This is a genomic window from Streptomyces sp. NPDC037271, assembly GCF_055603605.1.
The window spans coordinates 180,467-222,943 of record NZ_JBVJVN010000013.1 but is presented as its reverse complement, the minus strand read 5'-3'; the positions used below and the strand labels follow the sequence as shown (position 1 = coordinate 222,943).

General features: G+C 72.7%; 35 protein-coding genes (1 of these 35 running past the window's edge). 21 read left to right on the top strand and 14 right to left on the bottom strand.

Annotated features, from left to right (window positions below; translation table 11 throughout):
* Nucleotides 1–139 precede the first annotated feature (139 nt).
* The 3 genes from ACZ7G3_RS22855 to ACZ7G3_RS22845 form a co-directional block, all read right to left on the bottom strand.
* Nucleotides 140–682: a type 1 glutamine amidotransferase domain-containing protein gene (locus ACZ7G3_RS22855; RefSeq protein WP_470927942.1), complete on the bottom strand. Its 543-nt coding sequence runs from the start codon at nt 680–682 to the stop codon at nt 140–142.
* A 95-nt stretch (nt 683–777) separates the two neighbouring features.
* Nucleotides 778–1,263 carry a CBS domain-containing protein gene (locus tag ACZ7G3_RS22850; RefSeq protein WP_470927940.1) on the bottom strand — a complete coding sequence of 162 codons (486 nt, stop codon included), beginning with the start codon at nt 1,261–1,263 and terminating at the stop codon, nt 778–780.
* A gap of 21 nt (nt 1,264–1,284) precedes the next feature.
* Nucleotides 1,285–1,692 carry a DUF2795 domain-containing protein gene (locus ACZ7G3_RS22845; RefSeq protein WP_426597467.1) on the bottom strand — a complete coding sequence of 136 codons (408 nt, stop codon included), beginning with the start codon at nt 1,690–1,692 and terminating at the stop codon, nt 1,285–1,287.
* A gap of 202 nt (nt 1,693–1,894) precedes the next feature.
* Between ACZ7G3_RS22845 and ACZ7G3_RS22840 the strand changes: the two genes are divergently transcribed.
* The 8 genes from ACZ7G3_RS22840 to ACZ7G3_RS22805 all read left to right on the top strand — a co-directional run bounded on the left by ACZ7G3_RS22840 (nt 1,895) and on the right by ACZ7G3_RS22805 (nt 10,610).
* On the top strand, nt 1,895–2,050 hold the full coding sequence (locus tag ACZ7G3_RS22840; protein ID WP_470927938.1) for a hypothetical protein: 156 nt from the start codon (nt 1,895–1,897) through the stop codon (nt 2,048–2,050).
* Between the two features lie 69 nt (nt 2,051–2,119).
* A complete protein-coding gene (locus tag ACZ7G3_RS22835; protein ID WP_470927936.1) occupies nt 2,120–4,516 on the top strand; it encodes an ATP-binding cassette domain-containing protein in 2,397 nt (798 codons plus the stop codon).
* A 60-nt stretch (nt 4,517–4,576) separates the two neighbouring features.
* Nucleotides 4,577–5,005 carry a helix-turn-helix domain-containing protein gene (locus ACZ7G3_RS22830; RefSeq protein ID WP_470927934.1) on the top strand — a complete coding sequence of 143 codons (429 nt, stop codon included), beginning with the start codon at nt 4,577–4,579 and terminating at the stop codon, nt 5,003–5,005.
* A gap of 5 nt (nt 5,006–5,010) precedes the next feature.
* The gene (locus ACZ7G3_RS22825) at nt 5,011–5,427 is read left to right on the top strand and encodes a VOC family protein (protein ID WP_426597463.1); all 417 of its coding nucleotides are present in this window, start codon (nt 5,011–5,013) and stop codon (nt 5,425–5,427) included.
* A gap of 508 nt (nt 5,428–5,935) precedes the next feature.
* Entirely contained in the window at nt 5,936–6,730 is a 795-nt protein-coding gene (locus tag ACZ7G3_RS22820) for an RNA polymerase sigma factor SigF (RefSeq protein ID WP_426517681.1), read from the top strand.
* 351 nt (nt 6,731–7,081) lie between these two features.
* The gene (locus tag ACZ7G3_RS22815) at nt 7,082–7,990 is read left to right on the top strand and encodes a hypothetical protein (protein WP_470927932.1); all 909 of its coding nucleotides are present in this window, start codon (nt 7,082–7,084) and stop codon (nt 7,988–7,990) included.
* Nucleotides 7,991–8,130: 140 nt separating this feature from the next.
* The gene (locus ACZ7G3_RS22810) at nt 8,131–9,525 is read left to right on the top strand and encodes an aminotransferase class I/II-fold pyridoxal phosphate-dependent enzyme (RefSeq protein WP_470927930.1); all 1,395 of its coding nucleotides are present in this window, start codon (nt 8,131–8,133) and stop codon (nt 9,523–9,525) included.
* Entirely contained in the window at nt 9,522–10,610 is a 1,089-nt protein-coding gene (locus ACZ7G3_RS22805; RefSeq protein ID WP_470927928.1) for an MBL fold metallo-hydrolase, read from the top strand. Before ACZ7G3_RS22810 ends, ACZ7G3_RS22805 begins: the two co-directional genes overlap by 4 nt.
* Before the next feature lie 166 nt (nt 10,611–10,776).
* Here the strand turns inward: ACZ7G3_RS22805 and ACZ7G3_RS22800 are convergent, their stop codons facing one another.
* A complete protein-coding gene (locus ACZ7G3_RS22800) occupies nt 10,777–11,403 on the bottom strand; it encodes a DedA family protein (protein WP_426597459.1) in 627 nt (208 codons plus the stop codon).
* A complete protein-coding gene (locus ACZ7G3_RS22795; RefSeq protein WP_426597458.1) occupies nt 11,400–12,173 on the bottom strand; it encodes an MBL fold metallo-hydrolase in 774 nt (257 codons plus the stop codon). Before ACZ7G3_RS22795 ends, ACZ7G3_RS22800 begins: the two co-directional genes overlap by 4 nt.
* Nucleotides 12,174–12,255: 82 nt before the next feature.
* Between ACZ7G3_RS22795 and ACZ7G3_RS22790 the strand changes: the two genes are divergently transcribed.
* From ACZ7G3_RS22790 to ACZ7G3_RS22765, 6 genes are all read left to right on the top strand, one after another.
* Nucleotides 12,256–12,657: a hypothetical protein gene (locus tag ACZ7G3_RS22790; protein ID WP_470927926.1), complete on the top strand. Its 402-nt coding sequence runs from the start codon at nt 12,256–12,258 to the stop codon at nt 12,655–12,657.
* Nucleotides 12,658–12,759: 102 nt separating this feature from the next.
* Nucleotides 12,760–14,904: a phage holin family protein gene (locus tag ACZ7G3_RS22785; RefSeq protein WP_470927924.1), complete on the top strand. Its 2,145-nt coding sequence runs from the start codon at nt 12,760–12,762 to the stop codon at nt 14,902–14,904.
* A gap of 84 nt (nt 14,905–14,988) precedes the next feature.
* On the top strand, nt 14,989–16,401 hold the full coding sequence (locus tag ACZ7G3_RS22780) for an amino acid permease (RefSeq protein ID WP_470927922.1): 1,413 nt from the start codon (nt 14,989–14,991) through the stop codon (nt 16,399–16,401).
* A gap of 78 nt (nt 16,402–16,479) precedes the next feature.
* Nucleotides 16,480–17,541: an ATP-binding protein gene (locus tag ACZ7G3_RS22775; RefSeq protein ID WP_470927920.1), complete on the top strand. Its 1,062-nt coding sequence runs from the start codon at nt 16,480–16,482 to the stop codon at nt 17,539–17,541.
* A complete protein-coding gene (locus ACZ7G3_RS22770) occupies nt 17,538–19,346 on the top strand; it encodes a vWA domain-containing protein (protein WP_470927918.1) in 1,809 nt (602 codons plus the stop codon). The genes ACZ7G3_RS22775 and ACZ7G3_RS22770 overlap by 4 nt, the downstream gene beginning before the upstream one ends.
* A gap of 85 nt (nt 19,347–19,431) precedes the next feature.
* Nucleotides 19,432–19,857 (top strand): OsmC family protein, encoded by a 426-nt coding sequence (locus tag ACZ7G3_RS22765; RefSeq protein ID WP_043377849.1) that lies wholly within the window; start codon nt 19,432–19,434, stop codon nt 19,855–19,857.
* A gap of 4 nt (nt 19,858–19,861) precedes the next feature.
* Here the strand turns inward: ACZ7G3_RS22765 and narI are convergent, their stop codons facing one another.
* The 6 genes from narI to ACZ7G3_RS22735 form a co-directional block, all read right to left on the bottom strand.
* Nucleotides 19,862–20,584: a respiratory nitrate reductase subunit gamma gene (gene narI / locus ACZ7G3_RS22760; protein WP_470927916.1), complete on the bottom strand. Its 723-nt coding sequence runs from the start codon at nt 20,582–20,584 to the stop codon at nt 19,862–19,864.
* A complete protein-coding gene (gene narJ / locus ACZ7G3_RS22755; protein WP_426597451.1) occupies nt 20,581–21,075 on the bottom strand; it encodes a nitrate reductase molybdenum cofactor assembly chaperone in 495 nt (164 codons plus the stop codon). The genes narI and narJ overlap by 4 nt, the downstream gene beginning before the upstream one ends.
* A gap of 4 nt (nt 21,076–21,079) precedes the next feature.
* Complete coding sequence (gene narH, locus ACZ7G3_RS22750; RefSeq protein WP_426597450.1) at nt 21,080–22,675, bottom strand: nitrate reductase subunit beta; 1,596 nt, start codon at nt 22,673–22,675, stop codon at nt 21,080–21,082.
* Complete coding sequence (locus ACZ7G3_RS22745; protein ID WP_470927914.1) at nt 22,675–26,370, bottom strand: nitrate reductase subunit alpha; 3,696 nt, start codon at nt 26,368–26,370, stop codon at nt 22,675–22,677. The genes narH and ACZ7G3_RS22745 overlap by 1 nt, the downstream gene beginning before the upstream one ends.
* A gap of 108 nt (nt 26,371–26,478) precedes the next feature.
* Nucleotides 26,479–27,294 carry an SAM-dependent methyltransferase gene (locus ACZ7G3_RS22740; RefSeq protein ID WP_426597448.1) on the bottom strand — a complete coding sequence of 272 codons (816 nt, stop codon included), beginning with the start codon at nt 27,292–27,294 and terminating at the stop codon, nt 26,479–26,481.
* A gap of 118 nt (nt 27,295–27,412) precedes the next feature.
* Nucleotides 27,413–28,276, bottom strand: a complete 864-nt coding sequence (locus tag ACZ7G3_RS22735; protein ID WP_426597447.1) for a helix-turn-helix domain-containing protein — start codon at nt 28,274–28,276, stop codon at nt 27,413–27,415.
* Between the two features lie 216 nt (nt 28,277–28,492).
* On the opposite strand from ACZ7G3_RS22735, the gene ACZ7G3_RS22730 reads away from it, so the two are divergent.
* Entirely contained in the window at nt 28,493–28,918 is a 426-nt protein-coding gene (locus ACZ7G3_RS22730) for a hypothetical protein (protein WP_470927912.1), read from the top strand.
* Here ACZ7G3_RS22730 and ACZ7G3_RS22725 read toward each other — a convergent pair.
* Complete coding sequence (locus ACZ7G3_RS22725) at nt 28,900–29,715, bottom strand: helix-turn-helix domain-containing protein (RefSeq protein ID WP_470927910.1); 816 nt, start codon at nt 29,713–29,715, stop codon at nt 28,900–28,902. The genes ACZ7G3_RS22730 and ACZ7G3_RS22725 overlap by 19 nt on opposite strands.
* Nucleotides 29,716–29,836: 121 nt before the next feature.
* Here ACZ7G3_RS22725 and ACZ7G3_RS22720 point away from each other — a divergent pair, with 121 nt between their 5' ends.
* The 4 genes from ACZ7G3_RS22720 (at nt 29,837) to ACZ7G3_RS22705 (ending at nt 33,358) form a co-directional block, all read left to right on the top strand.
* Complete coding sequence (locus tag ACZ7G3_RS22720; RefSeq protein WP_470927908.1) at nt 29,837–30,142, top strand: 4a-hydroxytetrahydrobiopterin dehydratase; 306 nt, start codon at nt 29,837–29,839, stop codon at nt 30,140–30,142.
* Nucleotides 30,143–30,147: 5 nt separating this feature from the next.
* Complete coding sequence (locus ACZ7G3_RS22715; RefSeq protein WP_470927906.1) at nt 30,148–30,888, top strand: class I SAM-dependent methyltransferase; 741 nt, start codon at nt 30,148–30,150, stop codon at nt 30,886–30,888.
* A 76-nt stretch (nt 30,889–30,964) separates the two neighbouring features.
* Nucleotides 30,965–32,839, top strand: a complete 1,875-nt coding sequence (locus ACZ7G3_RS22710) for a rhamnogalacturonan lyase (protein ID WP_470927904.1) — start codon at nt 30,965–30,967, stop codon at nt 32,837–32,839.
* Nucleotides 32,840–32,956: 117 nt separating this feature from the next.
* Nucleotides 32,957–33,358: a hypothetical protein gene (locus tag ACZ7G3_RS22705; RefSeq protein WP_426517640.1), complete on the top strand. Its 402-nt coding sequence runs from the start codon at nt 32,957–32,959 to the stop codon at nt 33,356–33,358.
* Between the two features lie 101 nt (nt 33,359–33,459).
* On the opposite strand, the gene ACZ7G3_RS22700 is transcribed toward ACZ7G3_RS22705, so the two are convergent.
* Complete coding sequence (locus ACZ7G3_RS22700) at nt 33,460–36,117, bottom strand: cellulose binding domain-containing protein (protein ID WP_470927902.1); 2,658 nt, start codon at nt 36,115–36,117, stop codon at nt 33,460–33,462.
* Between the two features lie 260 nt (nt 36,118–36,377).
* Nucleotides 36,378–39,299 carry a glycoside hydrolase family 48 protein gene (locus tag ACZ7G3_RS22695; RefSeq protein ID WP_470927900.1) on the bottom strand — a complete coding sequence of 974 codons (2,922 nt, stop codon included), beginning with the start codon at nt 39,297–39,299 and terminating at the stop codon, nt 36,378–36,380.
* 509 nt (nt 39,300–39,808) lie between these two features.
* On the opposite strand from ACZ7G3_RS22695, the gene ACZ7G3_RS22690 reads away from it, so the two are divergent.
* Nucleotides 39,809–41,536 carry a glycoside hydrolase family 6 protein gene (locus ACZ7G3_RS22690; RefSeq protein WP_470927898.1) on the top strand — a complete coding sequence of 576 codons (1,728 nt, stop codon included), beginning with the start codon at nt 39,809–39,811 and terminating at the stop codon, nt 41,534–41,536.
* Nucleotides 41,537–41,686: 150 nt separating this feature from the next.
* Nucleotides 41,687–42,477: the 5' portion of a class I SAM-dependent methyltransferase gene (locus ACZ7G3_RS22685; protein WP_470927896.1), read on the top strand. 133 nt of this gene lie beyond the right edge of the window; only the first 791 of its 924 coding nucleotides appear in the window; its start codon is at nt 41,687–41,689; its stop codon lies off the right edge, out of view.

Below are 42,477 nucleotides of genomic sequence, written 5' to 3'. Positions count from 1 at the left end.
CCCCCCCCCCCCCCCCCCCCCCCCCCCCCCCCCCCCCCCCCCCCCCCCCCCCCCCCCCCCCCCCCCCCCCCCCCCCCCCCCCCCCCCCGGGCCCGGCGTGAGGCTCTCGCCCCGGCCTGCGGCCGTCCGCCTTGCCTCCTCAGCCGTCCGCCTTGCCGAACTCGGCGAGGAAGGTCTCGCAGAACGCCTCGAGATCGTCCGGCTTGCGGCTGGTGACCAGGACGTTGTCGCCGTGGTCGCAGACCTTCACCTGCTCGTCGACCCAGGTGGCGCCCGCGTTGCGGAGATCGGTCTCCAGGCTGGGCCACGAGGTCATGACCCGGCCGCGTACGACGTCCGCCTCGACGAGCGTCCACGGGGCGTGGCAGATGGCGGCCACCGGCCGGCCCTGCTCGAAGAACTCCTTGACGAAAGCCACGGCCTTCCCGTCCATTCGCAGGAAGTCCGGGTTGGCCACGCCGCCGGGCAGGACCAGCCCGCCGAACGAGTCGGCCGACGTGTCGCCCACCACCTCGTCCACGGGGAACGTGTCCGCCTTGTCGAGGTGGTCGAAGCCCTGGACCTCGCCGGGCTGCGTGGAGACGAGCACGGGTTCGTGGCCCGCCTCCTCTGCCGCCCGCCACGGCTCGGTCAGCTCGACCTGCTCCACGCCCTCGGGCGCGGTCAGAAATGCGATGCGCATGTGGTCGGATTCCTTTCCTGGCGCGCCGGCCGGCGTCGCCGCCCCGCGCGCGTGTGTGTGGGTCGTCCGGTCGTGGGTGTCGTGGCGAGCCCGTCCTACTCGCTGTCCATGGCGTCGGGTCCGGCGTCGGGTCCGTCCGTGGCGTCGGGGCCGGCGTCCGCTTCCGCGCGGCTGATGTCGGCGAGAGCCGAGGCGGGATCCCGGGCCTCGGCCAGGTCGCCGAGGCTCACCAGGCCGACCGGCAGCCCGTCCTCCACGACCGGCAGCCGTCGCACGGCGTGCTCGCGCATCAGCGTCTCCGCGTCCGCGACCGGGTCGTGCGGGGAGACCGTCAGCGGGTCACGGGTGCAGACCGCCCGGACGCCGACCGCCATCGGGTCGAGGCCTTTCGCCACCGCCCGCACCGTGATGTCCCGGTCGGTGAGCAGGCCCGTCACGCCCCGCCCGTCCGCGACCACCACATCACCGATGTGGTGGGTGCGCATCAGCCGCGCCGCCTCGACGAGGGAGGCGTCCGGGCGGACGGCGGTCACACCCGGGGTCATGACGTCCCGCACGTACTCGGCCAACCGCTCGGCCATGAGGACCGCCCTTTCCGGCGCCTACGTGCTCCGCGCCCCGGCCGGTCCGGATCCGCCGTGCTCGGTCAGCGCCACCGCCAGTTCCTGGACGTTGTCGTAGCGCGCCTTGTGCGGCAGCCGTTCCAGACCCTCGACGAGGGCGTCGGGCGCGTTGCCGCGGCGCAGCGCGCGGGTCAGTTCCCGCGGGTTCGCGGGGAAGGTGCCCCGGGTCAGGTTCCGGGCCAGTTCGAGCCGGAGCGCCTCCAGATACGTCGGCCCGCGGCCCGGCGTCACGGGTCCGTAGGTGACCTCCGGGTCGTCCTCCGCGGCCGGTTCCGGGTCGTTCCACTCCTCGCTGCGGGTGGGGTGCCCGGACCTGAGCAGACCCTGCAGTTCGTGCTTCATCTCGTCGTCACGGTGGACGCTCATCCGGTCACTGCCTCGCTGCATGTCTCCCTCCACATCCTTCGGGGTGCCGACCGCGTACCCGGGCACCGCGGGCCGACACGGAAACATCCGGACGGGCCCGATCCGATTTCCCCCGGCACGCTGCGTGTGCCCGCGTGCACCGCGGGTTTGCCCGGCGGGTACGGGGAACCCGGCCCGCGCGCCACCACCCCCCACGCCCACCCCTTGTCGGGAAGGACGGATCATGGCGGTGCTGCTCGCTGTGTTCATCCCGGTCCTCATGCTCGGCGTGGTGCTGGCCCTGGGCCGCTACGAGGAACTGGTGCTGCCGGGCACCGCGCCGCCGTCCGACGAAGGCCCCGACGCGGCCGAGGCCGTGGCCGGGCCGGCAGATCAGTAATCGAGAAGCGAGGCCCGTGGCGCTCCGTCTAGCGTGTCCCTGCTGACCCGCCCGACGGATGGAGACACGATGAGCAGCGCCAGGAGAACGGACCGTCAGTCGGCCGTGCCACACGTCGCCGACAGCCATGATCTGATCCGTGTGCACGGTGCCCGCGAGAACAATCTCAGGGACATCAGCATCGAGATCCCCAAGCGCCGGCTGACGGTGTTCACCGGCGTCTCCGGCTCGGGCAAGAGCTCGCTGGTGTTCAACACGATCGCCGCCGAGTCGCAGCGGCTGATCAACGAGACCTACAGCGCCTTCGTCCAGGGCTTCATGCCGACGCTCGCCCGCCCCGAGGTCGACGTCCTCGACGGCCTGACCACCGCGATCATCGTGGACCAGCAGCGGATGGGCGCCGACCCCCGCTCCACGGTCGGCACCGCCACCGACGCCAACGCGATGCTGCGCATCCTCTTCAGCCGGCTCGGGGACCCGCACATCGGCCCGCCCAGCGCGTACTCCTTCAACACCGCCTCCGTCCGGGCGAGCGGCGCGATCACCGTCGAGCGCGGCAACAAGAAGGCGGTGAAGGCGACCTACGAGCGCACCGGCGGCATGTGCAACCGCTGCGAGGGCCGGGGCAAGGTCTCCGACATCGACCTCTCCCAGCTCTACGACGACTCCAAGTCGCTGTCCGAGGGCGCGTTCACCATCCCCGGCTGGAAGTCGGACAGCCAGTGGACCGTGCAGGTCTACGCCCAGTCCGGCTTCGTGGACCCGGACAAGCCGATCCGCGAGTACACCGAGAAGGAACTGCGGGACTTCCTCTACGGCGAGCCGGTCAAGGTGAAGGTCGGCGGCGTCAACCTCACCTACGAAGGACTGATCCCGAAGATCCAGAAGTCGTTCCTGTCCAAGGACAAGGAGGCGATGCAGCCGCACATCCGAGCATTCGTGGAGCGGGCGGTCACCTTCACCACCTGCCCCGAGTGCGACGGCACCAGGCTCAGCGAGGGCGCCCGGTCGTCGAGGATCGGGAAGATCAGCATCGCCGACGCCTGCGCGATGGAGATCCGCGACCTGGCCGAATGGGTCCGCACTCTCGACGACCCGTCGGTGGCGCCGCTGCTCACCGCGCTGCGGGACACCCTCGACTCGTTCGTGGAGATCGGCCTCGGCTACCTCTCCCTCGACCGTCCGGCGGGCACCCTGTCGGGCGGCGAGGCCCAGCGCGTCAAGATGATCCGCCACCTCGGCTCCTCGCTCACCGACACCACGTACGTCTTCGACGAGCCCACCGTCGGCCTGCACCCCCACGACATCCAGCGCATGAACGACCTGCTGCTGCGGCTGCGGGACAAGGGCAACACGGTCCTCGTCGTCGAGCACAAGCCGGAGACGATCGCGATCGCCGACCACGTCGTCGACCTCGGTCCCGGTGCCGGCACGGCGGGCGGCACCGTCTGCTTCGAGGGCACCGTCGAGGGCCTGCGGGCAAGCGGCACCGTCACCGGCCGCCACCTCGACGACCGGGCCTCCCTCAAGGAGACGGTCCGCAAGCCCACCGGCGTCCTGGAGATCCGCGACGCCACGACGCACAACCTCCAGGGCGTCGACGTCGACGTCCCGCTCGGCGTGCTCTGCGTGGTCACCGGCGTGGCCGGCTCCGGCAAGAGCTCGCTGATCCACGGCTCGGTCCCGGCCGGCGCGGGCGCCGACGTCGTATCGGTCGACCAGAGCCCCATCAAGGGCTCCCGGCGGAGCAACCCGGCGACGTACACCGGCCTGCTCGACCCGATCCGCAAGGCCTTCGCCAAGGCCAACGGCGTCAAGCCCGCCCTCTTCAGCGCCAACTCCGAGGGCGCCTGCCCCACCTGCAACGGCGCCGGTGTCATCTACACCGACCTGGCGATGATGGCGGGCGTCGCGACGCCGTGCGAGGACTGCGAGGGGAAGCGGTTCCAGGCCTCGGTCCTCGAGTACCGCCTCGGCGGCCGGGACATCAGCGAGGTCCTCGCCATGTCGGTGGCGCAGGCGGAGGAGTTCTTCGGCGCCGGCGAGGCCCGTACCCCGGCCGCGCACAAGATCCTCGACCGGCTCGCCGACGTCGGGCTCGGCTACCTCACCCTCGGCCAGCCGCTCACCACGCTGTCCGGCGGCGAGCGCCAACGGCTCAAGCTGGCCACCCACATGGGCGACAAGGGCGGCGTCTACGTACTCGACGAGCCCACCACCGGCCTGCACCTCGCCGACGTCGAGCAACTGCTCGGCCTCCTCGACCGGCTCGTCGACGCCGGCAAGTCGGTCATCGTCATCGAGCACCACCAGGCGGTCATGGCGCACGCCGACTGGATCATCGACCTCGGCCCCGGCGCCGGCCACGACGGCGGCCGGATCGTCTTCGAGGGCACCCCCGCCGACCTAGTCGCCGACCGCTCCACCCTCACCGGCGAGCACCTCGCGGCGTACGTCGGCGCCTGACCGCGAACGAGCCCGCAGCGCCGGTACCGGGGGCGCCCGGCGCTGTGGGATCGTGGTGGGGTGACGACGTTGGAGGACCTGGCCCGGCTGCGCCGGGCCCGCGACCTGATGGACCGCAGATACGCCGAGCCGCTCGACGTCCCGGCGCTGGCGCGCGTCGCCCTCATGTCGGCGGGCCACTTCTCCCGCAGCTTCCGCGCCGCGTACGGGGAGACGCCGTACAGCTACCTGATGACGCGCCGGATCGAACGGGCGAAGGCCCTGCTGCGACGCGGCGACCTGTCCGTCACGGAGGTCTGCTTCGAGGTCGGCTGTACCTCGCTCGGCTCGTTCAGCACACGGTTCACCGAACTGGTCGGCGAGAGCCCGAGCGCCTACCGGGCCCGCGACCACGCCGACGGCGCCGACATCCCCGCCTGCGTCGCCAAGATCTACACGCGACCGGTCAGGAACGGAGAAGCGAGGCCCACGCCCCCGCCCGTAGCGTGAAGCGCATGGACATCAACCTCTCGCAGTGCTTCATCGCCGTCGACGACCACGACAAGGCGCTCGCCTTCTACCGGGACGTGCTCGGACTCGAGGTGCGCAACGACGTCGGGTTCGAGGGCATGCGCTGGGTGACCGTCGGCTCCCCGGCCCAGCCCGGCGTGGACATCGTCCTCGAACCCCCGCTCGCGGACCCGAACGCCTCGACCGCCGACAAGGAGGCCATGGCCGAACTGCTGGCCAAGGGCCTGCTGCGCGGCGTCATCTTCACCACCGACGACGTAGACGCCACCTTCGAACGCATCCGGGCCGCGGGCGCCGAGGTCCTCCAGGAGCCGGTCGACCAGCCCTACGGAGTCCGCGACTGCGCCTTCCGCGACCCGGCCGGCAACATGCTGCGCTTCAACCAGCCGCGCCGGCGGTGACTCCGAGGGCCGCCGCGGTGAGGCCCTGACCCGAGGACCGACGGAAGGCCCTGACCCGAGGACCGACGGAACCGTCGGCGCCGAGGCGCGCGCGTCACCAACCCGGAGGGACCGGGCGTGCGCGTACGCGCGAGGAGCGCGGCCGTCCCCGCTCCCGGCCCGGCGGGCAACTCCCGCACCTTCCCCTGGAACCCCGGGCCCGCGCGGAGAATCTCCGGGTGTTTGCCGTGTGGTCCAGGGGGCAGGCGCAAGTTCAGTGCTTCGGACAGGAGGCACGTCCGTGGGAGCGGCGCGACGCCGTCACGGATGCGTCCGTCCGGGCCGGACGCCCTCCCATGGTGACCGCCCGAACCCAAGGGCCGCGTCGTCGCACCGGTGACGCCCGTCCCGCGCGCCGGAGGCCGCACGAACTCCGGCACCGGCCGCACCGGCCGCACCGGTCGCGCCTGCCGGGCCGTCGCCCGGCGCGACGACAGGGCCCCGCGCTCCGAGGGAGTTGCGACGCACCATGCCGATCCACGCCAGCGTGAAGCACCCGCACGACGACGCCCCCGACACCGCCGACGCCTTCCGCCGACTCACCACCCTTCCCGACGGCCCGGAACGCGACGCGGTCCGCGACCGGATCGTCGAGGCCTGGCTCCCCATGGCCGAACGGCTCGCGGGACGGTTCCGCAGCCGCGGCGAGAGCTACGAGGACCTGCGCCAGGTCGCGGCCCTCGGCCTGGTCAAGGCCGTCGACCGGTACGACCCCGAGCGCGGCAACGCCTTCGAGAGCTACGCCGTGCCGACGATCACCGGCGAGATCAAGCGCCACTTCCGCGACCACATGTGGACCCTGCACGTGCCGCGCCGGGTCCAGGACCTGCGCAACCGCGTGCGCTTCGCCGGCCAGGACCTGTCCCAGACCATCTCCGGCCGCAACCCCACCGTCGCGGAGATCGCCGAGCACGCCGACCTGAGCGAGGAGGACGTCCGGGTGGGCCTGGAGGCACTGGAGAGTTTCACGGCACTGTCCCTGGACGCGGAGCTCCCCGGCAGCGAGGACGGCTACTCACTCGGCGACGCCCTCGGCGACCTGGACCCGGCCCTCGACACCGTCGTCGACCGCGAGGCGGTCAAGGACCGCCTCGCCGCCCTGCCCGAGCGGGAACGCGCCATCCTCTACATGCGCTTCTTCGACGACATGACCCAGAGCCGCATCGCCGAACAGCTCGGCATCTCCCAGATGCACGTCTCCCGTCTGATCAGCCGGTGCTGCAACCGGGTGCGGGAACAGGTGCTGCGGGACCAGGCGGCCTGAGCCGGCGGGGTCGCAGCGGTGGCGGCCCGGTCCGGCGGGTCGAGACCACCGGGCCGAGCCGACCGGCTCGCCCCAGCTGGGACGGGGCCGTCGCGGAGGCCTCGCTCGGCGGGGCCGCGGGCGGCCCGGCGGGACGGGTCCGGAGAAGGCCGATTCGGCGACGCCGGCCCGGCGGGCCGTTCCGGCCGGGCCCGACCCGTGGTGAGTGTGGCGAAACCAGGGGCTCACCCGCCCGGGCGACCCGTTCCCGCGAACGGCGCACGGTGGCGCGCGCCCGCGTACCGGGCGGGCTGTGATGGCCGAGGGGGCGCGATTGCCGTGCCCCCGCCGTCGCTCGAAGGAGCCCGCCCCATGCGCCGCACCGCCCGCGCCCTGTCCACCGCCGTCCTGGCCAGTGCCGCCCTCGGCGTCAGCGCAGGGTCCGTCTCGGCCGACCCCGGCGTCCCCCCGCCGTCGGCGGGCGCCGGTGGACCCACCGCCGAGGTCAGCCCGGCCGACGTGGCACCCGGCGGCCTCGTCACCGTCTCCGTCTCCTGCGCCCCGACCGGCGGGACCGCGCCCGCGACCCTCGACGCCACCTCGCCGGCGTTCGAGGAGGGCACCGTCGAGCTGCGCAAGGTGAAGGGCGACGACGGGACGACGCCCGGGCTCGCCTACCGGGGCACCGCCCGCATAGTCGCCGCCGAGGACATCGAAGCCGCCCCGGACGCCGCGGGTTCCGAGGAGGCGTGGACCGTCGACGGCGCCTGCCCGGAGGCGTCCGGCGGCGAGGGTGATCCGTGGAGCGCGACGATGACCGTGCCCGGGGCGCACGGGGCCGGCGCCGCCGCATCCCCGTGCCCCGAGCCCGCCGCACCGGGCGGGTCCTCCGCGCACGGCGAGCACGCCGCACCGGGCGGGCCCTCCCCGCACGGCACGTCCTGCGCCACCGAACCGGCGTGTCCCGAACCGGCGGCCGGGCATGGCGAGCCCTCCGCGCACGGCGAGCACGCCGCACCGGGCGGGCCCTCCCCGCACGGCACGTCCTGCGCCACCGACCCCGCGTGCCCCGAACCCGCGGCTCCGCACGGTGAGACCTCCGCGCGGCGAAAGCCCTGCGGCGGCGGGGCCGTGGAGCACGGGGTGCGGGCCGGCACCGGCGGCGCCTTCACCGACTCGGTGCCCGCACTGGTCGCCGGCGGCGCCCTGATCGCAGGCGCGTTCGGCGCGGCCGCGCACCGGCTGAGGCTCCGCCTGCGCGGAGACGCCGAGCACCGCTGATCCGCACGCCGGTGGACCGCGTGCCTCCGCTCACCGGGGCCACAGCCATGGCAGGCCGCCACGGTGGGTACTGGGAGCAACGAAGGAGCACCCGGCCGGGCGCGACAGGACACGGCACCACGGACTGCGCGGAGGCACGCATGCGGCGGACGGACCGTGAAGGCCACGAGGCGGGCCACGACCGGGTGGGCCACGAGGCGGGCCACGACCGGGTGGGCCACGAGGCGGGCCACGACCGGGTGGGCCACGAGGCGGGCCACGACCGGACGGGCCACGACCGTGGAGGCCGTGCCGACGGACATGACCCCGTGGGGCACGGCCCCGTCCGCTATGGTCCGCACCTCCCCGACGACGGACTGCCCGTGCTGCCCGAACTGTCCGCCGTACTCGCCGCCGCCGCGGGCCGCGGCCGGGACGAACCGGCCGGCGGCGCCCCCGCCCTCCTGGACGCCGCCTGCGCCTACTGGGACCGGCGCGGCCTGCCCACCGCGCCCGGCCACGTGGCCGCCGCGCCCGGCGCCAACGCCCTGCTGCTCGCGCTGACCGCCGCGCTCGGCGGCGACGTCCTGGTTCCCCGCCCCTGCGCCACCTGGTGGGCGCCCTACGCCCGGCTGCTGGGCAGACCCGTCTTCCACGTGCCGACCCCGGCCGAGTCCGGCGGCGTCCCCGACCCGTACGCCCTCCTGGAGACCGTCCGCCGGGTCCGTGCGGAGGGCGGCGACCCACGACTGCTCGTCCTGTCCGTCGCCGACGACCCCACGGGCACCGTCGCGCCGCCCGAACTGCTGCACGAGACCGTCGAGGCCGCCGCCGACGAGGGACTGCACCTGGTCAGCGACGAGACCTGGCGCGACACCGTGCACGATCGGCACGCCACCGTGCTGCTCAGCCCCGCCGAGATGCTGCCCGGACGGGTCACCGTCGTCACCGACCTGGCCGGAGCGCTGATGCCTCCGGGCTGGCCGGCCGCCGTCGCCCGCTTCCCTGCGTCCGCCGCCGGAGACGGCCTGCACGCGCGCGTACTCGACGTACTCACCGCGCTCGGCGCCAACGTCGCCGCGCCCGTCGCCGCCGCCGCCGGGTACGCGCTCGCCGAACCCGAGCCGGTCACCGCCCGCCGGTCGGCCGCCGTACGCCTGCACGCGCGCGTGGCCGCCGCCGTGCACTCCGCCGTCGTCGCCGCGGGGGCCACCGCCCGGCCACCACAGGCCGGCCGCCACCTGTACGCCGATCTCAGCCCGCTGCGCGACGCGCTCGGTGCCCAGGGCGTCGGCGACGCCCAGGAACTGGAGGACTTCCTCACCGCCCGGCTCGGCATGCCCGCCCCCGGCGGCCACCGCTTCGGCGACGACCTCCCGGCCCTGCGCGTCCGGCTCGCCACCGGCCCCCTGCTCGGCGGCACCGACGAGCGGCGCGCGGAATGCCTCACGTCCCCCGACCCGTTGGAACTGCCGCACGTCCACCGCGCGCTGGCCGGCCTGAAGTCGGTCTTCGACGATCTCCGCGACGCTCAGCGATGGGAGTCTCCTCGATGACGCAGCAGCCCCGGTCGACCACGCGTACATCCACGTCCACGTCCACGGCTACGCCCGCCGGGGACACCGAAGCGCCTCCGGTCCCGTCCTCCTCGTCCTCCTCGGCCTCCTCGTACCCGCCGCTCGCCGATCCCCGGCCGATGTCCGAACACCGGGTGTGGCCGCGGACCTTCCACGACCGGCTCACCGCGCCGCTGCCCGGTCTGAAGGCCTTCGCCAGATTCGCCCGCGAGGGCGCGGTGAGACCCGGCCCCGAGGGCCTCGCCGACATCCCCCGGCTGCCCTACGCCCCCGGCCCGCTGCCCCGCGTGGACGCCCGTACCGTCGCCGTCACCTGGGCGGGGCACGCCAGCTGGGTGGTGCGCATCGGCGGGCTCACCGTCCTCACCGACCCGGTCTGGTCCCGCCGCATCCTCGGCACCCCGGCCCGTGTCACCCCCGTGGGCGTTCCCTGGAGCGCCCTGCCGTGCGTCGACGCGGTCGTCGTCAGCCACAACCACTACGACCACCTGGACGCCCCCACCCTGCGCCGGCTGCCGCGCGACACCCCCGTCCTCGCGCCGGCCGGGCTCGGCCGCTGGTTCCACCGCCGCCGCTTCACCCGCGTCACCGAGCTGGACTGGTGGGAGGCGGTCGAGCTGGACGGCGTCCGTTTCGACTTCGTACCGGCCCACCACTGGTCCAAGCGCACCCTCACCGACACCTGCCGCACGCTGTGGGGCGGCTGGGTCCTCACCGACCCCGGCGGCCGGCGCGTGTACTTCGCCGGTGACACCGGGTACGGCCACTGGTTCACCCGCATCGGCCGCCGCTACCCCGGGATCGACCTCGCCCTGCTCCCCATCGGCGCCTACGATCCCCGCTGGTGGCTGAGCGACGTGCACTGCGACCCGGAGGAGGCGGTGCGGGCCGCCCAGGACGTCGGAGCCCGCCGGATGGCACCGATGCACTGGGGCACGTTCGTGCTCTCCGCGGAACCCGTACTGGAACCGCTCACCCGCGTACGTGCCGCCTGGCAGCGGGCGGGTCTGCCCCGGGAGCACCTGTGGGACCTCCCGGTCGGCGGTTCCCGGGTGCTGGAGTGACCGTCGCTCGCCCGGACCGGGCGCCGCCGCGGGCCGCGACACGCCGGTCGACGCGTCGGACCGCGCGGTCGCGCGCCGCACGCCGTGAGCCCGGCAGGCGATGTCCTCCGGGCCCGCTCGTTCTCCGGGCTCACGCCTCTCCGGGGCCGGCCGAACCGCCGGAGGCCTACGCCTTCGCGGGCCCTCGCCACCGCCGCCACACGCTCGGCGCCCCGCCGACCAGGACGGTCAGCGCGATCGCCGCGGCCACGCCCTCCCAGGGCTCGCGGAACAGCGCGCCGCTCAGGATGCCGATCAGTTGGTACGTCACCGCCCAGGCCAGGCAGGCGGGCAGGTTGCCCCGGGCGAACCGGCGCAGCGGCCACTTGGCCAGCAGACAGGCCAGCATCACGGGTATGCGCCCGGCCGGCACCAGCCGGGACAGTACGAGCACCGCCACATCGTGCTCGGCGAGCTTCCTCTGCGCCTGCTCCAGCCGGTCCTCGGGCGCCCGGGACCGGATCGCCTCCAGCCAGCGCGACCCGTTCTTCGAGCCGACGCCGCGCCGCCCCAGCCAGTACAGCGCCAAGTCCCCGCAGAACGCGGCCAGCGACGCCGTCGCGAACACCATCAGGAGGGAGAACGGCACCGTCTGGTGCATCGCCACCACGGCCGCCGAACTGACCAGCGCGCCCGTCGGCACCACCGGCACCAGCGCCCCGATCAGCACGAGCAGGAACAGCGACGGATAACCGAACGCCTGCTGCGCCGGATCGGCGGGAATGTTCGTCGTGACGGCGCCCAGCCAGCTCACCGCACGACCTCCACCCGGGTCCGCTCGCCGTGCCCCAGCCGGTGCACCGCCACCCCCGGCGCGCGCAGCGCAGCCAGGCGCACGAACTCGTCGCCCGGCGCATGGAACTCGTGGGGGCGCACGGCGTCCATCCCGATCGGCCAGTACGTGCCGTAGTGCACCGGCACCGCCGTGCGCGGCGCCAGCCGGGCCAGCGCCTGTGCCGCACGCCCCGCGTCCAGATGCTCCTCGCCCAGGTACGGCCCCCAGCCGCCCACCGGCAGCAGGGCCGCGTCGACCGGCCCGACCTCCTTCTCCATGCCGTCGAACAGGCCGGTGTCCCCGGCGAAATACGTCCGGGCGTCGCCCTCGACGACATAGCCGAGGGCGGGGGAGCGGTGGGGTCCGAACGGCAGCCGCCGCCCGTCGTGCCGCGCGGGCACCGCCCGTATCCGCAGGTCACCCACCCTGGTCTCGTCGCCGGGCGCCACCTCGGTCAGCTTCAGGTGCCCGAGCCGGCGCAGCCCCACCACCGCCCGGCGTGCGCCCCGGGGCACGAGCAGGCGCGTGCCCGGCGCGAGCCGCGCGAGCGACGGCACGTGCAGGTGGTCGGCGTGCAGATGGGAGACGAGCGCCACGTCCGCGCGCCAGGCGTCCGGCGGCGGCACCGCGCCCCGTCTGCGGCGCAGATGGGCGAGTCTGCGGACGAACAGCGGGTCGGTGAGCACACGTATGTCCGAGTCCTCGACCGTGCAGGTGGCATGACCCCACCACGTGAGCTCCACCGGCACCTCTCTGCCTCCTTCGTGCGACTCCCCGAAGCCTACGTCCAGGGGTAGGGTCGGCGGCGAAAACGGGAGGTGAGGGGGCAGCATGGGGCCGGTGCGGGTGACGGCGATCGCGAGTCTGACGCCGCTGGAGCAGCTGGACGACGATCCCTTCCTGGTCGACTCGCGCAGCCAGCACGCCATGTGCGCCCGCTGGGCCGCGGACCACGGATACGTCGTCGCCAGGGAGCTGCTGGTACGCGGTCTGCGGCCCGACCACGAAGCCCTGTGGGACGGTGTCCGCCCGGGGCACGACCTGTTCGTGGCGCCCAGTCTCCGGGTGCTGGAGAGCGCGCTGTCGTCCGTGGACGAGTTCACCGCGGAGTGCGCGCGACGCGGGGTCCGCGTCGAGACGGCCGGCCACGCGGAACCGTCCTACGACGCCCGGATGAAGGCGTGCGTGCACCGCAGACTGTCGATGCCGACGGCCGGGTACGACGGCCGCTGACCCGGCCGGGTGTGAACCGGACCCGGGGGGACAAACGGGTGCTCCGGACCGTTGTGACAGGGTGGGGAGGGCCCGCGCGGACGACGGGCCGGGACGTGAGGTGTGCGGAGCGTGGGTGGAGGGCGTTGGCGCCGGGTCGCCAGTCAGGTCGGGCGGAGTGTCGCGGTGTGGGCCGTCTCCACCCTCACCATGCTGGTGCTCGCCGGAATCCTGCCGGACTTCCGGCTCCAGTCGCCCGACGGCGACAGCGCGACCGACATCGCCATGACCGCCGCGGTCGGCGCCGGCGCCTTCGGCCTGCTGTCCGCCCTGGTGTGGCCGCTGCTGGTCCGGCTGCTGCTGCTGGTGCCGGCGCTCGTCCTCGGGCTCCTCGTCTTCTTCCTCAACGGCGGGCTGCTGCTCCTCGCGATCGACGTGAACCCGGCCGGGCGCGGCGGTGTCGCCCCCGAGACGGCGGTCGTGGTGGCCGCCGTCATGTCCGCGGTCGCCTCGGCCACCGGCGGTGCCCTGGCCGTGCGGGACGACGACGCCTACCGGCGCCGGCTCTACCGGCTCGCCGACCGCCGCCGCAGAGCCGGCCCGCCCTGCCCGGCCGACCCCGGCACCGTCTTCCTGCAACTGGACGGCGTCGGCCACGACGTCCTGCTGGACGCCGTCGACGACGGCACCATGCCCACCGTCGCCCGCTGGCTCGGCCGGGACGTAACGCCGGCGACCCACCGGCTCGCCCGGTGGCGCACCGACTGGTCCAGCCAGACCGGCGCCAGCCAGCTCGGCATCCTGCACGGCAGCAATCACGACGTCCCCGCGTTCCGCTGGTACGAGAAGGACAGCGGCGAGGTCGTCGTCTGCAACCGGCCGACCAGCGCGGCCGAGCTCCAGCACCGGGCCGTCGAGCGCACCGGCGACGGCGGACTGCTCACCTTCGACGGCGCCAGCCGCGGCAACCTGTTCGGCGGCGGCGCCGACGAACAGGCACTCGTGCTCTCCATCGCCACCCGCCGCCGCAGCCCTCAGACGCGGTCCCGGTCCGGTTACTTCGCCTACTTCTCCGACCCGGCCAACGCCGTCCGCACCGCCATGTCCTTCGTCGCCGAGGTGTGCCGGGAGACCGGCCAGTCCACCCGTGCCCGGGTGCGCAAGGTCCGCCCGCGAGTCTCCCGCGGCGGCCTCTACCCCTTCGTCCGCGCCTTCGCGACCGTCGTCGAACGGGACGTCGTCGTCGCCGCGGTGATGGGCGACATGCTCGCCGGACGCACCGCCGTCTACGCCGACCTGGTGGCGTACGACGAGGTGGCGCACCACTCCGGGCCGTCCAGCCGGGACGCCCGGAAGGTCCTCCAGCGGCTCGACCGCGCGCTCGCGCTGATCGAGAAGGTCGCCGAGCACGCCCCCCGCAAGTACCGGATCGTCGTCCTGTCCGACCACGGCCAGAGCCCCGGCGAGACGTTCCGCACCCGCTACGGCCTCACCCTCGGCGACCTGGTGCGGGCCGGCTGCGGACTGCCGGTGCCGCGCCGCGCCCAGCGCACCCGCAGCGGCGCCGAGGCGCGCAACACCGTACGGGCCGCCCTGCACCGGCCCGTCGAGGAGGGCGCCGAGCAGCAGCGCCCCGCCGACACCCCCACCGGCCGCCGCTCCGAACCGATCGTGCTGGCCTCCGGCAACCTGGGCCTCGTCTCCTTCCCCGACGTGCCGCACCGGATGACCCGGGAGGAGATCGACGCCCGCCACCCCGCCCTGCTGCCGACCCTCGCCAACCACCCCGGCATCGGCTTCCTGCTGGTCCGCAGCGAGAGGCACGGCGGCGTGGTGCTCGGCGCGCGCGGCGCGGAGATCCCCCTGGACCGGCTCGACGAGGACCCCGGCCCGCTCGCGCCCTTCGGACCCGGAGCCGCCGACGCCGTGCGCCGCACGCACTCCTTCCCGCACACCGCCGACATCATGGTCAACTCCTTCCACGACCCGGCCGACGGCGAGGTCCTCGCCTTCGAGGAGCAGATCGGCTCCCACGGCGGACTCGGCGGCGCCCAGTCCCGCGCTTTCCTGCTGTCACCGGTCGTCCTGTCCGCGCCGGTCGCCGAGGGCGCGGAGATCGTCGGCGCCGAGCACGTCCACCGGGTCCTGCGCCGCTGGCTGCGCGAGTCGAACGGCCCGCAGGTGCCCTTGGAGGAACCCCGGTCCCGGGCTGCCGAGAGCGGACCTTTTCCGGTCCCGGACGGGGTCGTACAGGATAAAAGCGCCTGATTTGGAGCCGCGCAGGACCGTGCCCGACCATGGGCGCCGTCCCGGCGATCCCGGGCACCAGTTCCAAGGAAGGCGCCCCACCCCATGCACGTCACCGGGTCCGTCCCCCCACCGGCTCCGGATCCGCAGGAACCCCCCGCGGCCCCCGATTCCGCTCCGGCCCCCGGCAACGGCAGGCACGCCCGCCGCTTCGGGCTCCCCGTCGCCACCGCCCTGGTCATGGGCAACATCATCGGCGGCGGCATCTTCCTGCTCCCGGCCTCCGTCGCCCCCTTCGGCACCATCAGCCTGCTCGCCTTCGGTGTCCTGACCGTCGGCGCCATCGCGCTCGCCCTGGTCTTCGGCCGTCTCGCCGCCCGCGACCCGCGCACCGGCGGCCCCTACGTGTACGCCCGCGAGGCGTTCGGCGACTTCGCCGGCTTCCTCGCCGCCTGGGCGTACTGGATCACCACCTGGGTGTCCAACGCGGCGCTCGCCGTCGCCGCCGTCGGCTACCTCGACGTCCTGATCCCGGTGAACGACCACCGCTGGACCGCCTGCCTGGCCGCGCTCGTCATCCAGTGGCTGCCGGCCCTCGCCAACTTCGCGGGCACCCGCTACGTCGGCGCCGTGCAGCTCGTCTCCACCGTGCTGAAGTTCGCACCGCTGCTGCTCGTCGCGGTCGGCGGGCTGTTCTTCTTCGACGCGGACAACCTCGGCCCGTTCAACGCGAGCGGCGGCAGCGGCATCGGCGCGGTCTCCGCCGCCGCCGCGATCCTGCTCTTCTCCTACCTCGGCGTGGAGTCCGCCGCCGTCAGCGCCGGCGAGGTCAAGGACCCCCGCCGCACGGTCGGCCGGGCCACGGTCATCGGCACCGCGGGCGCCGCCCTCGTCTACCTGCTGGGCACCCTGTCCGTCTTCGGCACGGTCGCCCACGACCGTCTGGTGGACTCCACCGCTCCCTTCTCCGACGCCGTGAACGCCATGTTCGGCGGCGCCTGGGGCGGCTGGGCGGTCGCGCTCGCCGCCCTGGTGTCGATGACCGGCTGCCTCAACGGCTGGACGCTGCTCAGCGCCCAGACCCCGTACGCCGCCGCGAAGGACGGCCTCTTCCCGGCCGCGTTCGCCCGCAGGCGGCGGGGCGTGCCGACGGTGGGCGTGGGCGTCACCGTCGTCCTGGCCTCCCTCCTCACCGTCTACAACTACACGTCCGGCTCGGCGAAGGTCTTCGAGATCCTCGTCCTCGTCACCACCTTCACCGCGACCGTGCCCTACCTGCTGGCCACCGCCGCGCAGATCTTCCACCTGGTCTCCGGGCAGGGCGAGAAGGTCGACCGGGCGCGGCTCGTCCGCGACGGCGTGGTCGCGGCGGTCGCGGCCGGCTTCTCCCTCTGGCTGGTCGCCGGCGCCGGCTACGCGGCGGTCTACCAGGGCGTGCTGTTCCTCTTCGCGGGCGTGCTGGTCTACGCGGTGATGGCGGCCCGCAGGCGGCGCGCGGAGGGGCCCGCCGCACCGTAATTCGGCTGCGCGCGGGCGGCAGGGGACCCACACTGGTGCGGTCCCCTCCCGACATCCCCCCTTCCGAGGAGCCCCTGCGTGCAGGCAGCCGTCACCGTCACTCCCGCCCGACTCCCGGAACTGCTGCTCGGTCTCGCCACCGTGCGGCCGGTCTTCCTGTGGGGCGCACCCGGCATCGGCAAGTCCTCCCTGGTGAGGAACTTCGCCGACTCGCTGGGCCTGGAGTGCGTGAGCCTGCTCGGCACCCAGCTCGCGCCCGAGGACCTGATCGGCGTACCGCAGATCCGGGACGGGCGGTCGGTGTTCTGCCCGCCCGAGACCATCGCACGCGACGAGCCGTACTGCCTGTTCCTGGACGAGCTGAACGCGGCCGGCCCGGACGTGCAGAAGGCCTTCTACTCGCTCATCCTGGACCGCCGCATCGGCAGCTACGAGCTGCCCAAGGGCTCCATCGTCATCGGCGCCGGCAACCGCGCCACCGACAACGCCCTCGCCCGCCCCATCGCCTCCGCGCTGGTCAACCGCCTCACCCACGTCCACCTGGACGCCTCCGCGAAGGACTGGCTGGCCTGGGCCGCCGAGAACGGCATCCACCCCTGGATCACGGACCACCTCACCGACCGCCCCGACCACCTGTGGTCCAAGCCGCCCAAGACCGAGGAACCGTTCTCCACCCCGCGCTCCTGGCACATGCTCTCCGACGCCCTGCACTCCTTCGGGCAGGATCTCGACGAGGAGACCCTGAAGGTCCTCGCGCACGGCACGCTGACCCCCGCCCACGCCACCGCCTTCTGCGGCTACGTCAAGATCGTCCGCAGCCGCTTCGGCATCGAGGCGATCCTCAGGGGCGAGGCCCGCTGGCCCAACCGCCTCCAGGACCGGGACCTGCTCTACTACCTCGCCGAGTCCTTCCGCGGCCGGCTGGTCAAGGAACTGCCCGCGAGCAAGGAACACATGTCGGCGAACGGCCGCCAGACCGCCTACCGCGCCAAGTCGCTGCTCGTCCAGCTCGCCGAGATCTCCGTCGAGGTCGCCCAGAGCGTCATCGCCTCCGACGCCGACGGCAATCCGGTGCTGCCCGCCTGGTTCCTCGTCGAGGCCGCCCGCGACATGCCCCGGCTGGTGGAGGCACGGCGATGAGCCGGGCCGCAGGGCAGAAGCGGAAGAAGAAAAAGAAGGACCCGGCCGCCGAGAACTGCGCCAAGGGCGTGCAGCTGGCGTGGGCCAACCCGGCACTGGCCGCGATGGAGGTCAAGCTGTGCCGGGAGGAGGAGTGCCGGGTCGCACCCCGGCAGGGACTCGTCCGCGTCAGCTCCAACGGCCGGCTCCACCTGCACCCCACCCGCCACGCCGAACCCGCCGAGTGGGCGTGGGCCATCGCGCACGCGCTGATCCACCTCGGCTTCGGCCACGTACCCGCCGCGACCGGGGAGCGCGTCCAGCCCGACCGCTACGACCTCGCCGCCCGCTGCGTCGTCGTCAACCGCTTCCTGCAGACCTTCCCGGTCGGCCGCACCCCGGACGACCTGCCGCCGGCCTACCCCGACGGCGACGAGGAGCGCATCGCCGCCGCCTGGCGCCGCGAGGGTGGCATCCCGGCCGCCTACGAGCACTGCGGCACCGCCGGCCACGAACCCGACCAGCTCCTCGTGCCCTGGGACAAGTACAGCGGCCAGGCCCCGGACTGGCAGCTCGCCTTCGCCCACGCGCTGACCCGCACCATGTCCACCGCCCTCGACCTCGCGGGCGGCCGGCGTGACGACATGCTGGGCGGTCCCACCCTCCTGCACCCCTGGCAGCGGGCCCTGAGCTGGTTCGTCTCCTCCTACCCGCTGCTCGGCGGCATCGCGGCCGGCATCACCCTCGTCGCCGACGCCGAACTGGCCCGCGCCCACGGCATCTCCGTCGCCGCCGTCGACGCCGAGGCCGGCGAGATCTACGTCAATCCGCTGCGGCGCTTCGACGACGAGGAGTGGCGGTTCGTCCTCGCCCACGAGATGCTGCACGCCGCCCTGCGCCACGGCGACCGCCGCGGCACCCGCGACCCCTACCTCTTCAACGTCGCCTGCGACTACGTCATCAACGGCTGGCTCGTCGAGATGCAGGTCGGCACCATGCCCGAGGGCCTCCTGCACGACCCGGCACTGGCCGGCCTGTCCGCCGAGGAGGTCTACGACCGCATGGCCGGCGACCTGCGCCGCATACGCCGCCTGTCCACCCTGCGCGGCAAGGGCGTCGGCGACATCCTCGGCGGTCCGCTCGGCCCGCCCCGCGACCACGTCGACCTCGACGGCTTCTACCGGCGCGGTCTGACCCAGGGACTCGACCTGCACCGGCAGCAGGAACGCGGCTTCCTCCCCGGCGGCCTGGTCCAGGAGATCCGCGCGCTCAGCCATCCGCCGCTGCCCTGGGACGCGCGGCTCGCCCGCTGGTTCGACGAGTTCGTGCCCCGCCCGGAGCCCGTACGGTCGTACGCCCGCCCCTCCCGACGCCAGGCGGCCACCCCCGACATCCCGCGCGCCGGGCGGTACTTCCCGCCCGAGGAGATCGCCCGCTGCACCTTCGGCGTCGTCCTCGACACCTCCGGCTCCATGGACCGCACCCTGCTCGGCAAGGCGCTCGGCGCCATCGCCTCCTACGCCGAGGCCCGCGACGTGCCCGCCGCCCGCGTCGTCTTCTGCGACGCGGCACCCCACGACGCCGGATACCTGCCCGTGACGGAGATCGCGGGCCGGGTGCGGGTGCACGGCCGCGGCGGCACCGTCCTCCAGCCCGGCGTGGACCTGCTGCTGCGCGCCGACGACTTCCCGCCCACCGCGCCCGTCCTCGTCATCACCGACGGATGGTGCGACGTGCTCAGGGTGCGGCGCGAGCACGCCTACCTGATTCCGCGGGGCGCGCGGCTGCCGTTCACCGCCCGAGGACCGGTCTTCCGGGTGAGCTGAGCCGGAGTGTGATCGGATGGGGGTGGGAACCCGGTCGCGGGCTCCCACCGCCCCAGTACAGCAAGAGAATTCGAGAGGACCCGCCGTGGCAACCACGCGCTCCGCACACACCGTCTGGGAAGGCAACCTGCTCGAGGGCAACGGTGTCGTCACCTTCGACTCGTCCGGCATCGGCGAGCAGCCGGTGTCGTGGCCGTCGCGCGCCGAGCAGGCGAACGGCAAGACCAGCCCCGAAGAGCTGATCGCCGCCGCCCACTCCAGCTGCTTCTCCATGGCGCTGTCGCACGGCCTGGCCGGCGCCGGCACCCCGCCCACCAAGCTCACCACCTCCGCCGACGTCACCTTCCAGCCGGGTGAGGGCATCAAGGGCATCCACCTCACCGTGGAGGGCACCGTCCCCGGCCTCGACAACGACGCGTTCGTCGCCGCCGCCGAGGACGCCAAGAAGAACTGCCCGGTCAGCCAGGCCCTGACCGGCACGACCATCACCCTCACCGCGAAGCTGGCGTAACCGGCTAGGAGCCCGCGCGCTCCCAGCCCCGCCGGTCCGGGCGCGGCCCCAGCTGTCTGGGGTCGCGCGACCGGTAGACCACGTACGGCCGGACCAGGTACTGCACCGGCGCGCTGAACATGTGCACGAGCCGGGTGTAGGGCACCAGGGCGATCAGCACCATCCCGATCACCGCGTGCACCTGGTACAGCACCGGCACCCCCACCATCAGCTCCGTCTCCGGCTGGAGGGTGAACAGGCTGCGCGACCAGGGCGCGATGGTGTGCCGGTAGTCGTAGCCGGTGCCGGAGGAGTGCGCGAGCTTGGCCACCATGCCCAGCACGATCGCGCCGAGCAGGAAGACGTACATGCCCTTGTCGTTGGCGGTCGTCGCCCGGAAGACGGGCGCGTTGGTGCGCCGCCGGTAGATCAGGAGCAGGATCCCCGCCACCGCGAGCACTCCGGCCGCCGTGCCGCCGTACAGCGACAGCAGGTGGTACGCGTGCTCGCTCACGCCCACCGCGTCCGTCCACGACTCCGGGACGAACAGCCCGACGAGATGGCCGACCAGCACGAACAGGATGCCGTAGTGGAACACCGGCGAGGCGATGTTCAGCAGCTTCGACTCGTAGACCTGCGAGGAACGCGTCGTCCAGCCGAACCGGTCGTAGCGGTGCCGCCAGACCAGGCCGGCGATCAGCAGGGCGAACGCGGCGTAGGGCAGGACGCCCCAGAGGAAGACGGTCACGGGCGGGCTCCGGTGGGTGCGGGCGGCAGGGTGGCGCACACGGCGTCCAGGACGCACGCGTAGGGCGTGCCGAAGGCGGTGAGCCGGGAGCGGAGCCGGCCCAGGGCGTCGCGGTGCTCGGTGAGCATGCCGATGTCCCCGGTGCGGGAGGCGAACTCCAGGACGGCGGGCAGGAAGTCCGGCAGTTCCTCGTCCGTGAACTCCAGTCCGTGGGCGCGGTACAGCTCCTTGAAGCGGACCAGGGACATCCCGCGGTTGCGGGTGTCGCCGTCGGTCCACCAGCTCAGGTACAGGCTGTGCCGGTTCTTGAAGTCGAAGACCTCCACGTAGTGCGCCTGGAGTTCGCCCTGCGACGTCACGGCCGCGTGGTCGGTGAAGGCGCGCAGTTGCGGCGCGGCCTCGCGCAGCAGCGGCAGCCGGGCGCGGAAGTCGTCGTCGGGATACGTCAGACAGAGCGCCGCCGCCTGGTACAGCACCTCGAAGCCGGGCATCGGATCAGACCTCCCTCTCGTCGTCCGCGGTCTGCCGCCGGCGCAGGACGTGGAAGTTCTCCACGGGCACCAGCGGCAGCCGCCTGCGTCCCGAGTCCTGGCCGAACGGCCCGTCCCCGCCCATCCCCGGGCCGCCGTCGGTGTCCAGGCTGCACGTGTCCGGCAGCGCCGACGCCTCCAGCCGGTGCGCGTCCCCGACGGCCGCCGTCGGGATCACGTACCGCTCCTCGTACTTGGCGATCGCCAGCAGCCGGTACATCTCCTCGACGTCCCGCGGGCGCATGCCGACGCTCGCGCAGACGCCGGGGTCGGGGTCCTCGCCGAGGTTGACCGACCGCATGTGGGAGCGCATCGCCGCCAGCTTCTCCAGCGATGCCCGCACGGGGCCGGTGTCGCCCGCCGTGAACAGTTCCGCCAGGTACTCCAGGGGGATGCGGAGCGTGTCGATCGCGCCGAAGAGGTTGTCCGCGTCCTCGCCGTCGTGCCCGGTCTCCGTCAGCGCGTCCACCACCGGCGACAGCGGCGGGATGTACCAGACCATCGGCATGGTGCGGTACTCCGGGTGCAGGGGCAGGGCGACCCGGTACTTGCTGACCAGCGCGTGCACGGGGGAGCGCCGGGCCGCCTCCAGCCAGTCGTACGGGATCCCCGCCTCCTCCGCCGCCCGCCGCACCCCGGGGTCCTCGGGGTCGAGGAAGACACCCAGCTGTGCCTCGTACAGGCCCTGCTCGTCCGGTGTGGAGGCCGCCTCGGTCACCTTGTCGGCGTCGTAGAGCACGACCCCCAGATACCTGAGCCGCCCCACGCAGGTCTCCGAGCAGACCGTCGGCTGCCCGATCTCGATGCGCGGATAGCAGAAGGTGCACTTCTCGGCCTTGCCGGTGCGGTGGTTGAAGTACACCTTCTTGTACGGGCATCCGGTCACGCACATCCGCCAGCCGCGGCAGCGGTCCTGGTCGACGAGGACGATGCCGTCCTCCGACCGCTTGTACATCGCCCCGGACGGGCACGACGCCACGCACGACGGGTTGAGGCAGTGCTCGCAGATGCGCGGCAGGTAGAACATGAAGGTCTCTTCGTACGCGAACCGCACCTTCTCCGACGCCTGTCGGCGCGTGCGCTCCACCATCGGGTCGAGGTCGCCGTAGGCGGGGGCGCCGCCCAGGTCGTCGTCCCAGTTCGAGGACCAGCCGATCTTCATCGGCTTGCCGTCGAGCTGGGAGACGGGCCGGGCGACCGGGTAGTCGGAGCCGAGCGGGGCGTCGGTGAGGTTCTTGTAGTCGTAGGTCCAGGGCTCGTAGTAGTCCTTGATCTCCGGGAGCCTCGGGTTGGAGAAGATCCCGGCGAGCTTCCTGAACCTGCCGCCCGCCTTCGGCTTCAGCGCGCCGCGCCGGTTCAGCTCCCAGCCGCCCCGCCACCTCTCCTGGTCCTCGTAGCGGCGGGGGTAGCCCTGGCCGGGGCGGGTCTCGACGTTGTTGAACCAGACGTACTCCATGCCGCGCCGGTTGGTCCACGCCTGCTTGCAGGTGACCGAGCAGGTGTGGCAGCCGATGCACTTGTCGAGGTTCATGACCATGGCGACCTGGGCCATCGGGCGCATCAGTACTCGACCTCCTGGCCGCGGCGGCGGATCACGGTCACCTCGTCGCGCTGGTTTCCCGTCGGGCCGAGGTAGTTGAACGCCCAGGACAACTGGGCGTAGCCGCCGATGAGATGGGTCGGTTTGAGGATCAGGCGGGTGAGGGAGTTGTGGATGCCGCCGCGCTTGCCGGTGGTCTCCGCGAGGGGCACGTTGACCGTGCGTTCCTGCGCGTGGTGCATGTAGACGGTGCCGGGCGGCATGCGGTGCGAGACGATCGCGCGGGCCACGACCACGCCGTTGCGGTTGACCGCCTCGATCCAGTCGTCGTCGGACACGCCGATCGCCTCCGCGTCCTGGGTCGACATCCAGATGGTCTGGCCGCCCCGGGACAGCGCCAGCATGAACAGGTTGTCCTGGTACTCGGAGTGGATGGACCACTTGTTGTGCGGGGTGAGGTAGCGGACCGTCACCTCCCGGTGGCCGTCCGGGCCGAGCCGCGGCTCGCCGAACAGCCGGCTCATGTCCAGCGGCGGCCGGTACACGGGCAGCGCCTCGCCCAGCTCGTGCATCCAGTCGTGGTCGAGGAAGAAGTGCTGGCGGCCGGTGAGGGTGTGCCAGGGCTTGAGGTGCTCGGTGTTCAGCGTGAACGCCGTGTAGCGGCGCCCGCCGGCCTCGCTGCCCGACCACTCCGGCGAGGTGATCACCGGCACGGGCGCCGCCTGGGTGTCCGCGTACGTGATCCGCCTGCCCTCGTGCTCGGCGGCCAGGTGGGCCATCTCCTGCCCGGTCTTCGCCTCCAGCGTGTGGAAGCCCTGGACGGCCAGGCGCCCGTTGGTCGTGCCGGACAGGGCCAGGATGGTGTTGGCGGCCTTGACCGCCGTGTCCAGCGCCGGACGCCCGTCGGCCGGGCCGCCGCGCACCGCGCCGTTCATGTGCCGCAGCCGGTCGACCTCCTCGTCCGGCTTCAGGGTGATGCCCTTGGCGGGCAGGCCCTTGGTCTCCACCAGCGGGCCCAGCGCCGCGAACTTCGCGCCGACCGCCGTGTAGTCCCGCTCCACGACCACGAGGTCCGGCAGGGTCCTGCCCGGCTCCGGTGCGCACTCCCCGCGCCGCCAGTCCCGTACGACCCCGCCCGGCTGGGCGATCTCGCCCGGCGTGTCGTGCTGGAGCGGCGCCGCCACCAGGTCCCTGCGCACCCCGAGGTGGCCGGCGGCCAGCTCGCTCAGCTTCTCCGCGAGCGTCTTGAACGTGTCGAAGTCGGTACGGGTCTGCCACGGCGGGTCCACCGCCGGGGAGAAGGCGTGTACGTAGGGGTGCATGTCCGTGCTGGACAGGTCGTGCTTCTCGTACCAGGTCGCGGCGGGCAGCACCACGTCGGACAGCAGCGTGGACGAGGTGTGCCGGAAGTCCAGCGACAGCAGCAGGTCGAGCTTCCCCTCGGGTGCCTCGTCGTGCCACACCACGTCCCGTGGGCGTTGGTGCGGGGCGGCCTCCTCGGCGCGCAGCGAGGAGTGCGTGCCCAGCAGGTGCTTGGTGAAGTACTCGGCGCCCTTCGCCGACGAGCCGAGCAGGTTGGCCCGCCACAGGGTCAGGATCCGCGGCCAGTTCTCCGGCGCGTCCGGGTCCTCGCAGGCGAACTTCAGGGTGCCCGCCCGCAGTTCGGCCACCGCCCTCGCCACCGGGTCGCCGAACGCCTCGCCCAGCTCCAGCGGGTTGCGGTCGAAGGTCGGGTACGACGGCATCCATCCCGTCCGCGCCGACAGCGCGAGGCAGTCCGCGCCGGTCATGCCCGCCAGCCGTCCCTCGCCCAGCGGCGAGGCCAGCACGTCGGCGCCGAACCGGTCGTAGCGCCACTGGTCGGTGTGGAGGAACCAGTACGCGGTGCCGATCATCTGGCGCGGCGGGCGCGACCAGTCCGACGCGGCGGCCAGCGACGCCCACCCGGTCACCGGACGGCACTTCTCCTGGCCCACGTAGTGCGCCCAGCCGCCGCCGTTGCGGCCCTGGCAGCCCGTCAGCTGGAGCAGCGCGAGGAAGGCCCGGTAGATCGTCTCCGAGTGGAACCAGTGGTTGGTGCCCGCACCCATCAGGATCATGCAGCGCCCCTTGGAGCGCTCGGCGGTCCGCGCGAACTCCCGGGCGATCCGCACGCAGGCCGCCGCCGGTACCGAGGTGTGCGTCTCCTGCCAGGCCGGGGTGCCGGGCGCGGCCGCGTCCTCGTACGACGCCGGCCAGTCACCCGGCACCCCCTCACGCGCCACGCCGTACTGCGCCAGCAGCAGGTCGAACACCGTGGTCACCAGCGGCCCGTTCGCCCCGCCCAGCCGCGTCGCCGGTACACCCCGGCGGACCACCTCACCGCGGCCCTGCGCGTGCGCGCCGCCCTCGGTGTCGAAGCGCGGGAGCAGCACCTCGACGCCCGACGCCATCGCGTGGCCGTGCAGGCTCAGCAGCGGCCGTACGTCACCGAGGTCGAGGTTCCACCGGCCCTGGTCCGCCTCGTTCCAGCGGAAGCCCAGCGAGCCGTTGGGGACGACCGCGCGGCCCGTCGCCCCGTCCAGCACGACCGTCTTCCAGCGGGCGTCCTCGCCCTCCTGCCCCAGGTCGGCCGCGCGCAGGAACTTCGCCGGGACGTGGGCCCCGTCCCGCTCGGTCAGCGTCACCAGGAACGGCAGGTCGGTGAAGCGCCGTACGTAGTCGTCGAAGAAGGGGGTGGCGCGGTCGACGAAGAACTCCTTGAGGACCACGTGCCCCATCGCCAGGGCCAGTGCGGCGTCGGTCCCCGGGTGCGGGTGCAGCCACTGGTCGGCGAACTTGGTGTTGTCGGCGTAGTCCGGGGAGACGACCACGACCTTCTGGCCCCGGTAGCGGGCCTCCGCCATCCAGTGGGCGTCCGGCGTGCGCGTCACCGGGACGTTCGAACCCCACATGATCAGATACGCCGCGTCCCACCAGTCACCCGACTCCGGCACGTCCGTCTGGTCCCCGAAGACCTGCGGGGAGGCCACGGGCAGGTCCGCGTACCAGTCGTAGAACGACAGCATCGGCGCGCCGATGAGGGAGTGGAAGCGGGCGCCCGCCGCGTGCGACACCATCGACATCGCCGGGATGGGGGAGAAGCCCGCGATGCGGTCGGGGCCCCGGGTGCGGATGGTGTGGACGTGGGCCGCGGCGACCATCTCGACCGCCTCGTCCCAGCTCGCCCGGACGAGACCGCCCTTGCCGCGCGCCCGCTGGTAGCGCCGCCGCCGCTGAGGGTCGCCCTGGATGTCCGCCCAGGCCAGCACCGGGTCCGACAGCCGCGCCTTCGCCTCCCGGTACATCTCCAGGAGCACCCCGCGCACGTACGGGTAGCGCACCCGGGTCGGTGAGTACGTGTACCAGGAGAACGCCGCGCCCCGGGGGCAGCCGCGGGGCTCGTACTCGGGACGGTCCGGGCCGACCGACGGGTAGTCCGTCGCCTGGGTCTCCCAGGTGATGATGCCGTCCTTGACGAACACGTTCCAGCGGCAGGAACCGGTGCAGTTCACGCCGTGCGTGGAGGTCACGACCTTGTCGTGGCTCCACCGGTCGCGGTAGAAGGCGTCCGACTCCCGGCCGCCGACCAGCCCGATGCTGTGCAGGTCGGGGGCTGCCGTACCCGGCCGGAAGAACCGCCCCGCCCGCAGCAGCGCCGCGCCCGGCTCGGTGGGCGGTGTCCGCGTGTCGGTCACGTGCGCTCCCTTGATCGACCGGGCCCTGGGTCCGAACCTAGGGGCGGGCGCGGGAGCGCACCTGTTCGCGGGGCCCGTACGGGTCAGGCGGGCGGCACGGCGTCCGGGTCAGGCCTTGCGGGCCACCCCCGCGTACACCGGCACGATGCCCTCCGCCTGCGCCGCCACGTCCTCCGGGTCCGGCCGCCACCCGGTGACCGGGATGGTGCCGGGCCCCAGCAGCTCCAGGCCGTCGAAGAAGCGCGAGAACTCGGTGAGGGAGCGCGGGTAGAACGGCGTGCCGCTGCGGGCGAACAGACCGGCGGCCTTGCCCACCGCCTCAGGGTTCAGATCGGGTGTGACCTGGGAGAGGACGAGGTAGCTGCCCGGGGCGAGGGCGTCGACGTACCGCTTCAGCAGACCGTGCACGTCGTCGCCGTCGACCGCGTCGCCGAGGTAGTGCGTCAGGGCCACCAGCGACAGGGCGACCGGCCGGCCGAAGTCCAGGGACTCACCCGCCAGCCGCAGGATCGTGTCCGGATCCCGGACGTCCGCGTGGACGTACTCGGTGGATCCCTCCGCCGAGCCGTGCAGCAGTGCCTCGGCGTGCCGCAGGACGATCGGGTCGTTGTCGGCGTAGACGACGCGTGACTCGGGCGCCACCGCCTGGGCCACCTGGTGCAGGTTCGGCTCGGTGGGGATGCCGGTGCCGATGTCCAGGAACTGGCGGATCCCGGCCTCGGCGAGGGTACGGACGGCGCGGTGCATGAACCGGCGGTTGGCCCGCGCCCCGCGGACCGCCGTGCTGTCCGCGGCGAGGATCCTGCGGGCCAGCTCCTCGTCCACCGGGTAGTTGTCCTTGCCGCCCAGCCACCAGTCGTAGACACGGGCCGGATGCGGCCGGCTGGTGTCGATGGGGGCGGGGGTGGCGTCGGATCCGGTCATGCGCTCTCGTCTCCTCGGAGCCTGGTGGGTGGTCGGGCCCGGGCTGTGCGGGCCCGGTGCGTTCGGACGCGGGTGTTCGGGGCGGGGGGCTGGGGCCCGGTGTGCCGGGGGCGCCGGGTCAGAAGGCCTCGCGGTACTCGCGCAGGACCTTCTCGGTGCGCTCGGTCGAGGCGGCACGCGCCGTCATGTGGTCCAGCACCTCCAGATGCGCGGAGACCTCCGCGCGGGAGTCCAGGTACAGCGCACCGGTCAGGTACTCGGTGAAGACCATGTCCGGCAGCTCCGGCTCCGCGAACCGGAAGAGCGTGAACGGCGCGTACGTTCCCGGGTGCGGCCCGTCCGCGAACTCGGCGACCTGGAGCGTCACCCGGTCCCGGGCCGAGAACTCCAGCAGCTTCTCCAACTGGTCGCGCATCACCCGGCCGTCGATGCTCACCGGGCGCCGCAGCACCGTCTCGTCCATCACCACCCACAGGTGGGGCGCGTCCGCGCCCTCCAGCAGCCGCTGCCGCTCCATGCGCAGCGACACGTGCCGCTCCACCGCGTCCAGGCCCGCGCTCCCGATCGTCCCGGCCTCCAGCACCGAGCGCGCGTAGTCCTCGGTCTGCAGCAGCCCCGGGACGAAGTGCGGCTCGTAGGAACGGACGATCCGCGCGGCACCCTCCAGGCTCACGTACATGCTGAACCAGTCCGGCAGCACGTCGTGGTACCGCTGCCACCAGCCCGGCTGGTTCGCGTCCTCGGCCAGCGCGACGAACGCCGACACCTCGCCCTCGGGCACGCCGTACGCCGTCAGCAGGATCTGGATGTACGGGATCTTCAGGGCGACCTCGGCCGTTTCCATGCGCCGCACGGTCGCCGGGGCCACCCGGAGCACCTTGGCGGCCTCCTCGCGCTTGAGGCCCGCCGCCTCCCGGAGTTCCTGCAGCCGTCTGCCGAGGACCACCTGGCCCACGGTGGGTGCGGCCCGCCGCTCACTCACGCCACGCCTCCCCAACGCGCCCAAGTCTGCCCGCAGTGTGTCATGTCCCCCCGCCGGTCTCACAGGGGTGGGCGGGGACCAACATCATTACCTGCCGGGTAATCGACCCGGCGGGGCCCGGACGCGATCGTGGAGTCACCGGGTTCCGGGCCGGCGCACTCCGGCCCGGAACCCGGCCCCGCAGCCGTGTCCGACCCCGACGGAGGGTGACTCGTCATGTCCACGAACCAGCTGGCCGCACTCGCCCGCACCGCCGAACCGCAGCTGATGCTGCGCCGCTTCCTGGTGCTGGACGCGGTGGTGACCGGTACCAACGCGGTCGCCTACCTCGCGCTCTCGGGGCCCCTGGGCCGCTTCCTCGGTGCCGGCTCCGGGCTGCTGCTCGGCCTCGGGGCGTTCCTCGCGGTGTACGCGGCCGGTGTGGCCCTGGTGGCCGCGCGCCGCCGGCCTCCGGCGCTCGCCGTGCGGGCCGTGGTCGAGGCCAACCTCGCGTGGTCGGCCGTCAGTTTCGCCGCCCTCGCCCTCTGGCTGACGCCCACCACGGCCGGTGCGGTGTGGACGGTGCTCCAGGCGCTTGCCGTCGCGGGCTTCGCGCTGCTGCAGTACGTTGCGCTGAGGCAGCGTCAGGAACACAGCGTGTGAAGGTACTTCACCGTCGCCGGGTCGGCCGGGAGCAACGTCTCGATGGCCAGCTCGGCGACGGTCACGTCCATCGGCGTGTTGAAGGTGGAGATGGACGAGATGAGCGACAGGACGTGACCCTCGTGTTCGAGCTGCATGGGCAGTGCGAAGCACGGCACCGTCTCGGCCGGCTCCTCCCCCGCCGCCGTGTCCGGCACCGGATACGCCGCCACCTCCTCGTACAGCGCCCGCAGCGGCTCCGAGCGGCGCAGGGCGATCTGCCCCCGCATCTGCTCCAGCAGATGCCCGCGCCACTCGCGCAGGTTGCGGATGCGCGGCGCCAGGCCCTCCGGGTGCAGGGTCAGCCGCATCGCGTTCAGCGGCGGCTCGAGCAGGTGCTCCGCCACGCCGTCCATCAGCATCAGGATGCCCCGGTTGGCGGCCAGCACCTGGTACGTCGCGTCGACGACCAGCGCGGGATAGGGCTCGTAACCCCGGATCAGCCGCTCCATGCCCTCGCGCAGGGCGTCCATCGCCGGATCGTCCAGCGGGGTCTCCGGGTAGTGCGGGGCGTAACCGGCCGCGAGCAGCAGCGCGTTGCGCTCCCGCACGGGGACGTCCAGGTGCTCGGCGAGCCGCAGCACCATCTCCGCGCTCGGCCGGGAGCGGCCCGTCTCGACGAAGCTGATGTGCCGGGCGGAGGAGTCGGCGCGCAGGGCCAGCTCCAACTGGCTGATCCGCCGCTGCTCCCGCCAGGCCCGCAGCAGGGGGCCCACGCCCTGGGCGGTGGGGGCGGTACCGGACATGAGTGCGGTCATACGCCGAACGGTAGCCGACGGCGGTCCGCACCGGGACCGGCCGACGCTCCTGACCAGGGTCCGCGCGGCGATCCTGTGGCAGGCTGAAAAGGTGCCGCCGCCGAGGAGAGGAGCGCAGCCCATGCCCGTCGAACCGCTGTCGCAGAAGGAGATCGAGGAGAGGCTGGCCGAACTGCCGGGCTGGTCCCTGGACGCCGGCCGCCTCACCCGTTCCTACCGGCTCGGCTCGCACTTCGCGGCGACCGCGATGGTCGTCCACATCGCCCAGGTGCAGGAGGAGCTCGACCACCACTCCGACCTGACCCTCGGCTACGACACGGTCTCCCTGGCCGTGCACACCCACAGTGCGGGCGGCGCCGTCACCGAGAAGGACGTCGAGCTCGCCCGCAGGGTGGAGGACCTGGCCGCCGGCCATGGGGCACACTGACGGATGTGCTCGACTACGACAAGGAAGCGGAGCGCTACGACGCCTCCCGCGGCGGCGAGCCCCGCGCCGAGGCCGCCGCACAGGCCGTACTGAGCCTCGTACCGCGGCAGGCGCGCAGCCTGCTCGACGTCGCCTGCGGCACCGGCATCGTCACCCGGCGCCTCGCCGCCGGACGCGAGGGCATGCGCGTGACCGGCGCCGACCTCACCCCCGCCATGGCCCGGTACGCCGCCGACCGGCTGCCCGGCGCCGTCGTGCTGGCCGACAGCCGCCGACTGCCCTTCCGGGGCGGGGAGTTCGACGCCGTCAGCAGTGTGTGGCTGCTGCACCTCGCCGGCAGCGCCGAGAACGCGCGGGCGATCGTCGGCGAGTGCGCCCGCGTCCTGCGGCCCGGCGGGGTGTACGTGACGACGGTCGACAAGGGCGCCTCGCACAACGTGGGCAGCGACATCGACACCGTGCTCGCCTCCCGCCCGCCCAGCACCGTCCACGACGCCGCGGACCTCGTCGAGTCCTACGCCCGCGCACACGGCCTGAGGCCGGCGGGCCAGGCCCGCTTCACCGGCCACGGCCAGGGCCGCAGCCCCCGTCGCACCATCGCCGACCTGCGGCGCGGCTGGTTCGTCACGCTGCCGCCGGGCGATCCGCGCGCGGAGCGTTTCGCCGCCCGGCTGGCGGCCCTCCCCGACCAGGACCGGCCGCGCCCCGACCCGGTCTTCACCCTGAGGGCGTTCACGAAACCGTAGGCCGGGTGCGGCAACCCGGCGGCTCCCGGCGGCGACTGAGAGGCGGAACCCATCCGTCCTCAAGGAGGTCCGTCCCGTGAGGCACTCCCGCACGTACCGCAGACGCCCGTTCGTCCTGGCCGCGGCCCTCGCCGCCACCGGGCTCGCCGGCGCGGGTCTGACGACCCTCACCACCGACACCGCCGAGGCCGCCACGGCCCGGCAGGTCGAGGCCCTCGACCGGGGCGTGGTCAGCGTCCACACCGGTGACGGCAACCTGGTCAGCTGGCGCTGGCTGGGCAGCGACCCGGACAACGTCTCGTTCAACGTCTACCGGGCCGGCACCAAGGTCAACTCCAGTCCGGTCACCCGCTCCACCACCTTCTTCCACTCGGGCGCCCCCTCCCACGCCGACTACACCGTCCGCGCGGTCGTGAACGGCACGGAGCAGGGCGACTCGGTCCACGCGATCCAGTTCCGGGCCGGCTACAAGGACGTCCCCATCAGCCCACCGGCCGGCGGCACCACACCCGACGGCGTCTCCTACACCTACGAGGCCAACGACGCCTCCGTCGGCGACCTCGACGGCGACGGCGCGCCGGACCTCGTCCTCAAGTGGCAGCCGACCAACGCCAAGGACAACTCGCAGTCCGGCTACACGGGCAACACGATCGTCGACGGCGTCAAGCTCGACGGCACCCGCCTGTGGCGCGTCGACCTGGGCCGCAACATCCGCTCGGGCGCCCACTACACGCAGTTCCAGGTGTACGACTACGACGGCGACGGCAAGGCCGAGGTGGCCATGAAGACCGCCGACGGCACGCGGGACGGCACCGGCGCGGTCATCGGCAGTTCCTCGGCCGACCACCGCAACGCGTCCGGCTACATCCTGTCCGGCCCCGAGTACCTGACCATGTTCAACGGGCAGACCGGCAGGGCCATGGGCACCGTCGACTACGTCCCGGCCCGGGGCAACGTCTCCTCCTGGGGCGACTCCTACGGCAACCGCGTCGACCGGTTCCTGGCGGGCACGGCGTACCTGGACGGCTCCCGCCCCTCCCTGATCATGGCGCGCGGCTACTACACCCGCTCCGTCATCGCCGCCTGGGACTGGCGCGACGGGCGGTTCACCCGCCGCTGGACCTTCGACACCAACTCCTCCACCAACGCCGGCAAGGGCTACGACGGCCAGGGCAACCACCAGTTGTCCGTCGCCGACGTCGACGGGGACGGCAGGGACGAGATCGTCTACGGGGCGATGGCCGTCGACGACAACGGCCATGCCCTGTGGACCACGAGGAACGGCCACGGCGATGCCATGCACGTCGGCGACCTGGACCCGTCCCGTGCGGGCCTGGAGGAGTTCAAGGTCGACGAGGACGGCTCGAAGCCGTCCTCGTGGATGGCGGACGCGCGCACCGGCCAGGTCATCTGGTCCACCGGCGCGAACGGCGACAACGGCCGGGGCGTCTCCGCCGACATCTGGTCCGGCAGCGCGGGCGCCGAGTCCTGGTCGTCGGTCGAGAGCGGCATCCGCAACCCGAAGGGCACGGTCGTGAGCAGCCGCAAGCCCTCCAGCGCCAACTTCCTGTCCTGGTGGGACGGCGACCCCGTCCGTGAGCTCCTCGACGGCACCCGCGTGGACAAGTACGGCACCTCCGGCGACACCCGCCTCCTCACCGGCTCCGGCGTCGCCTCCAACAACGGCACGAAGGCCACACCGGTCCTCGCCGGCGACATCCTCGGCGACTGGCGGGAGGAGGTCGTCTGGCGCACGTCGAACAACACGGCCCTGCGCATCTACTCCACCCCGCACGACACGGACCGGAGGATCACGACCCTCCTCCACGACACCCAGTACCGCACGGCCCTGGCCTGGCAGAACACCGCCTACAACCAGCCCCCGCACCCGAGCTTCTTCATCGGCGCCGGCATGGCGACGGCGCCCAGGCCGACGGTGTACACGCCCTGACCTGCGGCGGGGCTCACCACTGAGGGGCCCGAAGGGACTTCTGCAGTTGATCAACGTGTGGCATATTGTTCCGTGCATGCCAGGGGCGCGAGGTCCCCGGCCAGGGGAGGAAGCAGCATGAAGACCCGGAGAACCGCGATCCGAGCACTCGTCACCGGTGCCTGCGCGATCGGTCTGGCCGTCGGCCTGCAGGGCCAGGCTTGGGCGGGATCAGTGACCATCTACGCCCCCAACGGTGCGGGAAGCGCCACCTGGAACGCGGACCCGTCCGGTTCGATCCCCGGCGACGCCATCAGGGCCTGCGACACCAAGTCGGACGGCTGGGGCATCGAGACCGCCCTCGACTACAACTACGACGGTGTCATCGACCGGCGTGTCGACACCCGCGGCCACACGGCCGGTTACTGCAGTCCCTGGAAGGGCGGCGACCTCAGAGAGGGCAAGTCCGTCCGTATGTACGTCACCCCGGTCAAGGGTGGCAGCTACGGGCCCTCCACGTACATCGACGTCGTCGCCTGACCGACCTCGCAGCGACGGCCCCGAACCCTGCCGGTTCGGGGCCGTCGTGCGTGGGAGGCCACAGCCGTCCCTCGGCGGCGTGACCTGACGCGGGCGGGCGGTCAGCCGGTCGAGCAGGTCCGGCCCCCCACCGTGAACGACGCCGGTTTCGCGTTCGCGCCCGACCACTCGCCCGTGAAGCCGAAGCCCACCGAGGCGCCGGCCGGCACGTTGGCGTTCCAGCCGGTGTTCCTGGCCGTCACCGTCGTGCCCGACCGGGTGTGCTCGGCGTTCCACATCTGGGTCACCTTCTGGCCGTTCGCGAAGGACCAGTCCAGGGCCCAGCCGTTCCAGGGCGAGCTGCCGGTGTTGGTGAGGCGGACGTCCGCCTGGAAGCCGCCGGACCACTGGTTGGTGATCGTGTACGTCACCGCGCACGCGCCGGTCGGCCCCGGGTCGGGACCCGGGCCGGGCCCGCCACCGTCGTCGCCGCCCGTGTCGCCGTAGATGACGCCCCGCCCGTTGGTCGCCACGTACACCCGCCCGTACACCCGCGGGTCGCCGGTGATGGCCGCGCCGGTCCAGCCCCACTGGTGGGCGTCGTCGTTGACGCGGGTCCAGGTGGCGCCCTGGTCGGTGGAGCGGAAGATGCCGCGGACGCCGCCGATCTCCGCGCTGGTGAACAGGGTCTGGTAGGAGGCGCCCGGTGCCGCCTTGCCGAAGCCGATGGTGTCGGCCTCGTCGACGTCGGACAGCTTGGTGAAGGTCACGCCGCCGTCCGTCGAGTGCCACAGGCCGTACGGGCCGTCCGCCGCACCGCCGGCCAGCCAGATGTCGCCCTCCCCGCCCGGCAGCGCCTTGAAGCGGACACTGTCACCGGCGGGCAGGCCGGTCGCCGCCGACGGTGTGAAGGTCGCGCCGCCGTCCGTGCTGACGTAGAACGTGCCGGACTTGAAGCCGTAGAAGGTCTCGGGGTCGACCCGGTCGGACTCGACGACCGCCCCGGCCGGGATGCCGCTCGACGCCTGCCAGGACGTGCCGAAGCCCGTCGTGAAGTGCACGCCGGCGCCCTGCGGGCTCCACACGAAGCGGCTGCCGTCCGCGCCCGCCGCGACGGTGCCGCCGCCGCTCACCCCCGCGGGGTCGGTCCCGCCGAACCAGTTGGCTCCGTTGTCCGTGGAGAACGCGATGTGCGGGCCCGTGTCGAGATTGCCGGCCCGGACGACCGTGTCCGGGTTCGTCTCCGCGAAGTCCAGGCTCGTGGTGGAGGTGAAGTTCGGGGAGGTGAACATCATCGACGGGACCTCGGTCAGGCTCGTGTGCCGGAAGCCGCCGACGTCGCCCAGCGCGCTGAGCAGCGGGGCGCCCGACGGGGGAGCGGCCAGGTCGTTCACCGCCGTCTCCTCCAGGCCGCGCACCATGGGTTCGATGGTGAACCTGCCGCCGTCGTCGTCCCAGTTCGTGAGGTTCTCGGTGCCGTAGACCGTGGCGCCGGTGCCGTACATCATCCGGTCCGAGTCGAACGGGTCGATCTCCAGCGCCTCCGTCATCCAGCCCAGCTTCGGTGTCTCCTCGGGCGGCGACGGATTCGCGCCCCAGGTCAGCCAGGGGGACGACGAGACGTCCATCGTGTACCGGTTCTCGCGGGTGGGGTACGACGTGTAGTTCCACGCCTGGGACCAGGTGCCGCCGCTGTCCGTGGAGCGGAAGATCTGCGTGTCCGGCCACCAGGAGCTGTACGCCGTCGCCATCACCGTGCCCGGGTTCTGCCGGTCGACGGTCAGGCCGCTGAAGCCGTAGTAGGTGTCCGCCTCCGCGACCGGGCTGATGTCCGTCCAGGTGCCGGTCGCCGTCGCGTACCGGTACAGCCGGCCCTTGCCGCCGTCGTACGGGCCGCCCGTGTCGCTGTAGGCGAGGTAGAGGTAGCCGTTCTCCGCGTCCAGTACGCCCTTGTGGGCCAGGTAGCCGGTGGGCTGACCGGGGATCCGCTGCCAGGTCGCGCCCGCGTCCGTCGAGCGGTAGACGGCGTTCTCCTTGTCGGCGACCCCGACGTAGACCGTCCTGGTCGCCGTACCCGCGCTGCCCGTCGACTCGTCGAACGTCACCCAGACGATGCCCTGGTTGTCGGAGGCGTAGCCGCTCGTGTCGCCCGGGTCCTGCGCGTAGTCGCCGGGGTTCGGGAAGGCCGTCACCTCGGCCCAGGTCGCGCCCGCGTCGGTCGACCGCCACAGGCCGTTCCCGCTGGGCGCGCCCAGGTACAGCACGTCGTTGTCGTGCGGGTCGACCGCGAGGCGCTCGCCCATGCCGCGGCCCGGCATGTTGCCGCCCAGCTTGAAGGGCAGGTCGGCCTTCTTCCAGGTGGCGCCCCGGTCGGCGGAGCGCAGGACCGCGCCGTTGCCCGGGTCCCAGTCGTTGGTGTACGTGCCGACCGCCGCGTACACCCGGTCCGGGTCGACGGAGTCGGAGGCCACGCTGACCACGCCGGTGTGGCCCCAGTCGTCCCAGCCGACGTGGTCGAGCAGCGGCGTCCAGGTCTGCGTCGGCTCCTGCCAGCGGTAGGCGCCGCCGATGTCGGTGCGGGCGTAGGCGAGGTCCTTCTCGGTGCGGTTGAAGACGATGCCGGGGACGAAGCCGCCGCCGTCGATGCGGGCGTTCTTCCAGGTGTAGGTGTCGGCGGTGAGTGCGGCCTGCGGTGCCTCGGCGGCCAGTGCGGCGGGGGCGCCCGAGAGCAGTCCGGCGGCCAGCGCGAGCACGGTCGTGAGGATGCGGGTTCTTCGCACGGTGGGGAGTCTTCCTTTCGCAGGGACCGTTCGGGGAGGGGGAACGTGCGAGGACCGGGCGGCCCTCGGCGTGGGTGAGGGGCCGCCCGGTCGGATGGTCCCGTCGTCCGGTGACGGGACCTGCACGCGGAGCCGTCAAGCGCCACCCGGAATGAAGCGGTGCCCACCGCGCCCCTCAGGGGCGCGGGGAACTGCGCGACCGGCCACGCACCGGCCCGCAGTCCCAAGAACCGCCCAACCCGCGGAGCGCCCGGCGGGGGCTATTCGAGCAGCTCCGCGTACGAACCCATGGCGAGGGCGATGTCCGCCTGCGCCCAGAAGCGGTGGTACGTGAACGTGGGCGCGGCACCGCCCGCGAGATAGCTCTCGATCTTCGACCAGGCCGGGTCGTCCTGGTAGAAGGAGCGGATCGAGGAGAAGGTCGACGACGCGTCGATCGTGTCGCCGTTCGGCATGGTCCCGGTCCAGCCGCTGGGGACGTGCACCGGGTCGTCGAAGCGGTCGTAGTCGGCGCGGGTCTCCGGGACGGCGATGCCGAGCGCGGTCTGGTTGTTCTCCCACATGCCGTCCAGCAGCGCCTTCGCGGTCGCCGCCGCCTCCGTGTCGCCCGAGCGGTCGGCGTAGTACGTCAGGGTCTTGGCGTACGCCGCCGCCACGCCGACGTCGTTGGTGTAGTCCGCGACGGTGACGTGCAGGGAGGCGTTGTCGCCGGGGGAGGCCGCGTTCCAGGTGTCCGGCTGCCCCGACCACTTCAGCGTCGAGGGCATCAGGAAGCTGCCGTCCGGGTTGACCGTCGTCTCCGACAGCGCCCAGTCGACCCACTTGTCCAGGACCTCCTTGGCCCGCGCGTCGCCGCTCTGCTGGTAGTACTCGGCGACCCGTTCCATGGACCACGCCTGGAAGCCGAACCACTGGTTGGACGGCGGGTCGTGGTACACCGGCTTCTCGTCGTAGTACATGCCGTAGAAGGTCGGCGTGCCGGCCGGCGGGGTCGCGTACCGGCCCGCCCAGCTGTTGGTCGCGCCGCCCGCGATGGCGCCCTCGTCGGACTGCAGCCAGCGGTAGAACTCCACCTGCCGGTCCAGGGACTTCGCCCAGTCGGACGCACCTGTCGCCGACTTCGGCTTCAGGTCGTCGTAGGTGCTCAGCGCGTACGCGGCCAGCGGGTTCTGGTAGCCGCCGTGGGTGTGGCTGGAGCCGATGCGCCAGGCCCAGCCCGCCGAGGTGTCCACGGCGCCGCCCCAGGCGTAGTACCAGGACAGCAGGTAGTGCGAGGAGTCCTTGCCGGTGCCGGCCGGGCAGCTCGCCGGTCCCACGCAGTTCCCGACCTTCTTGAAGTACTTGTCGAACATGGCGTAGCGCAGGTAGTCGCCCATCTTGGCGGCCTTGTCGAGGGTGCCGGCGATCTCGTCGCCCTTGCCCTGCTCCTCGGCCCACTTGTCCGCCCAGTACGCGGCCTGCACGGCCCGCGCGTCGGCGTCCGGGGCGTTGGTGAACTTCCACTGCTTCGCGTAGGACGCGTCACCCGTGAAGAGGTCCAGGTAGCCGTTCTCGCCGCCGTACTTGAAGGCGTCGCAGGTCGGCTGCGGCACCGTCTCCCACACCGACTCCTGCGCGCCGCGCTGGAAGGTGTTGATGTACGACGGGCCGGTGTCGGACGGACCCGCCTCGCACTTGCCGGGCGAGTTGCCGTAGCCGTAGGTGTTGTCGACGTCCTGGAGCCAGTGCATGCCGTACACGTCGTCCGTGCCGTACGCCGACTTCAGCTCGGCGGCGATCGGATCCGGGCCGACGGAGACGGTGCCGTCCAGGGGCGCCGGGTACTCCTGCGGAGTGTCCAGCTCGGGCGCGTACGTCGCCGGCTTCGAGGCGTTGTAGGCCGAGTTGGTCGGCTGGTCGGCGTGCGTGGGGATCATGTACGTCTCCATGATCTCCCAGGCGTTGTTGAACCTCGTCCAGTCGCCGGTCACCTTGCCGTACATGGCCTGGAGCCACAGCAGGTAGCTGTACGCCTCGGACGTGGTCTCGTGCCCGTGGTCGGGGGCCTCGACGATCAGGGTCTCGACCGAGTGGTACGGAACGCCCTCGGGGGAGAAGTAGCCGTTCGCCGGGTCGGTGATCTTCCCGTAGAGCTCCAGGAAGCGGGCGTCGTAGTCCTTCGCGGCGGCCAGCTGGGTCACGGTGACCGTGGCCTTGCCGTGGCCGGGGGCCGTCGACTCGAAGACCGCCGAGCCGGTGCCGGAGGCGTCGGCCGCGATGGTCACCCGCTGTGCGGTGTCCCAGTTCGCCGGGGTGAAGGTGAGGGTCGCCCCGCCGGAGACCGACAGGCCGGTGTTGCCGCTCGCGCGGGACGTCGTCACGGCGACGTTCGCGGCCGGCTGCTTCGACAGCTTGACCTCGTACGTCCCCGACTCACCCTGCTGAACGCCCAGTTGGCTGGGGCTGGCCACCACGGTCGGTCCCGAGGCGATCGTGATGCCGACCGGTGTCGAGCTCGCGGAGGCGCCCATGCTGTCGTACGCCTTCGCCACCAGGGAATGACTGCCCACGGTCAATCCGGAGGCGGAGTGCGTGTAGGGCGAGCTGGTGTCGGTGCCCAGCAGTGTGGTGTCGTCGTAGAACTCCACCTTGCTGATCGTGGCGTCGTCGGCGGCGGCCGCCGTGGCCGCCAGCGGGACCGCCTCGCCCTGCGAGTACACCGCGCCCGCCTCCGGGCTGGTCAGTACCGCGATGGGCGGCTGGTGCGCGCCGACGCAGGAGGTGCCGTTGACCGCGAAGCCGGTCGGTGCGGTGTTGGTGCCGCTGTACGTGAACTGCCCGCCGGTGGAGACTGCGGCACCCGCGGCGATCCGCGCGTTGTACGGGGCGTTCTTCACGGTGACCGTCCGCCCCGACTGGGCCCAGGTGCCGTTCCAGCCGTTGGTCAGCTTCTGGTTCCCCGCGTAGTCGTACGTCAGCGTCCAGCCGTCGATGGCGTCGGCGCCGCGGTTGGTGAGCGTCAGCTCCGCGGTGAAGCCGGAGCCCCAGTCGTTGGTCCTGTAGTCCACGCTGCACTGGAGTGCCGCCGCCTGAGCGGGAGTCGAACCGCTGCTCAGCATCGTGAGGGGGAGTGCGAGAGCGGCGAGTGCGGTGGTCCACAACCGCCGCGCGGTGCGGCGTCTGCGTCTGCGTCCGGGATGCATGGTGCTGGTTCCTCCTTGCGGCTCGGGGAGGTGTGGGGGAGGAGCAACAAGCCTTGAACCAGTGGGAGCGCTCCCATAGTGGGGAGAGGGGGCGGGGCGGTCAAGATGTGTGAAGAGTCGAAAAGATTCGACAGGTGGTGCTGAGAGAAAGTCAGTGACTCCCCTGTTCTTCACCGTCACTTGGCGCTACCTTCACTGGCACCAGTGGGAGCGGTTCCATCAGTCGACGCGTTCGTCACGGCGCGCCCGAACTGCAAGGAGTCGCTCATGCGACACCCCCCGCTCCACCCTTCGTGTTCAGGACTTTTAGCCGCGGTCGCGGCCTGTCCCACGCGTCATCGGCCGGCGTGCCGGCCCGCACACCCCCCGGGCGGTCCCATCGCGCCCGCGGGCTGCTCCTGACCTCCGATCACGGCACCCCCATGCCGTTCGGCAGCGGGCCGCGCCCCGTCGGCGCGCGGCCCCGTACGACAGCACCCGCACCCCCACGAAAGAAGGAACCCGCACTCATGACCCGTAGCAGAACCGCGATGCTCGCCGCCCTGACACTGGTCGCCGGGGCAACCGGCACGGCCTTCGCCGCCCAGTCCGCGAACGCCGGCGCGGCGGCCGTCCCCTGCGCCGTCGACTACAAGGTGCAGAACGACTGGGGCAGCGGCTTCACCGCCGCCGTGACCGTCACCAACAACGGCGCCGCCACCTCCAGCTGGACGCTGGGGTGGACGTACGCCGGCAACCAGAAGGTCACCAACAGCTGGAACGCCAAGGTCAGCCAGAGCGGTGCCGCCGTCACCGTGGCCAACGAGTCCTACAACGGCACCCTGTCCACGGGCGGTTCGGCGAGCTTCGGCTTCCAGGGCACCTACAGCGGCAGCAACGCGATCCCGGCCACCTTCACCCTCAACGGCGTGACCTGCAACGTCGACGACGGCGGATCGCCCGACCCGGACCCGACCGACCCGCCGGACCCCGGTGGCCCCTCCGACCGGGTGGACAACCCCTATGACGGCGCCAAGGTCTACGTGAACCCCGAGTGGTCGGCCAACGCCGCCGCCGAGCCCGGCGGCGACCGTATCGCCGATGAGCCGACCGGGGTGTGGCTCGACCGGATCGCCGCCATCGAGGGCGCCAACGGCGGCATGGGCCTGCGCGACCACCTGGATGCCGCGCTGGAGCAGAAGGGCTCCGGCGAGATGGTGGTCCAGCTGGTCATCTACAACCTGCCGGGACGCGACTGCTCCGCCCTCGCCTCCAACGGTGAACTGGGCCCGACGGAGATCGACCGGTACAAGACCGAGTACATCGACCCGATCGCCGAGATCCTCGCCGACTCGAAGTACGCGGACCTCCGGATCGTCACCACGGTCGAGATCGACTCGCTGCCCAACCTGATCACCAACGTCTCCGGGCGGCCGACCGTCACGGAGAACTGCGACGAGATGAAGGCCAACGGCAATTACCAGAAGGGTGTCGGCTACGCCCTGAACAAGCTCGCCGACGCCGGCAACGTCTACAACTACGTCGACGCCGGCCACCACGGCTGGCTCGGCTGGGACAGCAACTTCGGCCCCTCCGCCGAGATCTTCAAGACCGCCGCCACCACCGAGGGGGCGACCCTCGACGACGTGCACGGCTTCATCGTCAACACCGCCAACTACAGCGCCCTGAAGGAGGAGAACTTCAAGATCACGGACTCGGTGAACGGGACCTCCGTGCGCCAGTCCGACTGGGTCGACTGGAACCAGTACACCGACGAGCTGTCCTACGCCCAGGCCATGCGCGACAAGCTGGTCTCGCTCGGCTTCGACCAGAACCTCGGCATGCTGATCGACACCTCCCGCAACGGCTGGGGCGGCGCCGACCGGCCCACCGGACCGGGCGCGACGACCGACGTGAACACCTACGTGGACGGCGGACGCTACGACCGCCGCATCCACCCCGGCAACTGGTGCAACCAGTCCGGAGCCGGCCTCGGTGAACGCCCGCAGGCCAGCCCCGCCGACGGGATCGACGCGTACGTGTGGATGAAGCCCCCGGGCGAGTCCGACGGCTCCAGCAAGCTGATCGAGAACCCGGACGGCAAGGGCTTCGACCGGATGTGCGACCCCACCTACACGGGCAACCCGCGCAACGGCAACAGCATGTCGGGTGCCCTGCCCGACGCCCCGATCTCCGGGGCCTGGTTCTCCGCGCAGTTCCAGGAGCTGATGAAGAACGCCTACCCGCCCCTGTCATGAGCGGGCTCCGGCGTAGGTGACGCCGTCGGGGCCCGGCCTTCGGGCCGGGCCCCGGTGGCGCGTGCGGTTTTGCGGTTGCGGCAACATGATTTGCCCCGAAGCGGTGAGCCGTCGCACGCTGACGGCATCGCGAACGGGAGGCTGACCACCATGGCGCACGACCACCATCACCACCAGCACAACCACGACCACCGTGGACCCGGGCACGGCCACGGCCACGACCACGACCACACCGACATGGACTGGGCCGAGATGGCCCCGCTGCTGGAGGCGCAGGCGGAGCTGTACACGCCGCTGTACCGGCAGGCCATGACCTGGCTGGCACGGGAGGCGACCGAGCCCGGCCTGGTCGTCGACGTCGGCAGCGGACCCGGCGTCGTCTCCTGCCTGTTCGCCGACGCCTTCCCCGGCGCCCGCGTCGTCGCCGTCGACGGCGCCGGAGCGCTGCTGGAGCGGGCCCGCGACCGTGCCGCCCGGCTCGGCGTCGCCGACCGCTTCGGCACCCTCACCGGTGACCTGCCCGGCGTACTGGGCGAGCTCGACTACCCCGCCGATCTGATGTGGGCCGGCCAGAGCCTGCACCACCTCGGCGACCAGCGGGCGGCCCTGGCCGCGCTCGCCGGGCACCTCGCGCCCGGCGGCACGCTGGCGGTCCTGGAGGGCGGCCTGCCCGCCCGGTTCCTGCCGCGTGACCTCGGGATCGGGCGCCCCGGGCTGCAGGCCAGGATGCACGCCGTGGAGGAGGACTCGTTCGCGGAGATGCGCGCGAGCCTGCCCGGCTCCGTGAACGAGACCGAGGACTGGCCGGCGCTGCTGACCGCGGCGGGCCTGAAGCACACCGGTACCCGCAGCTTCCTGCTGGACCTGCCCGCGCCCGTCACGGACGAGGTCCGCGCGTACGTCGTCTCCTCGCTGTCCCGGCTGCGCGACCGGGTCGGGGA

Excerpts from the sequence above, each read along its gene's own strand:
- ACZ7G3_RS22725 (WP_470927910.1), bottom strand. The coding sequence starts at position 29,715 with ATGACCGCACTCATGTCCGGTACCGCCCCCACCGCCCAGGGCGTGGGC.
- ACZ7G3_RS22840 (WP_470927938.1), top strand. The coding sequence starts at position 1,895 with ATGGCGGTGCTGCTCGCTGTGTTCATCCCGGTCCTCATGCTCGGCGTG.
- ACZ7G3_RS22780 (WP_470927922.1), top strand. The coding sequence starts at position 14,989 with ATGCACGTCACCGGGTCCGTCCCCCCACCGGCTCCGGATCCGCAGGAA.
- ACZ7G3_RS22705 (WP_426517640.1), top strand. The coding sequence starts at position 32,957 with ATGAAGACCCGGAGAACCGCGATCCGAGCACTCGTCACCGGTGCCTGC.
- ACZ7G3_RS22815 (WP_470927932.1), top strand. The coding sequence starts at position 7,082 with ATGCGCCGCACCGCCCGCGCCCTGTCCACCGCCGTCCTGGCCAGTGCC.
- ACZ7G3_RS22730 (WP_470927912.1), top strand. The coding sequence starts at position 28,493 with ATGTCCACGAACCAGCTGGCCGCACTCGCCCGCACCGCCGAACCGCAG.
- narH (WP_426597450.1), bottom strand. The coding sequence starts at position 22,675 with ATGCGCCCGATGGCCCAGGTCGCCATGGTCATGAACCTCGACAAGTGC.
- ACZ7G3_RS22820 (WP_426517681.1), top strand. The coding sequence starts at position 5,936 with ATGCCGATCCACGCCAGCGTGAAGCACCCGCACGACGACGCCCCCGAC.
- ACZ7G3_RS22770 (WP_470927918.1), top strand. The coding sequence starts at position 17,538 with ATGAGCCGGGCCGCAGGGCAGAAGCGGAAGAAGAAAAAGAAGGACCCG.
- narJ (WP_426597451.1), bottom strand. The coding sequence starts at position 21,075 with ATGCCCGGCTTCGAGGTGCTGTACCAGGCGGCGGCGCTCTGTCTGACG.
- ACZ7G3_RS22855 (WP_470927942.1), bottom strand. The coding sequence starts at position 682 with ATGCGCATCGCATTTCTGACCGCGCCCGAGGGCGTGGAGCAGGTCGAG.
- ACZ7G3_RS22720 (WP_470927908.1), top strand. The coding sequence starts at position 29,837 with ATGCCCGTCGAACCGCTGTCGCAGAAGGAGATCGAGGAGAGGCTGGCC.
- ACZ7G3_RS22690 (WP_470927898.1), top strand. The coding sequence starts at position 39,809 with ATGACCCGTAGCAGAACCGCGATGCTCGCCGCCCTGACACTGGTCGCC.
- ACZ7G3_RS22825 (WP_426597463.1), top strand. The coding sequence starts at position 5,011 with ATGGACATCAACCTCTCGCAGTGCTTCATCGCCGTCGACGACCACGAC.
- ACZ7G3_RS22790 (WP_470927926.1), top strand. The coding sequence starts at position 12,256 with ATGGGGCCGGTGCGGGTGACGGCGATCGCGAGTCTGACGCCGCTGGAG.
- ACZ7G3_RS22850 (WP_470927940.1), bottom strand. The coding sequence starts at position 1,263 with ATGGCCGAGCGGTTGGCCGAGTACGTGCGGGACGTCATGACCCCGGGT.
- ACZ7G3_RS22740 (WP_426597448.1), bottom strand. The coding sequence starts at position 27,294 with ATGACCGGATCCGACGCCACCCCCGCCCCCATCGACACCAGCCGGCCG.
- ACZ7G3_RS22695 (WP_470927900.1), bottom strand. The coding sequence starts at position 39,299 with ATGCATCCCGGACGCAGACGCAGACGCCGCACCGCGCGGCGGTTGTGG.
- ACZ7G3_RS22810 (WP_470927930.1), top strand. The coding sequence starts at position 8,131 with ATGCGGCGGACGGACCGTGAAGGCCACGAGGCGGGCCACGACCGGGTG.
- ACZ7G3_RS22845 (WP_426597467.1), bottom strand. The coding sequence starts at position 1,692 with ATGCAGCGAGGCAGTGACCGGATGAGCGTCCACCGTGACGACGAGATG.
- ACZ7G3_RS22835 (WP_470927936.1), top strand. The coding sequence starts at position 2,120 with ATGAGCAGCGCCAGGAGAACGGACCGTCAGTCGGCCGTGCCACACGTC.
- ACZ7G3_RS22805 (WP_470927928.1), top strand. The coding sequence starts at position 9,522 with ATGACGCAGCAGCCCCGGTCGACCACGCGTACATCCACGTCCACGTCC.